General features: G+C 73.1%; 49 protein-coding genes and 7 tRNA genes (2 of these 56 running past the window's edge). 17 read left to right on the top strand and 39 right to left on the bottom strand.

The window, feature by feature from the left end:
* On the bottom strand, positions 1–445 hold the 5' portion of the coding sequence (locus ACF089_RS03790) for a DUF948 domain-containing protein (RefSeq protein ID WP_392021281.1). 5 nt of this gene lie to the left of the window's left edge; 445 of the gene's 450 nt are visible here — the first part of the coding sequence; its start codon is at positions 443–445; the stop codon falls past the left edge of the window.
* Between the two features lie 201 nt (positions 446–646).
* The gene (rpsD, locus tag ACF089_RS03785) at positions 647–1,261 is read right to left on the bottom strand and encodes a 30S ribosomal protein S4 (RefSeq protein WP_392021278.1); all 615 of its coding nucleotides are present in this window, start codon (positions 1,259–1,261) and stop codon (positions 647–649) included.
* Between the two features lie 191 nt (positions 1,262–1,452).
* On the opposite strand from rpsD, the gene ACF089_RS03780 reads away from it, so the two are divergent.
* Positions 1,453–2,154 carry a DUF2470 domain-containing protein gene (locus ACF089_RS03780; protein WP_392021275.1) on the top strand — a complete coding sequence of 234 codons (702 nt, stop codon included), beginning with the start codon at positions 1,453–1,455 and terminating at the stop codon, positions 2,152–2,154.
* Positions 2,155–2,242: 88 nt separating this feature from the next.
* Here the strand turns inward: ACF089_RS03780 and ACF089_RS03775 are convergent, their stop codons facing one another.
* The 4 genes from ACF089_RS03775 to ACF089_RS03760 form a co-directional block, all read right to left on the bottom strand.
* Positions 2,243–3,622 carry a replication-associated recombination protein A gene (locus ACF089_RS03775; RefSeq protein WP_392021272.1) on the bottom strand — a complete coding sequence of 460 codons (1,380 nt, stop codon included), beginning with the start codon at positions 3,620–3,622 and terminating at the stop codon, positions 2,243–2,245.
* Positions 3,623–3,706: 84 nt separating this feature from the next.
* Positions 3,707–4,348, bottom strand: coding sequence for a vitamin K epoxide reductase family protein (locus ACF089_RS03770; protein WP_392021269.1), 642 nt, complete (start codon positions 4,346–4,348; stop codon positions 3,707–3,709).
* Between the two features lie 226 nt (positions 4,349–4,574).
* Complete coding sequence (hisS, locus tag ACF089_RS03765; RefSeq protein WP_392021268.1) at positions 4,575–5,876, bottom strand: histidine--tRNA ligase; 1,302 nt, start codon at positions 5,874–5,876, stop codon at positions 4,575–4,577.
* Positions 5,877–5,889: 13 nt separating this feature from the next.
* A complete protein-coding gene (locus tag ACF089_RS03760) occupies positions 5,890–6,597 on the bottom strand; it encodes an MBL fold metallo-hydrolase (protein WP_392021265.1) in 708 nt (235 codons plus the stop codon).
* Positions 6,598–6,777: 180 nt separating this feature from the next.
* Here ACF089_RS03760 and ACF089_RS03755 point away from each other — a divergent pair, with 180 nt between their 5' ends.
* Entirely contained in the window at positions 6,778–7,575 is a 798-nt protein-coding gene (locus ACF089_RS03755; RefSeq protein WP_392021263.1) for a peptidylprolyl isomerase, read from the top strand.
* A 174-nt stretch (positions 7,576–7,749) separates the two neighbouring features.
* Positions 7,750–8,979, top strand: a complete 1,230-nt coding sequence (locus tag ACF089_RS03750; protein ID WP_392021260.1) for a DUF349 domain-containing protein — start codon at positions 7,750–7,752, stop codon at positions 8,977–8,979.
* 656 nt (positions 8,980–9,635) lie between these two features.
* Here ACF089_RS03750 and ACF089_RS03745 read toward each other — a convergent pair.
* The 15 genes from ACF089_RS03745 to pgsA all read right to left on the bottom strand — a co-directional run bounded on the left by ACF089_RS03745 (position 9,636) and on the right by pgsA (position 25,949).
* Entirely contained in the window at positions 9,636–12,179 is a 2,544-nt protein-coding gene (locus tag ACF089_RS03745; RefSeq protein ID WP_392021257.1) for a RelA/SpoT family protein, read from the bottom strand.
* 181 nt (positions 12,180–12,360) lie between these two features.
* Positions 12,361–12,906 carry an adenine phosphoribosyltransferase gene (locus ACF089_RS03740; RefSeq protein WP_392021255.1) on the bottom strand — a complete coding sequence of 182 codons (546 nt, stop codon included), beginning with the start codon at positions 12,904–12,906 and terminating at the stop codon, positions 12,361–12,363.
* On the bottom strand, positions 12,903–14,024 hold the full coding sequence (gene secF / locus ACF089_RS03735) for a protein translocase subunit SecF (RefSeq protein ID WP_392021251.1): 1,122 nt from the start codon (positions 14,022–14,024) through the stop codon (positions 12,903–12,905). Before secF ends, ACF089_RS03740 begins: the two co-directional genes overlap by 4 nt.
* A gap of 1 nt (position 14,025) precedes the next feature.
* Positions 14,026–15,804 carry a protein translocase subunit SecD gene (gene secD / locus ACF089_RS03730; RefSeq protein ID WP_392021248.1) on the bottom strand — a complete coding sequence of 593 codons (1,779 nt, stop codon included), beginning with the start codon at positions 15,802–15,804 and terminating at the stop codon, positions 14,026–14,028.
* Positions 15,805–15,950: 146 nt separating this feature from the next.
* Positions 15,951–16,406, bottom strand: coding sequence for a preprotein translocase subunit YajC (gene yajC, locus ACF089_RS03725; protein ID WP_392021246.1), 456 nt, complete (start codon positions 16,404–16,406; stop codon positions 15,951–15,953).
* Positions 16,407–16,569: 163 nt separating this feature from the next.
* Positions 16,570–17,661, bottom strand: coding sequence for a Holliday junction branch migration DNA helicase RuvB (gene ruvB / locus ACF089_RS03720; protein WP_392021243.1), 1,092 nt, complete (start codon positions 17,659–17,661; stop codon positions 16,570–16,572).
* 119 nt (positions 17,662–17,780) lie between these two features.
* On the bottom strand, positions 17,781–18,395 hold the full coding sequence (gene ruvA, locus ACF089_RS03715) for a Holliday junction branch migration protein RuvA (RefSeq protein WP_392021241.1): 615 nt from the start codon (positions 18,393–18,395) through the stop codon (positions 17,781–17,783).
* The gene (gene ruvC / locus ACF089_RS03710) at positions 18,392–18,970 is read right to left on the bottom strand and encodes a crossover junction endodeoxyribonuclease RuvC (RefSeq protein ID WP_392021238.1); all 579 of its coding nucleotides are present in this window, start codon (positions 18,968–18,970) and stop codon (positions 18,392–18,394) included. The genes ruvA and ruvC overlap by 4 nt, the downstream gene beginning before the upstream one ends.
* Before the next feature lie 134 nt (positions 18,971–19,104).
* The gene (locus tag ACF089_RS03705; RefSeq protein WP_392021236.1) at positions 19,105–19,857 is read right to left on the bottom strand and encodes a YebC/PmpR family DNA-binding transcriptional regulator; all 753 of its coding nucleotides are present in this window, start codon (positions 19,855–19,857) and stop codon (positions 19,105–19,107) included.
* A 66-nt stretch (positions 19,858–19,923) separates the two neighbouring features.
* Positions 19,924–20,520 (bottom strand): pyridoxal 5'-phosphate synthase glutaminase subunit PdxT, encoded by a 597-nt coding sequence (gene pdxT, locus ACF089_RS03700; RefSeq protein WP_392021233.1) that lies wholly within the window; start codon positions 20,518–20,520, stop codon positions 19,924–19,926.
* Positions 20,520–21,443, bottom strand: coding sequence for a pyridoxal 5'-phosphate synthase lyase subunit PdxS (pdxS, locus tag ACF089_RS03695; protein ID WP_392021230.1), 924 nt, complete (start codon positions 21,441–21,443; stop codon positions 20,520–20,522). The genes pdxT and pdxS overlap by 1 nt, the downstream gene beginning before the upstream one ends.
* A 168-nt stretch (positions 21,444–21,611) precedes the next feature.
* Positions 21,612–22,157: a hypothetical protein gene (locus tag ACF089_RS03690; protein WP_392021229.1), complete on the bottom strand. Its 546-nt coding sequence runs from the start codon at positions 22,155–22,157 to the stop codon at positions 21,612–21,614.
* Between the two features lie 1,064 nt (positions 22,158–23,221).
* On the bottom strand, positions 23,222–24,382 hold the full coding sequence (locus tag ACF089_RS03685; protein WP_392021226.1) for a glycosyltransferase family 4 protein: 1,161 nt from the start codon (positions 24,380–24,382) through the stop codon (positions 23,222–23,224).
* Complete coding sequence (locus ACF089_RS03680; protein WP_392021223.1) at positions 24,379–25,296, bottom strand: phosphatidylinositol mannoside acyltransferase; 918 nt, start codon at positions 25,294–25,296, stop codon at positions 24,379–24,381. The genes ACF089_RS03685 and ACF089_RS03680 overlap by 4 nt, the downstream gene beginning before the upstream one ends.
* On the bottom strand, positions 25,293–25,949 hold the full coding sequence (gene pgsA / locus ACF089_RS03675) for a phosphatidylinositol phosphate synthase (protein WP_392021220.1): 657 nt from the start codon (positions 25,947–25,949) through the stop codon (positions 25,293–25,295). The genes ACF089_RS03680 and pgsA overlap by 4 nt, the downstream gene beginning before the upstream one ends.
* Before the next feature lie 437 nt (positions 25,950–26,386).
* On the opposite strand from pgsA, the gene ACF089_RS03670 reads away from it, so the two are divergent.
* Both ACF089_RS03670 and ACF089_RS03665 read left to right on the top strand, forming a co-directional pair.
* A complete protein-coding gene (locus tag ACF089_RS03670; RefSeq protein WP_392021218.1) occupies positions 26,387–28,594 on the top strand; it encodes an elongation factor G-like protein EF-G2 in 2,208 nt (735 codons plus the stop codon).
* Between the two features lie 197 nt (positions 28,595–28,791).
* Positions 28,792–30,447 (top strand): hypothetical protein, encoded by a 1,656-nt coding sequence (locus tag ACF089_RS03665; protein ID WP_392021216.1) that lies wholly within the window; start codon positions 28,792–28,794, stop codon positions 30,445–30,447.
* 108 nt (positions 30,448–30,555) lie between these two features.
* On the opposite strand, the gene ACF089_RS03660 is transcribed toward ACF089_RS03665, so the two are convergent.
* Complete coding sequence (locus tag ACF089_RS03660; protein ID WP_392021213.1) at positions 30,556–31,116, bottom strand: HIT family protein; 561 nt, start codon at positions 31,114–31,116, stop codon at positions 30,556–30,558.
* 66 nt (positions 31,117–31,182) lie between these two features.
* On the opposite strand from ACF089_RS03660, the gene ACF089_RS03655 reads away from it, so the two are divergent.
* Positions 31,183–31,854, top strand: a complete 672-nt coding sequence (locus tag ACF089_RS03655; protein WP_392021211.1) for a potassium channel family protein — start codon at positions 31,183–31,185, stop codon at positions 31,852–31,854.
* A gap of 13 nt (positions 31,855–31,867) precedes the next feature.
* Here ACF089_RS03655 and thrS read toward each other — a convergent pair whose 3' ends face one another.
* Positions 31,868–33,847, bottom strand: coding sequence for a threonine--tRNA ligase (gene thrS, locus ACF089_RS03650; protein WP_392021209.1), 1,980 nt, complete (start codon positions 33,845–33,847; stop codon positions 31,868–31,870).
* 244 nt (positions 33,848–34,091) lie between these two features.
* Positions 34,092–35,276, bottom strand: coding sequence for a hypothetical protein (locus ACF089_RS03645; RefSeq protein WP_392021206.1), 1,185 nt, complete (start codon positions 35,274–35,276; stop codon positions 34,092–34,094).
* A 376-nt stretch (positions 35,277–35,652) separates the two neighbouring features.
* Here ACF089_RS03645 and ACF089_RS03640 point away from each other — a divergent pair, with 376 nt between their 5' ends.
* Positions 35,653–36,378: a 3'-5' exonuclease gene (locus ACF089_RS03640; protein ID WP_392021204.1), complete on the top strand. Its 726-nt coding sequence runs from the start codon at positions 35,653–35,655 to the stop codon at positions 36,376–36,378.
* Positions 36,379–36,451: 73 nt separating this feature from the next.
* Here ACF089_RS03640 and ACF089_RS03635 read toward each other — a convergent pair.
* Positions 36,452–36,523: transfer RNA gene (locus ACF089_RS03635), tRNA-Val, on the bottom strand.
* 61 nt (positions 36,524–36,584) lie between these two features.
* A complete protein-coding gene (locus tag ACF089_RS03630; protein ID WP_392021201.1) occupies positions 36,585–37,031 on the bottom strand; it encodes an SRPBCC family protein in 447 nt (148 codons plus the stop codon).
* A gap of 99 nt (positions 37,032–37,130) precedes the next feature.
* On the opposite strand from ACF089_RS03630, the gene ACF089_RS03625 reads away from it, so the two are divergent.
* Positions 37,131–39,797 carry an SCO7613 C-terminal domain-containing membrane protein gene (locus ACF089_RS03625; protein ID WP_392021199.1) on the top strand — a complete coding sequence of 889 codons (2,667 nt, stop codon included), beginning with the start codon at positions 37,131–37,133 and terminating at the stop codon, positions 39,795–39,797.
* 155 nt (positions 39,798–39,952) lie between these two features.
* Here the strand turns inward: ACF089_RS03625 and ACF089_RS03620 are convergent.
* Positions 39,953–40,024: transfer RNA gene (locus tag ACF089_RS03620), tRNA-Val, on the bottom strand.
* 55 nt (positions 40,025–40,079) lie between these two features.
* Positions 40,080–40,556 carry a TIGR02611 family protein gene (locus ACF089_RS03615; protein ID WP_392021197.1) on the bottom strand — a complete coding sequence of 159 codons (477 nt, stop codon included), beginning with the start codon at positions 40,554–40,556 and terminating at the stop codon, positions 40,080–40,082.
* A gap of 190 nt (positions 40,557–40,746) precedes the next feature.
* Here ACF089_RS03615 and ACF089_RS03610 point away from each other — a divergent pair, with 190 nt between their 5' ends.
* Positions 40,747–41,160, top strand: coding sequence for an SsgA family sporulation/cell division regulator (locus ACF089_RS03610; RefSeq protein WP_003959770.1), 414 nt, complete (start codon positions 40,747–40,749; stop codon positions 41,158–41,160).
* A gap of 226 nt (positions 41,161–41,386) precedes the next feature.
* Positions 41,387–41,944 carry a CGNR zinc finger domain-containing protein gene (locus ACF089_RS03605; RefSeq protein WP_392021195.1) on the top strand — a complete coding sequence of 186 codons (558 nt, stop codon included), beginning with the start codon at positions 41,387–41,389 and terminating at the stop codon, positions 41,942–41,944.
* A gap of 32 nt (positions 41,945–41,976) precedes the next feature.
* Here ACF089_RS03605 and ACF089_RS03600 read toward each other — a convergent pair whose 3' ends face one another.
* Both ACF089_RS03600 and ACF089_RS03595 read right to left on the bottom strand, forming a co-directional pair.
* Entirely contained in the window at positions 41,977–42,129 is a 153-nt protein-coding gene (locus tag ACF089_RS03600; protein ID WP_392021192.1) for a hypothetical protein, read from the bottom strand.
* 373 nt (positions 42,130–42,502) lie between these two features.
* Complete coding sequence (locus tag ACF089_RS03595) at positions 42,503–42,949, bottom strand: hypothetical protein (protein WP_392021190.1); 447 nt, start codon at positions 42,947–42,949, stop codon at positions 42,503–42,505.
* Positions 42,950–43,141: 192 nt separating this feature from the next.
* Here ACF089_RS03595 and ACF089_RS03590 point away from each other — a divergent pair, with 192 nt between their 5' ends.
* Positions 43,142–43,651, top strand: a complete 510-nt coding sequence (locus ACF089_RS03590) for a DsbA family protein (RefSeq protein ID WP_392021188.1) — start codon at positions 43,142–43,144, stop codon at positions 43,649–43,651.
* Positions 43,652–43,697: 46 nt separating this feature from the next.
* Here ACF089_RS03590 and ACF089_RS03585 read toward each other — a convergent pair whose 3' ends face one another.
* The 3 genes from ACF089_RS03585 to ACF089_RS03575 form a co-directional block, all read right to left on the bottom strand.
* On the bottom strand, positions 43,698–44,534 hold the full coding sequence (locus tag ACF089_RS03585) for a GNAT family N-acetyltransferase (RefSeq protein ID WP_392021186.1): 837 nt from the start codon (positions 44,532–44,534) through the stop codon (positions 43,698–43,700).
* 117 nt (positions 44,535–44,651) lie between these two features.
* A complete protein-coding gene (locus ACF089_RS03580) occupies positions 44,652–45,485 on the bottom strand; it encodes an aminotransferase class IV (protein WP_392021183.1) in 834 nt (277 codons plus the stop codon).
* Between the two features lie 22 nt (positions 45,486–45,507).
* A complete protein-coding gene (locus tag ACF089_RS03575) occupies positions 45,508–46,566 on the bottom strand; it encodes a chorismate-binding protein (protein ID WP_392021180.1) in 1,059 nt (352 codons plus the stop codon).
* A 168-nt stretch (positions 46,567–46,734) separates the two neighbouring features.
* Here ACF089_RS03575 and ACF089_RS03570 point away from each other — a divergent pair.
* From ACF089_RS03570 to ACF089_RS03550, 5 genes are all read left to right on the top strand, one after another.
* Positions 46,735–46,807, top strand: a tRNA-Gly gene (locus ACF089_RS03570).
* Positions 46,808–46,843: 36 nt separating this feature from the next.
* A tRNA-Cys gene (locus ACF089_RS03565) sits at positions 46,844–46,917 on the top strand.
* Position 46,918: 1 nt separating this feature from the next.
* Positions 46,919–46,990: transfer RNA gene (locus ACF089_RS03560), tRNA-Val, on the top strand.
* A 46-nt stretch (positions 46,991–47,036) separates the two neighbouring features.
* Positions 47,037–47,108: transfer RNA gene (locus ACF089_RS03555), tRNA-Val, on the top strand.
* Positions 47,109–47,176: 68 nt separating this feature from the next.
* Positions 47,177–47,248, top strand: a tRNA-Val gene (locus ACF089_RS03550).
* 78 nt (positions 47,249–47,326) lie between these two features.
* On the opposite strand, the gene ACF089_RS03545 is transcribed toward ACF089_RS03550, so the two are convergent.
* The 3 genes from ACF089_RS03545 to ACF089_RS03535 all read right to left on the bottom strand — a co-directional run bounded on the left by ACF089_RS03545 (position 47,327) and on the right by ACF089_RS03535 (position 49,572).
* Complete coding sequence (locus ACF089_RS03545) at positions 47,327–47,659, bottom strand: zf-TFIIB domain-containing protein (protein WP_392021178.1); 333 nt, start codon at positions 47,657–47,659, stop codon at positions 47,327–47,329.
* A 66-nt stretch (positions 47,660–47,725) separates the two neighbouring features.
* Positions 47,726–48,688 (bottom strand): phosphotransferase family protein, encoded by a 963-nt coding sequence (locus ACF089_RS03540; RefSeq protein ID WP_392021175.1) that lies wholly within the window; start codon positions 48,686–48,688, stop codon positions 47,726–47,728.
* 677 nt (positions 48,689–49,365) lie between these two features.
* On the bottom strand, positions 49,366–49,572 hold the full coding sequence (locus tag ACF089_RS03535; protein WP_392021172.1) for a hypothetical protein: 207 nt from the start codon (positions 49,570–49,572) through the stop codon (positions 49,366–49,368).
* A gap of 751 nt (positions 49,573–50,323) precedes the next feature.
* Between ACF089_RS03535 and ACF089_RS03530 the strand changes: the two genes are divergently transcribed.
* Positions 50,324–51,535, top strand: coding sequence for a serine/threonine-protein kinase (locus ACF089_RS03530; RefSeq protein WP_392021171.1), 1,212 nt, complete (start codon positions 50,324–50,326; stop codon positions 51,533–51,535).
* A 61-nt stretch (positions 51,536–51,596) separates the two neighbouring features.
* Here ACF089_RS03530 and ACF089_RS03525 read toward each other — a convergent pair whose 3' ends face one another.
* From ACF089_RS03525 to cobT, 3 genes are all read right to left on the bottom strand, one after another.
* On the bottom strand, positions 51,597–52,415 hold the full coding sequence (locus ACF089_RS03525) for a TrmH family RNA methyltransferase (protein ID WP_392021169.1): 819 nt from the start codon (positions 52,413–52,415) through the stop codon (positions 51,597–51,599).
* A gap of 53 nt (positions 52,416–52,468) precedes the next feature.
* A complete protein-coding gene (cobA, locus tag ACF089_RS03520) occupies positions 52,469–53,701 on the bottom strand; it encodes a uroporphyrinogen-III C-methyltransferase (RefSeq protein WP_392021167.1) in 1,233 nt (410 codons plus the stop codon).
* Between the two features lie 532 nt (positions 53,702–54,233).
* Positions 54,234–56,217: the 3' portion of a nicotinate-nucleotide--dimethylbenzimidazole phosphoribosyltransferase gene (cobT, locus tag ACF089_RS03515; RefSeq protein ID WP_392021166.1), read on the bottom strand. 1,940 nt of this gene lie beyond the right edge of the window; only the last 1,984 of its 3,924 coding nucleotides appear in the window; the start codon falls outside the window, past its right edge; its stop codon occupies positions 54,234–54,236.

Here is a 56,217-nt window from a genome sequence, read left to right as displayed (position 1 = left end):
CCTTCCTGCCCCAACGGCCGCGTTCGCCCCGGGGGCGTGGCGCGGCACGGCCGACGACCACCGTGCGGCGGGACGGCTCCCGCTCGCGGGGGGTGTCGTCACCCGTGCGGCCCATCGCCCGGCGTACGCCGTAGCCGAAGGCGGCGACCTTGACCAGCGGGCCTCCGAAGGTGGAGGCGACGGTCGTGGAGAGCGCGGAGGCGTTGGAGGTGACCTCCTGGACGTCTGTCGCGATCGCGTCGACCTTTTCGAGCTGGGTCTGCGCGGAGCGGACCGTCGCGGACGCGTCCGAGAGCAGCGGGACGGCCTGTTCGGTCACCTCGGCCACGAGCCGGGTGGTCGCCCTGAGCGTCTGCGCCAGCCTCACCAGCACCACGGCCAGGAACGAGACCAGGATCGCCCAGAAGACGGCCACCAGGATCCCGGCAACCTCTCCACCGGTCACACCGCACCGCTCTCTGCTTGTCGCTGGATATCCGAGAAATCGTCTTCCGAGCCTATCGCGCCCGGGGTCGCGTCCCGAACCCGATTACGCCCCTTCCGGGCCGGGCCGGATCCGGGTCAGCAGACGCGAGAGCCCGCCGGCTCCGCCGCCACGGGGGCGGGGATACGGCGGGCTGAAGCGCGATGTCGTACCGCGCCCGGATCAGCGGGCGTAGTACTCGACGACGAGCTGCTCGTCGCAGATCACGGGGACTTCCTTGCGGTTCGGGTCGCGGTCCAGGCGGAAGGCCAGGGCCTTCAGGTTCACCTGGAGGTAGCGCGGGGTCTCACCGTCGGCGGCGAAGCCACCCTCGCGGGCCACCTGGAACAGGGGCTTCTCGCGGGAGCGCTCGCGGACCATCACGACGTCGTCGGGACGGACGCGGAAGGACGGCTTGTCGACCTTGCCGCCGTTGACCTCGATGTGGCCGTGGACGACCATCTGGCGGGCCTGGTAGATGGTGCGGGCGATGCCCGAACGCAGGACCAGGGCGTCGAGACGGCGCTCCAGCTCGATGACCAGCGCCTCGCCGGTCTTGCCCTCGGCCTTGCGGGCGCGGTCGTAGGCACGGACCATCTGGCGCTCGCTGATGTCGTACTGGGCGCGCAGACGCTGCTTCTCCAGCAGACGGACCTTGTAGTCCGAGTTCTGCTTGCGGCCACGGCCGTGCTCGCCCGGCGGGTAGGGGCGGGCCTCGAAGTACTTGACCGCCTTCGGCGTCAGCGCGATGCCGAGCGCACGAGACTTCTTGACCTTGGGACGCGACTGGTTAGGCACGTTCTCCAGACCTCCGTTGTAGGTTAGGTTAGGCTCACCTTACTCAAGGAGATCGCATGTCTCGCCCGGGGAACACCAAACGCATCACGGACAGCGCAAAAGAAGCCGACGTTGCTCAGCAGAGCGTCGAGGCGACGGAGGTCCGATCAGCTCATGGTCAGCCGCGTCCCAGCGGACTTGAAATCGATCGGATGCCGTCAGCAGCCGAACGCACACGAACTCTCGTACAGAGTACATGCTCCGCGGTACTGCTCATTCCCGGCGTGGAGGCCGCCCGCCCGGAGCAGCTGACTCCGCAGGCCCGCGTGGTGAGCCCGGACGGAGAGGTCTTCCTGCTCTTCCCCGCGGACTCGCCGGCCGTCCGGGCCGCCACCCACGCCCAGGACGACGAGCTGGCCGCCGTGCTGGAGGTCACCGATGTGGCGCCGGTCTCGGTGCCCCACCGGATCCGTGGCCGGGCCTGGGTCTCCGGCTGGCTGACCTGCGTCCCGGGCCTCGCCGAGCCGGGCGGGATGATGATCCGGCTGGAAGTGGGCGAGATCCATGTGGACGATCTGTGGGGCGCGACCGCCGTCGAGCCCGAGGACTTCGCGCGGGCCTCGGTGGATCCGCTCGTCGCCCACGAGACGGAGCTGCTCCAGCATCTGCACTCGGCCCACGGCGACCAGCTCCAGGAGCTGTGCGCCCTGCTCGGGGAGCGCGCCGACGCCGCGCTCGCCGAGGGCCGGACCCGGCCGAGGGCGGTGCCGCTGGCGCTGGACCGGTTCGGGCTGCGGGTGCGGTTCGTCGGGGAGCGGTGCTTCGACGCGCGCTTCGACTTCCCCGAGCCGGTGCGGGACGTCACCGAGCTGCGGCAGGCGATGCACACCCTCTTCGAGGCGGCCGCCCACTGAGGCCGCCCGCGTCATCGGACCGCCCGCGGCGGCACCGGGCCCGTCGCGGCGCCGACCATCGCGGCGCCGGGCCCGCCGCCGGCCGGTCTCAGCCCGCCGGATCGCCGGCCGGTCCGGATCTGCCGAGCCGCTCCCTGACCTTCTCCACCACATCCGCGTACCGCGCCTCGGCGCCGTAGCGCGTCGGCTCGTAGTACCGCTTGCCGTGGATCGCGTCCGGCGCGTACTGCTGGGCGGCGATCGCGCCCGGCACGTCGTGCGGATAGACATAGCCCTGGGCGTGTCCGAGCTTGGCCGCGCCCTTGTAGTGCCCGTCCCGCAGATGGGCCGGGACCGGGCCCGCGAGCCCCGCGCGCACATCGGCGAGCGCCGCGCCTATCGCCGTGGTCGCCGTGTTCGACTTGGGGGCGAGCGCCAGCGCGATGGTGGCGTGGCTGAGGGTGAGCGCGGCCTCCGGGAAGCCGATCATGGCCACGGCCTGGGCCGCCGCCACCGCGGTGGGCAGCGCGGCGGGGTCGGCGAGACCGATGTCCTCGCTCGCCGAGATCATCAGCCGGCGGGCGATGAAGCGCGGGTCCTCCCCCGCGTCGATCATGCGGGCCAGATAGTGCAGCGCGGCGTCGACGTCGGAGCCCCGGATGGACTTGATCAGGGCGCTGGCCACGTCGTAGTGCTGGTCGCCGTCCCGGTCGTAGGTCACGGCCGCGCGGTCGACCGTCTCCTCCACCGTCTCCAGGGAGATCTCCGTCTCGCCCTTGTCGAGGGCCGCGCCCGCGGCGGCCTCCAGGGCGGTCAGGGCCCGCCGGGCGTCGCCGCCCGCGATCCGCAGCAGATGCGCCTCCGCGTCCTCGGCCAGGCCGACGGCCGAGCGGAGGCCCCGGTCCCCGGTGAGCGCCCGGCGGAGCAGGTCCCTGAGGTCGTCGTCGGTCAGCGACTCCAGCGTGAGCAGCAGCGAGCGGGAGAGCAGCGGGGAGATCACCGAGAAGTAGGGATTCTCGGTGGTGGCGGCGATCAGCGTCACCCAGCGGTTCTCCACGGCGGGGAGCAGGGAGTCCTGCTGGGCCTTGGAGAAGCGGTGGATCTCGTCGAGGAAGAGGAGGGTCTCCTTGCCGTACCCGCCGGAGGCCCGGCGGGCGCCGTCGATGACCGTCCGCACCTCCTTGACGCCGGAGGTGATGGCGGACAGCTCGACGAAGCGCTTGTCGGTCGCCTGGGAGACCACATACGCCAGGGTCGTCTTGCCGATCCCGGGCGGGCCCCAGAGGATCACCGAGGAGGCTCCGGCCGGGCCGCCCCCGCCGCCGCTCTCGCCGACGAGCCGGCGCAGCGGCGATCCGGGCTTGAGCAGATGGCGCTGGCCGACGACCTCGTCCAGGGTGCGCGGGCGCATCCGGACGGCCAGGGGGCTGCTGGACGGGTCCTTCTCCTGGCGCTCTTCGGCGGCGGCGGTGAAAAGATCGGGCTCCACGCTCTGAAGCCTAAGGCAGCCCACTGACAGTGCCCCCGGAGCGGGGCTCCGGGGGCACTGCCGAGGGCTTGCGGGCGGCGGGTCTCAGCCGGTCCAGAAGTCCCACCAGCGGGTCAGGACGAGCATCCCGATGATGCCGATCCACAGCACCGGCGGCATCCAGTGGAACTCCAGGAGCACTCCGCGCAGCCCCTCGGGGACCTTGATGATCCGGTGCCGGACGTTGTGGACCGTGACGTAGCAGAACATCACGATCGTGGCGACCCAGGCCAGCGAGCACCAGAGACAGAGCGCGTTGATGTTGTACAGCGACTGGTACATCAGCCACATGCAGAATCCGGCGCCGAACGCGGTGCCCGCGTTCAGCCCCAGCCAGTACCAGCGCTTGAAGCGGGCGCCCGCGAGCAGGGCGACCCCGATGGCGATCACCATGGAGTAGGTGATCAGGCCCAGCATCGGGTTGGGGAACCCGAAGACGGCCGCCTGGTCGCTCTTCATGATGTTGCCGCAGGAGACCACCGGGTTGAGGCTGCACCCCGGGGTGAAGTTCGGGTCCTCCAGCAGTTTGAACTTGTCCAGGGTGATGACCCACGCGGCCAGCAGTCCGGCGGCGCCCGTGATCATCAACAGCCAGGCCAGGGGGCGGCTGCCGCCGACCGTGCCCCGGTCGCCGTCCGCGCCCACCCGGTCGCCGGATTTCACGTCGTCTGCCGCTGCTGTCGTCATATCGCCGTTTCCATTGCTCAGTGGCCTGCACGGGAAGGGGCCATTCTGCCGCACCCGTCTGTGCGTCCTCGGTCGCCGAGTCCAGGATGCCCGTGCTCCCGCCGCCGGGAAAAGGGCCGGTCGGCGGTCCGAAAGGCCCCTCGCGGGCGGAGGGGCCCCGGTCGGCGGGGCGCGGGGGCGGCGCGGCCGCCGACCGGAAACCGTCCGCGGCCGTCCTGAAACAACGTCACACGGCAGCGTGACCGGACGGGCCGCCGGTTGACCCGCCGCCCAGCCGGGCGGTCAGCTCGGCGACGACGTCCGACACCAAAATCGCGTTCTGCTCGCCCGTCTCCATGTCCTTGAGCTGCACGACGCCCTCGGCCAGATCGCGCTCGCCGGCCACGAGGGTGTACCGGGCGCCGCTGCGGTTCGCGACCTTCATCGCGCCCTTGAGCCCCCGGCCGCCGTAGGCGAAGTCGGTGGCGACGCCCTCCTTGCGCAGCCGGGTGACGATCCCGAACAGCACCCGGCGGGCCTCGTCGCCCAGCGGGACCGCGAAGACGCTGGTCGCCGCCGGGATGTCCAGCTCGACGCCCTCGGCACGCAGCGCCAGCACCGTACGGTCCACCCCGAGGGCCCAGCCGACCGAGGGCAGCGCGGGGCCGCCCAGCATCTCGGACAGTCCGTCGTAGCGGCCGCCGCCGCCCACCGCGGACTGCGAGCCCAGACCGTCGTGGACGAATTCGAAGGTCGTCCGCGTGTAGTAGTCGAGGCCGCGCACCAGCTTCTCGTCGTCCTCGAAGAGGACGCCCTCGGCGGTCAGCAGCTCCCGTACCCGCGCGTGGTACTCGCGGCAGGCGTCGCAGAGATAGTCGCGCAGCGACGGCGCGCCCACGAGCTGCTTCCGCACCTCGGGCCGCTTGTCGTCCAGGACCCGCAGCGGATTGATCTCGATCCGGCGGCGGGTCTCCTCGTCCAGGTCGAGACCGCGCAGAAAGCCCTGGAGCGCCTCGCGGTAGACGGGACGGCACTCCTGGTCGCCCAGCGAGTTCAGCAGGATGCGGAACTCGCGCAGCCCCAGCGAGCGGTACGCCTGGTCGGCCAGGATGATCAGCTCGGCGTCGAGCGCCGGGTCCTCGGCGCCGATCGCCTCCGCGCCCACCTGCGAGAAGTGGCGGTAGCGGCCCTTCTGCGGCTTCTCGTAGCGGTAGTACGAACCCGAGTACCAGAGCTTGACGGGCAGCACGCCCTGCTTGTGGAGATTGGCCTCCAGGGCGGCGCGCAGGACGGAGGCGGTGCCCTCGGGGCGCAGGGCGAGCCGGCTGCCGCCCTTGGTCTCGAAGGCGTACATCTCCTTGCTCACGATGTCGGTGGACTCGCCGACGCCTCGGGCGAAGAGTTCGACGCTCTCGAATCCGGGCGTCTCGACATAGCCGTACCCGGAGTTCCGCAGCGGTGCGGCGATCGCCTCGCGGACGGCCAGATAGGTGGCCGAGTCGGGGGGCAGCAGGTCATAGGTGCCCCGGGGGGCCTGAAAGGTGCTCACAGCGTTTCTCTCGTCACATTCCTCGTCGGGGGGCGCGGGGGCTCCCGAGGCCGGCGGCGACGTCCCTGAGGTGGGGATTGGTCGTGCGCTCGCGGCCGATGGTCGTCTGGGGACCGTGTCCCGACAGCACCACGGTGGAGTCGTCCAGCGGCAGGCACACACGTGCCAGCGACCGGAGCATCTCGGCGTGGTCGCCGCCGGGCAGGTCGGTGCGTCCGATGGAGCCGGCGAACAGCAGATCGCCCGAGAAGAAGACCGGCGGAACGTCCGCGGCCTCGGGCATGCCGAAGGTCACCGACCCCTTGGTATGGCCGGGCGCGTGCGACACGGTCAGCTGCAGACCGGCCAGATCCAGCCGGGCGCCGTCGGTCAGCTCATGCACGTCGGACGGCTCCCCCACGGTCAGCTCGCCCATGAGCCGGGCGCCGAGGGAGCGCCCCAGCGCCTTCTCGGGGTCGCTCATCATGTAGCGGTCGGCGGGGTGGATCCACGCGGGTACGTCATGGGCGCCGCAGACGGGCACCACCGAGGCGACATGATCGATGTGGCCGTGGGTCAGCACCACGGCGACGGGCTTGAGCCGGTGCTTGCGCACCGTCTCGGCGACGCCCTCGGCGGCCTGGTGGCCCGGGTCGATGATCACGCACTCCTCGCCGGCGGCGGGGGCGACCAGATAACAATTGGTCCCCCAGGCCCCGGCGGGGAACCCGGCAATAAGCACGATCGTCCTCGGATGTGGTCGCGGAGAGTGGCGGAGCAGGAGTCGGCTCTGTCCGGGATTGCGGCAGAGTCCTGAATTGCAGCAGATCAGAGCCTACCGGCGCTGCTCCGTCCACAGCCAACCCGTATACGGTACGGGCACACGCCACGCAGGACACAGAGGAACGAGGGAGACGACCCGGTGGTCACCAGCGATCAGCGGCGGCGGCAGCTCGCCAGGGAGAAGTTCGAGCGCCAGCAGCAGCGTCGGGCACAGTCCCGCAAGAGGAAGCAGCGGAACACGGTGATCGCCGCGGCGGTCGCCGTGGTGCTGGCAGCCGGAGCGACGGCCTTCGCGACGGGCGCGCTGTCGGGCGACGACGGAGGCGGGAAGAAGAAGGACGATCCGGCCGCGAAGGCGAGCGAGTCCGCGGCCCCGACCCCCTCGGAGGCGAAGAGCCCCGAGCCCAAGATGGCGATCGACGAGAAGTCGCCGTACGCCATGACGCTCACCACCAACCGGGGCCCGGTGAAGATCGCGATGGAGGCGTCCAAGACGCCTCGCACCGTGAACTCCTTCAAGTCGCTCGCGGGCAAGGGCTACTTCGACGGCACCAAGTGTCACCGGCTGACCACGGAGGGCATCTTCGTGCTCCAGTGCGGGGACCCCAAGGGCGACGGATCCGGCGGGCCCGGCTACAACGTCCCGGACGAGAATCTGACCGGGCTGGGCAAGGCCGGCGGGGACGGGACGGTGACGTATCCCGCGGGGACGGTGGCGATGGCCAACACCAACCAGCCCAACACCGGCGGCAGCCAGTTCTTCCTCGTCTACAAGGACACCAAACTGCCGCCCAGCTACACGCCGTTCGGCACGATGGACGCCGCCTCGCTGAAGACGGTGAAGAAGATCGCCGAGGCCGGGGTCACCGGCGGCGCGGCCGACGGACCTCCGAAGTCCGCGGTCACGGTCGAGAAGGCGGCCGTCGCCAAGGGGTGACCGGATGAGGCGGCCGGCCGACGGGCCGGGGAATTTTCGGCCGCGCTGAGTGCGGACAGGCGGGCGACCGGTCGCCTAGATTGGCGTTGTGCAGGGCGGGCGCTGCCCGCCCCCAGGAACTGTGGACGATGCCCGAGGGCCAACCCCTCGCGGGCATCAGGTGGAGGAGGCGCTGTGAGCAGCGACCCGTGGGGCCGTGTCGACGAGACGGGCACCGTGTACGTGCGTACAGCCGATGGCGAGAAGGTCGTCGGATCGTGGCAGGCCGGTACTCCCGAGGAGGCTCTGGCCTATTTCGAGCGCAAGTACGAGGGCTTGGTGGTCGAGATCGGCCTCCTCGAACGGCGGGTGAAGACCACCGACCTGTCGGCGAAGGACGCCCAGGCCGCCATCGACCATCTGCGTCAGCAGGTGGACGAGCATCACGCGGTGGGCGATCTCGAAGCTCTGGCCAAGCGGCTGAACACGCTGGTCGAGACGGTCGACAAGCGTCGCGAGGAGCGCAAGGTCCAGCGGGCCAAGCAGCACGACGAGGCGCGCCAGGCCAAGGAGACGCTGGTCGCCGAGGCGGAGGAGCTGGCGCAGAGCGAGCAGTGGCGGTCGGCGGGCGAGCGGCTCCGGGCGCTGGTCGACACCTGGAAGGGGCTGCCTCGGCTGGACCGGAAGTCGGACGACGAGCTGTGGCACCGGTTCTCGCACGCGCGCTCGGCGTTCTCCAAGCGCCGCAAGGCCCACTTCGCCTCGCTGGACGCCCAGCGCGAGGACGCCCGCAAGGTCAAGGAGCGGCTGGTCGCCGAGGCCGAGTCGCTCTCCGGGTCCACGGACTGGGGTGTCACGGCCGCCCGGTACCGCGAGCTGATGGCGGAGTGGAAGGCGGCGGGCCGGGCGCAGCGCGACGCCGAGGATGATCTGTGGAACCGTTTCCGCGGTGCGCAGGACGTCTTCTTCGCCGCCCGCAGCGGGGTCTTCGCCGAGCGGGACGCCGAGCAGGCGGAGAACCTTCAGCTGAAGGAAGAGCTGGCCGCCGAGGCGGAGAAGCTGGTCCCGGTGACGGATCTGAAGGCCGCCCGGGCCGCCTTCCGCTCGCTCAACGAGCGCTGGGAGGCCGTCGGGCATGTGCCGAGGGACGCGCGTCCCAAGGTCGAGGGCCGGATGCACGCCGTGGAGCGCGCCATTCAGGAGTCCGAGGAGAACGAGTGGCGCCGGACGAACCCTGAGGCGCGGGCGCGTGCCGCGGGGCTCACCGGGCAGCTCCAGGCGGCCGTGGACAAGCTGCGCGGGCAGGTGGACGCCGCGCGGGCCGCGGGGAACAACGCCAAGGCGGACAAGCTGGCGAAGGAGCTGGACGGGCGGCAGGCGCTGCTGGACCAGGCCCTGAAGGGGCTGGAGGAGTTCGGCGGGTAGCGCGGCTCGCGCCGCGGAGGACCCATGAGGGGCCTCGTACCTCCGGGTACGGGGCCCCTCACCGCACCCCGCTCCCGGCCGCGGTTCGGTTCGGCCACCCCACCCCCGGGTCCGTCCTCAATCGCCGGACGGGCTGAATCCGCGCCGCCCCTCGCCCTCGGGTCCGTCCTCAAACGCCGGACAGGCTGAATCCGCGCCGCCCCTCGCCCTCGGGTCCGTCCTCAAACGCCGGACAGGCTGAATCCGCGCCGCCCTCCACCTCCAGGTCCGTCCTCAAACGCCGGACGGGCTGGGATTCCCTGACGGTGCTGTGCTGACTTCAGCCCGGTCCAGCGATCGACCCACTCGGCACGCCGGGGCACCCCTGGGAACAGCCCGCCCAACGGCTCAAACCCAACCAGCCGGACCACCTCTAGCCCGTCCGGCGCTTGAGGACGAACCCGAGGCACGGGGACCCGCCACCGAACACAACCCAGCCCGTCCGACGCTTGAGGACAAACCCCAGACACGGGAGCCCGCCACCGAACACAACCCAGCCCGTCCGACGCTTGAGGACAAACCCCAGACACGGGAACCCGCCACCGAACACAACCCAGCCCGTCCGGCGATTGAGGACGGACCCGAGGCGCGGGGGCCGGTGCCGGGCGTGGGGTGGGTCAGGGGCGGCGGGCGGAGGTGACGCGGTAGACGTCGTAGACGCCTTCGACGCCGCGGACGGCCTTCAGCACATGGCCGAGATGCTTGGGATCCCCCATCTCGAACGTGAACCGGGACGTCGCCACCCGGTCCCTCGACGTCTGCACCGCCGCCGACAGAATGTTCACATGCTGATCCGACAGCACCCGCGTCACATCCGACAGCAGCCGCGACCGGTCCAGCGCCTCGACCTGTATCGCGACGAGGAAGACCGACGACTGCGTCGGCGCCCACTCCACATCGAGGATCCGCTCGGGCTGCTGGGAGAGCGAGTCCACGTTGACGCAGTCCGCGCGGTGCACCGACACCCCGCTGCCCCGGGTGACGAAGCCGATGATCGGGTCGCCGGGCACGGGCGTACAGCAGCGGGCGAGCTTGACCCACACATCGTCGACGCCCTTGACGACCACCCCGGGGTCGGCGTTGGAGCGGCGCTTCTTCCCGCGCCCGCTGGACGGCGGAGCGGACTCCGCGATGTCCTCGTTCGCGGCCTCCTCCCCGCCGAGCGCCTGCACCAGCTTCTGGACGACGCCCTGCGCCGCCACATGCCCCTCGCCGATCGCCGCGTACAGCGAGGAGATGTCGGGGTAGCGCATCTCATGGGCGAGGGTGACCAGGGAGTCCCCGGTCAGGATCCGCTGGATGGGCAGGTTCTGCTTGCGCATCGCGCGCGCGATGGAGTCCTTGCCCTGTTCGATCGCCTCGTCGCGGCGCTCCTTGGAGAACCAGGCGCGGATCTTGTTCCGGGCGCGGGGGGACTTGACGAAGCCGAGCCAGTCGCGGGACGGGCCCGCGCCCTCGGCCTTGGAGGTGAAGACCTCCACCAGATCGCCGTTGTCCAGCGTCGATTCGAGCGGGACGAGCCGCCCGTTGACCCGGGCTCCTATCGTCCGGTGCCCGACCTCGGTGTGGACGGCGTAGGCGAAGTCGACCGGGGTCGCGCCCGCCGGGAGCGCTATGACGTCGCCCTTCGGCGTGAAGACGAAGACCTCGTTGCGCGAGAGGTCGAAGCGGAGGGACTCCAGGAACTCCGAGGGGTCCTCGGTCTCCTTCTGCCAGTCCAGCAGCTGGCGCAGCCACGCCATGTCGTTGATGTGGTCGTCCTTGCCGGCCTTCTTGGGCACGTCGGTGCGCACCTTGGAGGCCCCGGCGGACGGTTCCTGCTTGTACTTCCAGTGCGCGGCGATGCCGTACTCGGCGCGGCGGTGCATGTCGAAGGTGCGGATCTGGAGTTCGACCGGCTTGCCGTTGGGGCCGATGACCGTCGTGTGCAGCGACTGGTACATGTTGAACTTCGGCATGGCGATGTAGTCCTTGAACCGGCCGGGGACCGGATTCCATCGCGCGTGCACGGTGCCGAGCGCCGCGTAACAGTCGCGGACGGTGTCCACGAGGACACGGATGCCGACCAGGTCGTAGATCTCCGCGAAGTCCCGGCCGCGGACGATCATCTTCTGGTAGACGCTGTAGTAGTGCTTGGGCCGGCCGGTGACGGTGGCCTTGATCCGGGCGGACCGCAGATCGGACTGGACCTCGTCGGTCACTATGGCGAGGTATTCGTCGCGCTTGGGGGCGCGCTCGGCGACCAGCCGGACGATCTCGTCGTACATCTTGGGGTAGAGGATCGCGAAGGCGAGGTCCTCCAGCTCCCATTTGATGGTGTTCATGCCCAGCCGGTGGGCGAGCGGGGCGTAGATCTCCAGCGTCTCGCGGGCCTTCTTCTCCTGCTTCTCCCGCTTGAGGTAGCGCATGGTGCGCATGTTGTGCAGGCGGTCGGCGAGCTTGATGACCAGGACCCTGGGGTCCTTGGCCATGGCGACGACCATCTTGCGCACGGTCTCGGCCTGGGCGGCCTCGCCGAACTTGACCTTGTCCAGCTTGGTGACGCCGTCGACCAGCAGGGCGACCTGGTCGCCGAAGTCGCGGCGGAGGGTGTCCAGGCCGTACTCGGTGTCCTCGACGGTGTCGTGCAGCAGCCCCGCCATCAGCGTCGCCGGGTCCATGCCCAGCTCGGCGAGGATGGTGGTGACGGCGAGCGGATGGGTGATGTAAGGGTCGCCGCTCTTGCGCTTCTGGCCCCGGTGCCACCGCTCGGCGACCTGGTACGAGCGCTCGATCTGGCGGAGGGTGGAGGTCTCGATCTTGGGATCGTTGTCGCGCACGATCCGCAGCAGCGGCTCCAGCACGGGGTTGTACGGGGACGAGCGCTGCACGCCGAGGCGGGCGAGGCGGGCGCGGACCCGGTTGGAGGAGCCCGCTCCGCGCGGCACGGACGCCGGCGCGGGCCGGGGCCCGGAGGCGGCGGGCGGCTTGGAGGCGGAGGCCCCGGACGGCTTCCCCGAGGGCTTGCCGGCCGATACGGGGGTCGCGCCGTGCGCCCGCTCGGGCGTGGCCGGCGCGGATGCGCCGGAGGGCTTCTTCGCGGGCGCGGCAGGGGCTGCCGCGGCCTGATCGGCCTTCCGGTCGGGCTGCGCGGCGGTGGCGGGACGGGCCTCGTCTGGCAAGAGCGCTCCTCGTGCGGTTCCGGTCCCCCGGTTCAGGTCCGGAGAGGCCATGGTATCGACCTCGGTGTTCTGGTGCCCCAGGGGATGAAACAGACCTCTGGGGTCCCGGGATTCCCGGGACCCCAGAGGTCCGTGTGGTTCTGCCGTGTCCCCGGGCGGCCCGGGGGCCGTCCGGGGGCGCTCAGAGGGCGAGCAGGGCCTCCAGAGGGGCCCCGCGCAGCGCGGGCTCCAGACGGGCGCGGCCGCCGAGGAAGCGCAGCTCCATCAGGACCGCGACGCCCGCGATCTCGGCGCCGCCCCTGCGGATCAGCTCTATCGCGGCGCCGGCGGTGCCGCCGGTGGCCAGGACGTCGTCGACGACCATGACGCGGTCGTCCGCGCCGAGGTCCTCGGCGTGGATCTCGATCTCGGCGGTGCCGTACTCGAGGTCGTACGTCTGGGAGAGCGTCGCTCCGGGGAGCTTGCCCGCCTTGCGTACGGGGATGAAGCCGAGGCCCGCGCGGACCGCGACCGGCGCGCCGAGGATGAATCCGCGGGCCTCCAGGCCGACGATCTTCGTCGCGCCGTGCCGGACGCACACCTCGGCCAGGGCGTCGGTGAGGGCCGTGAAGGCCGCCGGGTCCGCGAGGAGGGGGGTGATGTCCTTGAACATCACGCCCGCCTGCGGATAGTCGGGGACGTCGCGGATCCGGCTGAGCAGCAGCTCCTGACGGGCGGCGGTGGTCATCGGCGCCTGCCGGAGGAGCGGCCCCGGCCGCGGTCGCCGCGGGGTGCGACCACGCCGCCCGCGGTCGCCGCCGCGGCGTCGTCGGGGAGGTCGTCCTCGTACGGGCCGGTGTCCTCGGAGTCGTCCGCGTCCGGGGACTCGCCCTTGGCGGCGGCCGAGGCGCGCTTGGCGAGGACCCGCTTCTTCAGCGCCTTCATCTGCGGGTCGCGTTCCTTGAGGTCGGCGACGAGCGGGGTGGCGATGAAGATCGAGGAGTACGCGCCCGCCGCGAGGCCGACGAACAGCGACAGCGAGATGTCGTTCAGCATGCCGGCCCCGAGGAAGCCGCCGCCGATGAAGAGCAGGCCGGCGACGGGGAGCAGGGCGACCACGGTGGTGTTGATGGAGCGGACCAGGGTGGCGTTGAGGCTGCGGTTGGCGACCTCGCTGTAGGTGTACCTGGTCTGCTTGGTGATCCCGACCGCGCCCTCCTTGAGACCGTCGAAGACGACGACGGTGTCGTAGAGGGAGTAGCCGAGGATCGTGAGCAGACCGATCACCGTGCCCGGGGTGACCTCGAAGCCCACCAGCGCGTACACGCCGACGGTGATGGTGAGGTCGTGGATGAGGGCGATCAGGGCCGCGACGGCCATGCGCCACTCGAAGGCGATGGCCAGATAGATCACCACCAGGATCATGAACACGGCGAGGCCGGTCCAGGCCTTGTTGGCGATCTGTTCGCCCCAGCTGGGTCCCACCAGCTCGGCGTTGATCTTCTCGGGGTCCATCTTCATGTCTTGGGCCAGCTGGATCTTGGCCTTGCCGGCGGTGGTCGTGTCCAGATCGCTGACCTGGATACGCAGGGTGCCGTTGCCGAGCTTCTGGACGATGGCGATGTGCCCCGACGCCTCTTCCGCGTACTCCGTGGCCTCTGCGACGCTGACGCTGGTCTTCGGGGTGGTGAAGACCGCGCCGCCCTTGAACTCGATGCCCATGTTGAGGCCGCGGACCGCCAGGCCGACGATCGCCGTGATGGTGATCAGGATGGAGACGGCGTACCAGAACTTGCGCTTGGCGACGAAGTCGTAGCCGATCTCGCCGCGGTAGAGCCGGGCGCCAATGGTGCCGAGACGTGACATCTCACGCCTCCTTCGGGTCGGTGGGGACGACGGTGGTGCGGCGCGAGCGGCGCAGCGGAGGCTTGGCTCCGAGGCGCTTGGGGTCGAGTCCGGACCAGGGCCGACCGCTGGAGAAGAACTTCGTGCGGGCGGCGAGCGTCATCAGCGGCTTGGTGAAGAAGAACACCACGACCACGTCGAGCAGGGTGGTCAGACCGAGGGTGAACGCGAAGCCCTGGACCTTGCCGACGGTGACGACGAAGAGCACCGCGGCGGCGAGGAACGAGACGAAGTCGGAGACCAGGATGGTGCGCCGGGCGCGGGGCCAGGCCCGCTCGACGGCCGGACGCAGGGTGCGGCCCTCGCGGATCTCGTCCCGTACCCGTTCGAAGTAGACGATGAACGAGTCCGCTGTGATGCCGATCGCGACGATCGCTCCACAGACGGCGGGCAGGTTCAGCGCGAAGCCGATGGCGGGGCCGAGCAGCGCCATCAGGCTGTAGGTGAGGGCGGCGGAGACCAGGAGGCTCAGGATCGCGATCATGGCGAGACCGCGGTAGTAGACCACCAGGTAGATCACGACCAGCACGAGGCCGATGGCGCCCGCGATCAGACCGGCGAGCAGCTGCTCGCCGCCGAGGGCGGCGCTGACGGTGGTGACGCTCTCCTCGGAGAAGGTCAGCGGCAGGGCGCCGTAGGAGAGCATGTTGCCCAGGTTCTGCGCGGAGTCCTGGTTGAAGTCTCCGGAGATCTCGGCGTTGGCGCTCAGCGTCTGGTTGACCTGCGGGGCCGACATGACCTCGCCGTCGAGGACGATGGCGAACTGGTTCTGCGGGGACTGCTGCTGCGAGAGCTTGCTGGTGATCTTCTGGAACTTCTTCGCACCGGAGCTGGTGAAGTCCATGGTGACGATCCACATGCCGCGCTGCTGGTCCAGCTGGCCCTTGGCGTCGTCGACGTCCTTGCCGTCCACCTCGGCGGGGCCGAGGATGTACTTCTCCCACTGGCCGGCGCTGTTCTTGCCGCAGGCGATCGCGGTCTTCTCGGGACGGGTGCTGTCGCCGAGGGCGGCGCGGGCCTTCTCGTCCTGGCAGTTCAGAGCGGTGAACTGCTTCTCCAGGGCGCTCATCTCGGCGTCGCCGGAGGCGTTGGGCGCCGGGGAGCCCTCGGCCTTGGGGGACTCGGAGGACTTCGGGGAGCCGGAGGCCGAGGCGGTCGGGTCGGCCGCGGGGGCCTTCAGGGCGTCGGTGACGGCACGGCCCTGAGCGGTGGGCGAGGCGGAGGCGGAGGCGGACTCCTCGGACTTCGCGTCCTTGTCGGCCTTGTCGTCCTTCTTGCCGTCCGTGGCCGATTCCTTGGAGGCGCTCGGGGCGGGCTCCGGGCTCGTCCCCCCGGCGGCGACGGTCAGAACGGGCCGGAAGAAGAGCTGGGCGGTGGTGCCGACCTGCTCACGGGCCTGCTCGGAGTCCGTCCCCTTGGGGATGTTGACGATGATGTGCTCGCGGCCCTGGGTCTGGACCTCTGCCTCGGAGACGCCGAGACCATTGACACGGCGCTCGATGATGCCGACCGCCGTGTTCATGTTGGTCTCATTGACCGCGCTCTCCTTGCCGGGCTCAGCCTTGGCCTTGAGCGTGATCGTGGTACCGCCCGCGAGGTCGATGCCCAGGCGCGGCGTGGTGTCCCCGGTCGCGAACATCCCGCCGGTCAGCGCGACCATGGCGATCAGGATCAGAACCAGGGTGCGACCTGGCTTCCCCTGAGCCCCCGCGGGCCTTCGGCCCCTGTTCGGTGCTGCCACCTTTTCGTTTCTCCCTGTCCAACCGCCCCACGCCGGGTGTGCGCCGGGGCGGCCACGAAGTGTTGTGGGGACCTGCCCCCGCAGAAGTCAACACGACCGGGGGACCGCCCGGCACCGGTGGGTGCCGCCGCGGTCCCCGGAACTGGCTACTTGTCGCCGTCCGGCTTGCCGTCCTTGGTCTCGGCGCCGTCGTCGTTCTTCGCCTGGTCCGCCTCGGGCTTCTTGCCGAGGTCGATCTTGGGCGCGTCGGAGCCTTCGGCGTCGGTGGTGTCGGTCAGCGACGAGGCGTCGTCGGGCACGACCGGGGTCGTGTCGGCGGTGTCGCCGTGCACGATGCGGTTGTACTCGTCGTCGTCGAGGACCGCGCCGATGGCGTTCTTCGCGTAGACGGCGTGGACGCCGGGGGCGACCTCAAGGAGCACGGTGTCGTCGTGAAGCTCCTTGACGGTGGCGTACATGCCCCCGATCGTCCGCACTCCGGTGCCGGGCTGCATCGAGTCGCGCATCGCTGCGGCCTGCTGCTGCTTCTTCTTGGCGGACCGGGTCATCAGGAACATGGCCCCGATGAGCACGATGAAGGGGAGGAGGGTCACGAGACTCACGGGAAGAAACTTCCTTCACACGACCGCGTCGGAGAGGCGGCCTATCTACGGGGGTGGGCAGCCGACCCGGAAGGTCGGCATCGGCGGAGTCTAAGCGAGTCCGCATCGATGGAACAACGCCCAGCATCCCACTGTGGTTCCCCCCGCGGGAGTCTCCGCGCCGTCACACCCCGAACAAGCCGGGCCGTCCGCCCGCGCCGGGGGCCTGCTGCGGCGGTGTGAGCCCGAGGTGGGCCCAGGCGGCCGGGGTGGCGACCCGGCCGCGCGGGGTCCTGGCCAGCAGGCCCTCCCGGACGAGGAAGGGCTCGGCGACCTCCTCGACCGTCTCGCGCTCCTCCCCCACCGCCACGGCGAGGGTGGAGAGCCCCACGGGGCCGCCGCCGAACAGCTTGAGCAGGGCCTGGAGCACCGCGCGGTCCAGCCGGTCGAGGCCCCGGCTGTCGACCTCGTACACCTTCAGGGCGGCGGCCGCGACCTCGCGGGTGATCACTCCGTCCGCCTTGACCTGGGCATAGTCCCGGACGCGGCGCAGCAGCCGGTTGGCGATCCGGGGGGTGCCGCGGGAGCGGCCGGCGATCTCGGCGGCGCCGGCGGGCTCGATCTCCAGGTCGAGCAGCTGGGCGGAGCGGTGGATCACCCGCTCCAGCTCGGCGGGGTCGTAGAACTCCATGTGCGCGGTGAAACCGAAGCGGTCCCGGAGCGGGGGCGGCAGCAGTCCGGCCCGGGTGGTGGCCCCGACCAGGGTGAAGGGGGGCAGCTCCAGGGGGATGGCGGTGGCGCCGGGGCCCTTGCCGACGATCACGTCGACGCGGAAGTCCTCCATCGCCATGTAGAGCATTTCCTCGGCGGGCCGGGACATCCGGTGGATCTCGTCGAGGAAGAGGACTTCACCCTCATGGAGGGAGGAGAGAATCGCGGCGAGATCACCCGCGTGCTGGATGGCGGGGCCCGAGGTGATCCGGATCGGGGCCTGCATCTCGGCGGCGATGATCATCGAAAGGGTGGTCTTGCCGAGCCCGGGAGCGCCGGAGAGCAGTACGTGATCGGCGGTCGCGCCGCGTGCCAGGGCGGCCGTGAGCACGAGGTCGAGCTGCTCGCGGACGCGCTCCTGGCCGACGAACTCGCCCAGCGACTTCGGCCGCAGCGCCGCCTCGACGGCCTGGTCCTCCCCGTCGGCGGACGCCCCGACGATCCGCCCGTCGGCGGTGGGGGGCTCGTCGGCGAGAGCGGAGGTGGTGTCGTCGTCCCAGTTCACTGCGTGTGTGCCTCGTGTGGTGGGGGCGGCGGGGCCGCGGGGGCGGGCGGGGGGAGACGGTCTCGCGGGGCGGCGTCAGGGGCCGCCGGCGCCCGGGTGCGGCCGCCCGGCGGGCAGGGTCATCGGGTGCGGTTGAGGGTCTGGAGGGCGGCCTTGAGGAGGTGGCCGACCTGGGGGGCGCCGCCGGGGGCCGCCTCGGCCTGGGGGGTGACGGCGGTCACCGCCTCGTCCGCCTCGCGGGCGGCGTAGCCGAGGCCGATCAGGGCGGCGTGCAGCTGGTCGCGCCAGGAGGGCGCGGCGGCGGGGCCCTGCTGCGCGATATGCGCGCCGAGGGGCTCGCCGAGGCGGTCCTTGAGCTCCAGCAGAAGCTTCTGCGCGCCCCTCTTGCCGATGCCGGGAACGGCGGTGAGCGCCTTCTCGTCGCCGGTGGCGACGGCGATCCGCAGCGCGTCGGGGGCGTGCACGGAGAGCATGGCCTGGGCCAGTCTCGGGCCGACCCCGCTGGCGGTCTGGAGCAGCTCGAAGGTCTGGCGCTCGTCGTCGTCGGTGAAGCCGTAGAGGGTGAGCGAGTCCTCGCGGACCACCAGGGAGGTGGCGAGCCTGGCCTCCTGGCCGATCCGGAGGCCGGCGAGGGTGGCCGGGGTGCACTGGACGGCCGTGCCGAAGCCGCCGACCTCGATGACCGCGGTGGTGGGGGCGAGGGCGGCGACGACGCCGCTCACGGAGGCGATCATGCGGTACGGCCTTTCGGTGCGGGGCGGACCGGCGCGGGGGGTGAGGTGCGCGCGGGCCGGGGTGCGGTGTGCAGGGCGACGGCGCGCTGGAGCCGGTTCTGCGCGGGGGCGCGCCAGATGTGGCAGATGGCGAGGGCGAGGGCGTCGGCCGCGTCGGCGGGCCTGGGCGGGCCGTCCAGCCGCAGCAGCCGGGTCACCATCGCGCCGATCTGCGCCTTGTCGGCGCGGCCGCTGCCGGTGACGGCGGCCTTGACCTCGCTGGGGGTGTGCAGGGCGACGGGGATGCCCCGGCGGGAGGCGCAGAGCATGGCGACGGCGCTGGCCTGGGCGGTGCCCATGACCGTACGGACGTTGTGCTGGCTGAAGACCCGCTCGACGGCCACGTACTCGGGGCGGTGGTCGTCGAGCCACTGCTCGATGCCCCGCTCGATGGCGACGAGCCGGCTGCCCAGCTCGGCGTCGGCGGGGGTGCGCACGACCCCGACGCCGATCATGGTGAGCGGGCGGCCGGCGACGCCTTCGACCACGCCCACCCCGCACCGGGTCAGCCCTGGGTCCACCCCGAGCACGCGCACGCCGGCCCCTCCTTCGGTCGTCTGTCGGTGCAGGCTATCCGGCGGCACTGACAACGGAGACGGAAGAGGGCGGTCCGGCGGGTGATTCCCCCGCCGGGCCGCCCTGGACCGCGTGCGCGCCGGGCCCGGCCCGGTCAGACGTCGACCTTCTCCATGACCTCGTCGGAGACGTCGAAGTTGGCGAAGACGTTCTGGACGTCGTCGCTGTCCTCCAGCGCGTCGATCAGCTTGAAGATCTTGCGCGCGCCCTCCTCGTCCAGCTCGACCTGCATGGTCGGGACGAAGTTCGCCTCGGCCGAGTCGTAGTCGATGCCCGCGGCCTGGAGGGCGGTGCGGACCGCGACCAGGTCGGTGGCCTCGCTGAGCACCTCGAAGGACTCGCCGAGGTCGTTGACCTCCTCCGCGCCCGCGTCCAGGACCGCGCCGAGGACGTCGTCCTCGCTCAGCTCGCCCTTGGGGACGATCACGACGCCCTTGCGGTTGAAGAGGTAGGAGACCGAGCCGGGGTCGGCCATCGAGCCGCCGTTGCGGGTCATGGCGACCCGTACGTCGGAGGCGGCGCGGTTCCGGTTGTCGGTGAGGCACTCGATGAGGACCGCGACGCCGTTCGGTCCGTAACCCTCGTACATGATCGTCTCGTAGTCGGCGCCGCCGGCCTCCAGGCCCGCGCCGCGCTTGAGGGCGGAGTCGATGTTCTTGTTGGGAACCGACTGCTTCTTCGCCTTCTGGATGGCGTCGAAGAGGGTCGGGTTGCCATCGACGTCGGCCCCGCCGGTGCGGGCCGCGACCTCGATGTTCTTGATCAGCTTCGCGAAGAGCTTGCCGCGCTTGGCGTCGATCACGGCCTTCTTGTGCTTCGTCGTAGCCCATTTAGAGTGGCCGGACATCTGCCTGTCTCCTTCGCGTTACCCATTGCTGCTGCGTTCGGCAGAGATCCTACCGGGAGCGGGTCGTCACACGGCGCGCACCATCTCGGCGAAGAGGCCGTGCACACGGTGGTCTCCGGTGAGTTCCGGGTGGAAGGAGGTCGCCAGCGCGTTGCCCTGCCGTACGGCGACGATGTGGCCGTCGTGCTCGGCGAGGACCTCGGCCCGCGCGCCCACCGACTCCACCCAGGGGGCGCGGATGAAGACGCCCTCGACGGGGCCGCCCGGCACGCCCGCCATCTCGACGGCGGCCTCGAAGGACTCGTTCTGGCGGCCGAAGGCGTTACGGCGGACGATCATGTCGATGCCGCCGAAGGTCTCCTGTCCTGAGCGCGGGTCGAGGATCTTCTCGGCGAGCATGATCAGACCGGCGCAGCTGCCGTAGACGGGCATGCCCGAGCGGATCCGCTCGCGCAGCGGCTCGGCCATCCCGAAGAGGGCGGCCAGTTTGGAGATGGTGGTGGACTCGCCGCCGGGGATCACCAGGCCGTCGACCTCGGCCAGTTCGGCCGGGCGTCTGACCTGCCCCGCCTCGGCGCCCGCCGAGGCCAGGGCGGCCAGGTGCTCCCGTACATCGCCCTGCAGGGCCAGAACCCCGATACGGGGGCTCCCGGGAGCGGTCATCACCAGCCCCGGTTGGCGTAGCGCTCGGACTCGGGCAGGGTGTCGCAGTTGATGCCGACCATGGCCTCGCCCAGGTTGCGGGAGGCATCCGCGATGATCTTGGGGTCGTCGTAGAAGGTGGTGGCCTTCACGATGGCGGCGGCGCGCTTGGCCGGGTCGCCGGACTTGAAGATGCCGGAGCCGACGAAGACTCCCTCGGCGCCGAGCTGGCGCATCAGCGCGGCGTCGGCGGGGGTGGCGACACCGCCGGCCGAGAAGAGGACCACCGGCAGCTTGCCCAGCTCGGCGACCTCCTTGACCAGCTCGTAGGGGGCGCGCAGCTCCTTGGCGGCGGCGTACAGCTCGTTGTTGTCGTAGCCGCGGAGCCTGGCGATCTCGTTCTTGATCTGGCGCAGGTGGCGGACGGCCTCGACAACGTTGCCGGTGCCGGCCTCGCCCTTGGAGCGGATCATGGCCGCGCCCTCGGCGATCCGGCGCAGGGCCTCGCCGAGGTTGGTCGCGCCGCAGACGAAGGGGGTGGTGAAGGCGAACTTGTCGGAGTGGTTGACCTCGTCGGCCGGGGTCAGCACCTCGGACTCGTCGATGTAGTCGACGCCCAGCGACTGGAGGACCTGGGCCTCCACGAAGTGGCCGATACGGGACTTGGCCATGACCGGGATGGAGACCGCCTCGATGATCTCCTCGATCATGTTCGGGTCCGACATCCGGGCCACTCCGCCGTCCTTGCGGATGTCGGCGGGGACCCGCTCCAGGGCCATGACGGCCACGGCGCCCGCGTCCTCGGCGATCTTCGCCTGCTCGGCGTCGACCACGTCCATGATGACGCCGCCCTTGAGCTGCTCGGCCATGCCGCGCTTGACGCGGGCGGTGCCGGTCGCCGGGCCGTGGGCGGGCTGCGGGGTGGTGGAGAGCGTGCTGGACACGGGTACCTCACTCGGAATGACGGGGATGGGGGCGCGACCGGAGGTGCGCTGCGTCATCGATGGAACATCCGTGGACCAGTCCACTGCAAGGGCCAATGAAAAGGCGGTGGATCGTTTCTGACCGTTGTTCGAAAGGCCGGCCGGGCGTGGCCCGGCGCCGGTCGCGGCTCAGCTGACCGGGCGGTCCGCCAGGGCGGTCGGGGGCTCGTCGTCCATCTCGAACGCCAGCGGGAAGGGGGCGTGGCCCGCGAGCCGGAACCAGCGCACCTTGCGGTGGCGGCGGAGGGCGCGGGCGGCGCGGACGGCGTCGTTGTGGAAACGCCGGGCCATGGGGACCCGGCGGACGGCCTGGGCCAGCTCCAGGGTGGCGTCCTCGCCGCCGGGGACCTGGCGGACGGCCTCGACCTGCGCGGTCTCCTCGAAGACCGCGCGCAGGGCGGCGCTCAGTTCGCTCTCGGCGACCTCGCGCTGCTCCTCCTCGGCCTGCCGGGCGGCGTGCGCGGCCTCGTACAGCACGATCGAGGCGGCGGGGTCGAGCACCCCGGCGGTGGCGAGTTCCTGGGTGACCGAGGCGCGGCGCAGCAGCTGGGCGTCGAGGGCGGCGCGGGCGGCGTCGATGCGGGTGTGGAGGCGGTCGAGGCGGCCGGCGGTCCAGCTGAGGTAGAGGCCGGTGGCGAGGAGGGCGACAAGGATCCAAATGAGCGTTGCGGTCACGGCGGGCAAGGTTACCGGGCGGGTGCGCCGGGGGGCTTGGTGCGGGCCGTGGCGGTGCCCGGCGGTCCGCTCGGTGCGGTACGTCGGGGTGCCGGTCGCGGGGCGGCCCCGGCGGGGGCGCTCGCGGAGGGCCCGGGGTCGCCGGGGGTACGGGGGGCCTCCGCCGGGACGGGAGGCGCGGGCCCTGTGCGCCGAGGGCTCGGCGAGGGTGCGCCTCGCGGGCCCAGGCGCGCCCCGGCTCCCTTTTCGACCGGCCCCGGTCGGGGGCCGGCCCCCGAACCCCCGCTCCTCAATCGCCGGAGGGGCTGAATTCTCGGCCGGTCGCGTCTCAGCCGTCGGACGGTTGGGGGCGGGCGCGCGCTCCCGTCGCGTCTCGACCCGCCCGGCGTTGAGGGCCCCGCCCGGACCTTGAGCACATTCGAGCCCGTCTGCCGTTCGTGGATCCGACCAAACCCTGGGCACATGCGCGGATCCACTCGGACCCAGGGCACACGCCAGGCCGTCTGCCGTGCGCGGATCCACTCGGACCCCGGGCACATTCCCGCCCGTCCGACGTTCGCGGATCCGTCCGAACCCCAGGCATTTCAGCCCGTCCGGCGATTGAGGACGGACCTCAGTCACAGGAACCCGCGCCGGACCAAGCGCGTCACCACTCAGCCCGTCCGGCGATTGAGGACAAGCCCGCACCACAGGACCCCGCACCCGACAAAGCGCAGCACCACCCAGCCCGTCCGGCGATTGAGGACAAGCCCGCACCACAGGACCCCGCACCCGACAAAGCGCAGCACCACCCAGCCCGTCCGGCGATTGAGGACGGCCCCGGGCGCGGGGCGCGGCACCCTCGCGGGCGCCTGGCTGTCCCGGGGCCCGCCCCGCCCCCCGCTCCTCAAACGCCGGAGGGGCTGGATATGCCCTGCCTGGCGCTCACCCCCGCCGGGGGCTGGGTATGCCCTGCCCCTCCGGCGGCTCACCCCCGCCGGAGGCGGCGATATGCCCTGCCCGGCACCAACGCACCCCACACCGGGCACGGGTAGACCCCGGCCCCCGCGAGCCCCCGCAAGGGCTCAGCTGCGAGTGAGGCCGAAGCGGGGGCGGCGGGTGGGGCGGTCGTCGGCGGCGACGGAGGTGGTGCCGTCGGTGACGGTCTCGTAGACGGAGAGGATGTCCGCGCCGACGGTGGACCAGTCGAAGCGGCGGACGTGCGCGCTGCCGCGCGCGCGGAGTTCGGCGCGGCGCCCGGGATCGCCCAGGAGACGGATCGCCGCGGCGGCGAGCGCGTCGGCGTCCTCGTTGGCGAACAGCTCCCCCGCCGCGCCCTGGTCGAGGACCTGCGCGAAGGCGTCGAGGTCGCTGGCGAGCACGGGCGCGCCCGCGGACATCGCCTCGACCAGGATGATCCCGAAGCTCTCCCCGCCGGTGTTGGGCGCGACGTACACGTCGACGCTGCGCAGCAGCCGTGCCTTGTCCTCGTCGCTGACCATGCCGAGGAACTCCACGCGGGAGCGCATCTCCTTCGGCAGGGCGGCGACCGCCTCCTCCTCGTCGCCTCGGCCCGCGACCAGCAGCCGGGTCGCGGGGCGCTCGGCGAGGATCGCGGGGAGCGCCCGCATCAGCACCGGCAGGCCCTTGCGGGGCTCGTCGATGCGGCCGATGAAGCCGATCGTGTCCCCCTGCCACTCGGGCTTGGGCTCGGCCCGGTCGAAGAAGCCGACGTCGACGCCGTTGGGGATGACCACCGCGTCGCCGCCGAGGTGCTCGACGAGGGTGCGCCGCGCGTACTCGCTGACCGCGATCCGCGCGCTGATCTTCTCCAGCGCGGGCTGGAGGATCGGATACGCGGCGATCATGGCGCGGGAGCGCGGGTTGGAGGTGTGGAAGGTCGCCACGATCGGCCCCTGCGCGGCCCAGCAGGCCAGCAGGCCGAGCGAGGGCGAGGTCGGCTCGTGGATGTGGATGACGTCGAAGGTGCCGTCGTGCAGCCAGCGCCGGACCCGGGCCGCGGAGAGGAAGCCGAAGTTCAGCCGGGCGACCGAGCCGTTGTACGGGACGGGCACGGCCCGGCCCGCCGAGACCACGAAGGGCGGCAGCGGGGTGTCGTCGTCGGCGGGGGCCAGTACGGAGACCTCGTGGCCGAGCCGGATCAGATGGTCCGCCAGGTCCCTGATGTGGAACTGGACGCCGCCGGGCACGTCCCAGGAGTAGGGGCAGACGATGCCGATCCTCATGGCCGTCCCTTTCCGGACCCGGTTTCCAGGTCGGCGAGCCAGAGCCGCTGGAGCATGTGCCAGTCCTCGGGGTGTTCGGCGATGCCCTCGGCGAAGACGTCGGCGAGGGCCTGGGTCATGGCGGCGGTCCGCTCCGCCCTGGAGCCCTCGGCGGGCGGGTCCACGGGCGGGTGGATGGTCCCGTGCATCACGGGCTCGTCGCCGTACCAGAGGGTGACGGGCAGCAGCAGCGCGCCGGTCTGCCGGGCGAGCAGGGCGGGTCCGGCGGGCATCCGGGCCGTCGCGCCGAAGTAGTCCACCTCGACGCCGGACGAGGACAGGTCGCGGTCGGCGACGAGACAGACCAGCCCGCCCGCGCGCAGCCGCCGCGCCAGGGTCCCGAAGGCGGAGCCGCCGGCGTGCGGCAGCACCTCCATGCCGAGGCTCTCGCGGTAGGCCACGAACCGGTCGTACAGCGACTCCGGCTTCAGCCGCTCGGCGACCGTGGTGAAGGGGATGCCGAGGGTCCGGGTGACCCAGACCCCGGCGAGGTCCCAGTTGGCGAGGTGCGGCAGGGCGACGATCACGCCGCGGCCGGCGGCCAGGCCGTCCGTCAGATGGTGGACGCCCTTGATGTCGACGTTGTCGCGGACCCGGTCGGCGCTCCACGCGGGCAGCCGGAAGGACTCCATCCAGTACCGCATGTACGAGCGCATCCCGGCCCGGGACAGCTCGGCGAGGCGTTCGGGGCCGGCGTCCGGCACGACGCGGGCGAGATTGGACTCCAGCCGGAGCACGCCCTTGCCCCGCCGTTTCCAGGCGGTGTCGGCGATGGTGCGGCCGAGCGCCGAGGCGGCGGGCTCGGGCAGCTTCTTGACCGCGCTCCAGCCCGCTCCGTACAGCCCGTCGGCGAGACGGTCCCGCGCGGTGCTCACGTCGCCTCGGCCTCGCTCTGGGCGGCGTCGGCCTCGGCGGACTCCCGGCGCACGGTCACGACCCGCTGGCCCAGCGTCACCGCGCTGCCGATCGCGACGATCCACAGGGCGATCGGGAGCAGGACGTCCACTCCGGGCACCCCGAAGGCGTGCAGACCGGCGAGACCGGCGGCGACCAGCGAGATCACCAGTCGCTCGGCGCGCTCGATCAGCCCGTTGACGGCGACCGGGAGACCGATCGCCTCGCCCCGGGCCTTGGTGTATGAGACGACCTGGCCGCTCGCGAGGCAGAAGATCGACACCGCGCAGAGCACATTGTCGTCGCCGGCGCCCGCGTACCAGAGCGCGAAGCCGCCGAAGATCGCGCCGTCGGCGACCCGGTCGAGGGTGGAGTCGAGGAACGCGCCCCAGCGGCTGGAGATGCCCGCCTGGCGCGCCATGTTGCCGTCGATCAGGTCCGAGAACACGAACAGGGTGATGACGATCGTGCCCCAGAAGAACTCTCCCCGGGGGAAGAAGACCAAAGCACCCGCCATCACTCCGGCCGTTCCGATGAGGGTGACCGCGTCGGGGCTCACTCCACGGCGGAGCAGAAATGCGGCGAACGGTGTGAGGACACGCGTGAAGAATGCACGCGCGTACTTGTTCAGCATGGCCTTCCCGAGGTTCGGTGGGCCGTGTGGCCCCATCGGCCACCGGCTGGCCCATCGTAGCCAGGACCGGCGCGCTCCACCGCCGGGACCCGGCGCGGATCCCGTCCCCGGGCCCGGCGCGGAAGCCGTCCCGGGGGCCGGGGGCGCGGCCGGGGAGCGGGCTCGCGGGCCGTCCGTGCCCCCGCGCGGTGCGGTACGACGTATGGACGCGCTCCGGGCGGAGTGGAAAGCTCGAAGGACGACCGGAAGCTGGAAGCTCGGACACACGACGACCACGGGCAGCGGCGGGACCGCCCCGGGACATCTGTCCGGAGACCGCGTCCACGGCTCCGCGGCTTTGTCCCCCGGACCGTCCGCCGAGGTTCACGCGCCCGCGGCCCGCATCTCCTCACCGTGCACTGGGTGCAATCGACCGGATCGATCGGGAGGCATGAACCATGGGCGACAAGGCGCACGCACACCCCGGGGCCGCCGGCAGGGCGACAGCGGCCGACCAGCCCTCATCCGTACGGAATGTGGTGCTGGTCGGCCACAGCGGCTCCGGCAAGACCACCCTGATCGAGGCCCTCGCGCTCACCGCCGGCGCGGTGAACCGGGCCGGCCGGGTCGAGGACGGTGCGACGGTCTCCGACTACGACGAGATCGAGCACCGGCAGCAGCGTTCCGTACAGCTTTCCCTCGTTCCCGTCGGCTGGGAGGGATTCAAGATCAATCTGTTGGACACTCCCGGGTACGCCGATTTCGTCGGCGAGCTGAGGGCCGGTCTGCGCGCGGCGGACGCGGCCCTCTTCGTGGTGTCGGCGGCCCAGGAGGCCGACGCGATCGCGAGCACGACCCGGGCCGTGTGGGAGGAGTGCGCGGCCGTCGGCATGCCGCGCGCGATCGTCGTGACCCATCTGGAGACCGCCCGGACCGGGTACGAGGAGCTGACCGCCGTCTGCGCGGAGCTGTTCGGGCGGGACGACCCCGACGCGGTGCTGCCGCTGTACCTGCCGCGCTACGGCACCCCCGGCCCCGACGGGCACGCGCCGGTCACCGGGCTGGCCGGGCTGCTCTCCCGGAAGGTCTTCGACTACTCCTCCGGCGAGCGGAAGGAGATCCCGCCCGACCCGGAGGAGGCTCCGTCGATCGAGGAGGCCCGCAACCGGCTGATCGAGGGAATCATCGCGGAGAGCGAGGACGAGACGCTCATGGAGCGCTATCTCGCCGGTGAGGAGATCGACCCGGGCACCCTGATCGACGATCTGGAGAAGGCCGTGGCGCGCGGTGTCTTCCACCCCGTCCTCGCGGCCGCCCCCGCGGGCGACGGCGCGCGCCAGGGCCTGGGCACCGTCGAGCTGCTGGAGCTGATCACCGGCGGCTTCCCCACCCCGCTGGAGCCGCGGTGCCCGCCCGTCACGACTCCCGAGGGCGTGCCGCGCCCGCCGGTGCGGTGCGACCCGGACGGGCCGCTGGTGGCCGAGGTGGTCAAGACCGCCTCCGATCCCTATGTGGGCCGGATCTCCCTCGTCCGGGTCTTCTCCGGCACCCTGCGCCCGGACGAGACGGTGCATGTCTCGGGGCACGGTCTCGCCGACCGGGGGCACGAGGACCACGATGTGGACGAGCGGGTGGGCGCGCTGTCGGCGCCCTTCGGCAAGCATCAGCGCCCGCTGAACCGGGCGATCGCCGGGGATCTCGCCTGTGTCGCCAAGCTCTCCCGGGCGGAGACCGGCGACACCCTCTCCGCCAAGGACGATCCGCTGCTGATGGCGGCCTGGACGATGCCCGACCCGCTGCTGCCGCTGGCGGTCCGGGCGCACAGCAAGGCGGACGAGGACAAGCTCTCGCAGGGGCTGGCCCGGCTGGTCGCCGAGGATCCGACGATGCGGCTGGAGCAGAACCGGGCGACGCGCCAGGTGGTGCTCTGGTGTCTGGGCGAGGCCCACGCCGATGTCGCGCTGGAGCGGCTGCGCGGCCGCTACGGCGTCCAGGTCGACATCGTCCCGCACCGGGTGTCGCTGCGGGAGACCTTCGGGGAGCGGGCCGGCGGGCGCGGCCGGCATGTGAAGCAGTCGGGCGGGCACGGCCAGTACGCCGTCTGCGAGATCGAGGTGGAGCCGCTGCCCCCGGGGTCCGGGGTGGAGTTCGTGGACGAGGTGGTGGGCGGTTCGGTGCCCCGGCAGTTCATCCCGTCCGTGGAGAAGGGGGTGCGCGCCCAGGCGGCGCGCGGGGTCGTGGCCGGCTATCCGCTGGTCGATGTGCGGATCACGCTGCGCGACGGCAAGGCGCACTCGGTGGACTCCTCGGACGCGGCCTTCCAGACGGCGGGCGCGCTGGCGCTGCGCGAGGCGGCGGCCCAGTGCCCGATCCATCTGCTGGAGCCGGTCGCCGAGGTCCGGGTGCTGGTCCCGGACGCCTATGTCGGGCAGGTGATGAGCGATCTGTCGGGACGGCGCGGGCGGGTGGTCGGCACCGAGCAGTCCGCCGGGTCGCGGACCGTCGTACGGGCCGAGGTCCCCGAGATCGAGATCGGCCGGTACGCGGTCGATCTGCGCTCCCTCTCGCACGGGACGGGCCGCTTCAGCCGCGCGTACGCCCGTCATGAGCCGATGCCGCCGCAGGTCGCCGAGCGGGTGCGGGAGCAGACCGCGAACGCCCCGTAGCCCCGGCGGGGCCGCGGACCGCCGCCCGCCCCTCCCCCGTGGGGGCGGGCGGCAATTCCCGTCACGTGCCCAACTCCCGTGACGCAGACGACACCACCCCGATACGCTGAGGTGCCCCAGCTCAGCAGGTGTGCGGGGCACGGTAGTCGGGAACAGGCCGCAAGAGCGGACGGCAGCGGCGATGTTGGGGGCGGTAAGTGGCGAGCGACGGTTTCGATTTCAGTCCCGGAGCACAGGTCCCGCTCATGGGCTCGGCGGGGCAGACCGCGGCGACGAATGCGCTGGCCTCGGCCGCGTACCGCGACAGCCCGGCCGAGGAGATCCTCAAGGCCAACAGCGAGTGGCACAAGTCCGAGGTGAAGAAGGGGAAGTTCTCCCTCTTCGAGCCCAACCTCGGGGAGGCGTTCTCCAACGCCGTGCGGGCGCGGATGCTCGGCGGCGGGCGCGGGGCGCTGATCCAGTCCTTCGGGACGGAGCCGCAGACCGTGGTGGAGCACTGCCTGGCGGCCATCCACATACGCAAGGAGCGCGACACCAAGCTCAGTGTGATCATGGCGGTCTTCGGGCTGCTGTTCCTGCCCGGCATGCTGCTGTGGATGGGCGTCTTCCAGCTCCGCCGCACCATCGCGGGGTCCGCGAACAAGCGGGCGGGGACGCTCGGCACCCTGCTGCTGATCGCGATCGGCGGGCTCGCCCTGATCCTGATCCTCCGGCTGCCCTTCACCGGCTTCTGGGGGTACTACCTGCGCGGCATGATCATCGCCCCGGTCGTCGGCTGGCTGCTGGCCAAGCGGATCTGCGAGGCCACGGCGAAGGATCTCCGGGAGCGCTGGGACGGACTGCTCTCCGGCGGCGGCATCGGGGCCAAGGTCCCCGAGACGGTGCCCGGCGGACCGCAGGACTCGGCGCGCGAGCAGCTGCGCCAGGGGCTGGAGAAGCTCACCGCCGAACAGCACGCCAACTCGGTCTTCTACGCCGGCCCCAAGGGGATACTCGGCATGGGCACCCGGTGGGGCAGCTGGCAGATGGCCGAGGAGCTGGTCTCCAAGGAGCCGGGCAAGGAGATCAATCAGTTCCGCAGCTGGGACGTGATACGGGCGATCCACGACAAGCTGAAGCTGCTGGAGCGCGGCCCGCTGAACTCCGGAGGCTTCCCCACCCCCGCGGTCAAGCACTGGATCGTCTCGCCCGTCGGCGAGAACGCCGGATCGGTGTCCCGGCCGGACGGCCAGGACGTGGAGTCCTTCCAGGTCAAGGGCCACGAGATACAGCGCATCTGCAATCACCAGCAGTTCGGCAGCGGTGACCGGCACTATCTGGGCGTGCAGTTCGTCCTCTGGGACGGACAGCTGGTGATCACCATGATGATCACGGTGACCGTGCTCCACGAGACGCTGCGCGTCGAGGTCACCGGGCACGCGCTCGGCCCGGTGCACGGCTTCTTCACCACCAAGTCCTCGCCGAAGACCGTCACGGTGAGCAAGGCCATCCGCTTCTGGGAGACCCGGACCAGGACCCTGCCGCTGGTGGAGACCCGTGAGGTGGTGCGGCTGATGGTCCGGGCCCCCTTCACCTGGTATCCGCCGCTGCTGGAGTTCCTCGGCGGCAAGCTGGTGCTGCCCGAGCCGTTCGGGCTGCGGCACGCCTGGGCCGAGAAGCCCTGGCGGCACCGGTTCATGGCGGACGACGCGATGCGCGCTGCCACCCCCGTACTGCGGGTGGCGCACGCCGCGGCGCTCCGGGTGCTCGCCGAGAACGGCGTCGACACCGATCGCTTCGCCGGCCGGTCGATGGCCGTGAGCGGCGGGGTGCAGGACGCGGCCCCGAAGAAGGCGGATCTGTACGACGCGTAGTCGCGCCGGGAACGCCGATACGCCCCGGGCGGGGTCTCCCGCCCGGGGCGTACGCGTCGGTGGATCCGGGTGTCCCCGGGGCCCGTGGGCCCGGGCCACCGAGGGCGGTCAGTCCGTGGGCCAGGCGCGGGCGAGCATCGCCCGGGTGTCCGCGAGCAGCTGCGGCAGCACCTTGGTGTGCCCGACGACCGGCATGAAGTTGGTGTCCCCGCCCCAGCGCGGCACGACGTGCTGATGGAGATGGGCGGCGATCCCGGCGCCCGCGGAGACGCCCTGGTTCATCCCGATGTTGAACCCGTGCGCACCGGAGGCGGCCCGCAGCGCGGTCATCGCCCGCTTGGTGAAGAGCGCCAGCTCGGCGGTCTCCGCCGGGTCCAGCTCGGTGTAGTCGGCGACGTGCCGGAAGGGCACCACCATCAGATGCCCGCCGTTGTACGGGTAGAGGTTGAGCACCGCGTAGACGGACGAGCCGCGCGCGATCACCAGCCCGTCCTCGTCGGACTTGGCGGGGATGGAGCAGAAGGGGCAGCCGTCACCGGCCTCGGGCCCGCTCGGCTTGTTCTCCCCCTGGATGTACGCCATCCGGTGGGGCGTCCACAGGCGCTGGAACGCGTCGGGCGTTCCCACTCCGATCTGCTGCTCCGGCTCACTCGTCATGCTGTGCAGCATATGGCTTCGCCCCCGCCGAGCGTGTCGCCGGGGGCTCGCTCCCCGGGCCGCCGCGATGCTGGACCGATGGACGATGAGAGCAGGCTGTGGCAGTGGCGCAGGCGTATGGAAGTCCCGCTGTTCGCGGCGTCGGTGGTCTTTCTCGCCTGTTACGCGGTCCGGGTGCTGGCCGAGGACCTGCCCCCGGACGGCCAGGACGCGCTGCTGACGGTGACCTACGCGATGTGGGCGCTGTTCCTGGTGGACTATCTGGTGCGCTGGCGGCTCAGCGGCCAGGGCAGGGCCTACCCCCGTCACCATGTGATGGACGCGATCGTGGTGCTGCTGCCGCTGCTGCGCCCGCTGCGGATCGTCCAGATCTGGGAGTCGGTCCGGCACCGGCGGGCCCATGCCCGGCTGTCGCTGTACGCGCGGGTGATCGCCTACGCGGGGATGTCGGCGCTGCTGCTGGGCTTCGCGGGCGCGCTCACGGTCTACGCGGAGGAGCGCGGGGCGCCGGGGGCGACGATCCTGACGTTCGGGGACTCGGTGTGGTGGGCCTGCTCGACGCTGACGACGGTCGGTTACGGCGATGTCGCGCCGGTGACCCCGAAGGGCCGGGTGGTGGCGACGATGATGATGGCCGGGGGGCTGGCCCTGCTGGGCGCGGTGACCGGCTCGTTCTCGTCCTGGCTGATCCAGACCTTCACGCTGGACGAGGACAGCGGGCCCCCGGGGAGTCCCCCGGGGGCCCGCTGAGCGGCCTCGTGGATCAGACCTGGACGCGGTCCGCGACGACCTGCTCCAGCTTGGCGAGGGCCTGGTCGCGGGGGATGCCGTTCTCCTGCGAGCCGTCGCGGTAGCGGAAGGACACCGTGCCCGCGTTCATGTCCTCGTCACCGACGATGATCATGAAGGGGACCTTCATCTTCTGGTGGTTGCGGATCTTCTTCTGCATCCGGTCGGAGGAGGCGTCGACCTCGACCCGCAGCCGCTTCTTCTTCGCCTCGGCGGCGAACTCCTGCAGATACTCGACATGCGCGTCGCCGATCGGGATGCCGACCGCCTGCACCGGGGCCAGCCAGGGCGGCATCGCGCCCGCGTAGTGCTCCAGGAGCACGGCGAAGAACCGCTCGATCGAGCCGAAGAGCGCGCGGTGGATCATCACGGGCTGCTGACGCGAGCCGTCGGGCGCGGTGTACTCCAGGTTGAACAGCTCGGGCAGGTTGAAGTCGAGCTGCACGGTCGACATCTGCCAGGTCCGGCCGATCGCGTCCCGCGCCTGCACCGAGATCTTCGGGCCGTAGAAGGCCGCGCCGCCCGGGTCGGGGGTGAGCGGCAGGCCCTGCTTCTCGGCCACCTGGCGCAGCACCTCGGTGGCCTCCTCCCACACCTCGTCCGAGCCGACGTACTTCTCCGGGTCCTTGGTGGACAGCTCCAGATAGAAGTCGGTCAGACCGTAGTCGCGCAGCAGATTGAGGACGAAGGTGAGGGTGCGGTCCAGCTCGTCCGCCATCTGCTCACGGGTGCAGTAGATGTGCGCGTCGTCCTGGGTGAAGCCCCGGGCGCGGGTCAGACCGTGGACGACGCCCGACTTCTCGTGCCGGTACACCGTGCCGAACTCGAACAGGCGCAGCGGCAGCTCGCGGTAGGAGCGCCCCCGGGCGTCGAAGATCAGATTGTGCATCGGGCAGTTCATCGGCTTGAGGTAGTAGTCCGTGCCGCCGTCGAGCTGCATGGGGGGGTACATCCCCTCCGCGTACCAGTCCAGGTGGCCGCTCTTCTCGAAGAGCGCGCCCTTGGTGGCGTGCGGGGTGTAGACGAACTCGTACCCCTCCTCCTCGTGCCGCCGGCGGGAGTAGTCCTCCATGACCCGGCGCACGATGCCGCCGCGGGGGTGGAAGACCGCGAGGCCGGAGCCGATCTCGTCGGGGACGGAGAAGAGGTCCAGCTCGGTGCCGAGGCGGCGGTGGTCGCGCTTCTCGGCCTCGGCGAGGAAGTCGAGGTGCGCCTTCAGCTCGTCCTTGGACGGCCAGGCGGTCCCGTAGATCCGCTGGAGCATCGGGTTCTTCTCGCTGCCGCGCCAGTACGCGGCGGCGTTGCGCATGAGCTTGAACGCGGGGATGTTGCGGGTGGTCGGCAGGTGCGGGCCCCGGCAGAGGTCCTTCCAGCACAGGTCGCCGGTCTTGGCGTCCAGGTTGTCGTAGATGGTCAGCTCGCCGGCGCCCACCTCGACGTCCGCGCCGTCGTCGCTGGAGGCGGAGCCCTTGAGCCCGATCAGCTCCAGCTTGTACGGCTCGTCCGCCAGCTCCTCGCGGGCGGCCTCGTCGCTCACCACACGGCGGGAGAACCTCTGGCCCCGCTTCTGGATCTCCTGCATCTTCTTCTCGACGGCCTTGAGGTCCTCCGGCGTGAAGGGCTTCTCGACGTCGAAGTCGTAGTAGAAGCCGTCCTTGACCGGCGGGCCGATGCCGAGCTTGGCCTCGGGGAACAGCTCCTGCACGGCCTGCGCCATGACGTGCGCGGTGGAGTGGCGCAGGATGTCGAGGCCGTCCGGGGAGGAGATCTCGACCGGCTCGATCTCGTCGCCGTCCCGGACCTCGTGGCTGAGGTCCTTCAGCTCGCCCGCGATGCGGGCGGCGACGACGGTGCGCTCGCCGGGGAAGAGTTCGGCCGCCGTCGTGCCCGTGGTCACCACGCGCTCTTCCCGCTGCTCGGAATCGCGTTGGATGATCACACGGACGTCTGACACCGGTCTCTCCTGACTGATGGGGTGCGCCAGCGGTCACTGCGCGCGTCTGAATCGTACCGAGCCGAGGGGGCCGCCCGCGAAACGGTTGTGCGGGCAGGGGTCCGCGGCTCGCGCCCGCACCGCCCTCGGTGCTCGGTGCTCGGTGCTCGGTCCACGGCTGATGGGCGCCGGAGCCTCAGCCGCCGGGCCGCGGCCCTCAGCTCCTCCCAGCCCTCAGCTCCTCCCAGCCCCCAGCTCTCTGCTCTCAGCCCTCAGCCCCGGCCGGATCCCGCGCCGGGGGCTCCGTGCCCGCCGGGGCCGAGGGGAACGGCTCCACACCGCAGGCGTCGGTGAGCCGGCGGAATCCGCCCCGGCTCTCCAGCCGCCCCGCCAGCCGGACCGGCTGCCCGGCCAGATGGGCGCGGCCGGCCGTGCCGTACGCCTCCTCCTCCAGGGCGACCCGGACGTACGGGACCTCGGCCCCCGCCAGGACCCGCAGCCGTACCGCTCCCGGCCCCTCCGCCCCCGAGCGGTGCAGCCGGACCACCTCTCCCGTGATCCGCACCGCCACCGAGGGCTCCTGCCGCAGATAGCGCGCGCCCGCAGCCCGCAGCGCGGGCAGGTCGCCGGGGAGGAACTCCACCGGCTCGCTCCCCGGCCCGCAGCCCTCGGGCGGCGGGGCCGAGGGCGACCAGGCCAGGGCGATCCGGGCGCCCCGGGAGCCCCGCAGCAGCGCGATCACCGCCTCCGTCAGCTCCCGGCTCACCCCGCGCGCCACGGCCGCGTCGAAGGCGTCCGTACCGCCGGTCGCCCGCTGGCGGTCCAGGGCCTCCCGGGTCGCGCGCAGCGCGTGGTGGAGCCGGACGGCGACGGTGCGCCCGGCCTCGACCGGCAGGAACGCGGTGAGGGCGCCTCCGCCCCGGACCGGGGAGAGCAGCACGCCGCCGAGGGACTCCCGGGCCCCTCGGCGGTGCCGGGCGCCGTGGTATCCGGCCGGGCCGCGGGTCGCGAGCGCGCCCGCCATCAGCGTCTGCCGCACGGCCGAGCGCAGCTGCTCCTGTCCCGCGCGGGGCACGGCGTCGGGTGCGTCCGGGACGCCGGGAGCGTCCGGGGCGTCCGGGCTCTCCCGGAGCGGGTCGCGGTGCCAGCGGATCTCGTCGCTGGGCACGGTGAGGCCGAGGAGGACCTCGCGGGCGGAGGGCGAGGCGCTGCGGGCCAGCGCCGCGAGGGCCGCGCCGAGCAGATCGTCGGAGCCGGGGACGGAGCGGCTCTCCGGGACGAGCAGCCCGCTCCCGCCGGTGGTCCGGCCGGGCGGGACCCAGCGGGCGTGCCGTCCGGGCGCGCCGTCGCGCCGTCGCCAGCCGTGCCGGTCCAGCAGCGCGCCGAGGGCGGCGGGATCGACCCGGGCGGGGTCCGGCCGCCGGGCCGGGTCGTCGTGGGGCGGGCGCATCAGGGTCTCCCTCCCGCCCCGGCCCGTGTGGTGGCCGGTCGGGGCACGGCCCGGCGGCCGGTCGGGGCGGCTCCGGGCTGGCGGCGACCGCCGGCGCGCGCCCCGGCGGGCCGGTCGGGCGGCTCCCCGGGGCTCGGGTCCGGGAGGCTCCTCGGGCGCGACGGCCGGGCCCGGATCAGCGACCCGGGGGCCTGGCGGGCCTCGGGGGGCTTGAGGGGCCTGGGGGAATCGCCGCTGCCGGCTCGGGGACGGGGCGTCGGACCGACGGTCCGTCATCTGTGTTGTCACCGCCCGGCGTACGCGGCAAACAGCGCGGGTATCACCGATTCGGCGGGGGCTGCCGCCCACCGCCCGGCCGGCGCGAGGGGGTTCGGGGATGACGCTCTGGTACGAGGGTCCCATGGCCGCGTTCCACACCGGGACGACGGGGATCGACGTCGAGGAGGACCGGATCGTGGCCGCCTCGGTCGTGGTGCAGGACAGCGCGGGCGGTCATCCGCGCGTCACGCGCTGGCTGGTCAGTCCGGGCGTTCCGGTGCCGCCGGGGGCGACCGGGACCCACGGTCCGACCGAGGAGCGGCTGCGGCTGCACGGGCGCTGGCCCGCGCCGGTGATGGAGGAGATCGGCAGGTCGCTGGCCGAGCAGTGCGCCGCCGCCCGTCCGCTGGTGGTGATGAACGCGCCGTTCGATCTGACCGTCCTCGACCGTGAGCTGCGCCGGCACCGCGCCGCCTCGCTCGCCCGCTATCTGGAGAACGTCTCGCTGTGCGTGGTGGATCCCTGGGTCCTGGACCGGCATCTCGACCGGTATCGCAAGTGCGGCCGGACGCTGGCCGATCTCTGCGAGCAGTACGGGGTGCCGCTGGGCGAGCGGCGGGACACGACGTCCGACGCGCTGGCGTCGCTGGAGGTCGCGCGGGCGGTGGGCCGCCGGTTCGCGGCGCGGATGGAGCGGTTGTCGGCGGCGGAGCTGCACACGCTCCAGGCGGTGTGGCACGCGGCGCAGGCGCGCGGGCTCCAGACCTGGTTCGCCCGCGGCGGCACACCCGAGCCGGTGCACCCGGCGTGGCCGCTCCGCCCCGAACTGCGCACCGCGGCCTGAGATCCGGCGGCGGCGGGAGCCGCCCGGGGAAACGCGAAGGCCGGTCCGTCGACGACGGACCGGCCTTCCCCGGTGGGCGATACTGGGTTCGAACCAGTGACCTCTTCGGTGTGAACGAAGCGCTCTCCCACTGAGCTAATCGCCCGGGAACGGACTGAACCATACAGGGCCCGGCGGCCCGGCTTCAAATCAGCCGGGCGCGGCCTTCAGCCGCCGCGCAGCCGGGCGTCGAGCCCCCGCCGTCCGGAGCGCATCATGACCGCGTGATTGGCGCGGAACGCCGGCCGGCACGGCACGGCGAGCCGTCTCATGAGGGGTTTGCGGACCTCCACCTCCTGGTCGTACACGGCGCGGGTGCCGGCCCCGCGCGGCGCGAGCGCCCAGCGGGCCCAGCCCTCCAGATCGCCCTCCAGGCCGACTTCGAGCACCCGGGCCGCCGGGTCGCGCCGTACCGCGCTCGCGGTGACGCGCAGTTCGTACGGCAGGAAGGAGCGGATGCGCGCGGTCCCCCGGTCCGGGGAGAGCGGGACCACCTCGCGGAACTGGGGCCACCACAGGGGGTAGTCCTCGGCCCGTTCGAGTGCGGTGAAGACGGCGCCGGGCCCGGCGCTCAGGTCCCAGACGGCGCGGAAGCGGTAGTGACACCAGTTCATGGACCGAGTCTCCTCCCGCGCGGCGCGGAGGGATGTACTCAGCGGCGTCTGAGTATCCGCGCCGATGCGTTCGGGCGGGGCGGCGGCCACACTCCGGGAATGACGAACGCCGCGCCCTTTCCGCCTCCCGCCGAGGAACTTGTGCTCCTCGACCGGGAGCTGACCCGGCTGGACGCCCGCCGCGGCCAGTTGCTGGCCCGCCGGGCCTGGCTGCTCGCGGTGCTCCAGCCGCCCGCCGCCCGGCCGCCGAGGGCCTGGGCCGGCTCCGGGCAGGTCCGCCCCGCCGAGTGGCCCCCGCGAGCGGGCGCCGGGCCCGTCCGCGCCGCCGAGACCTCCGCGCCGAGCGCCCAGAATGTGCTGCTCGCCCTGGGCGGACTGCTGCTGACGGTCGCCGCCGTCGCGTTCACCCTGGTCGGCTGGGGGCACATGGGGATCGGCGGACGGTCCGCCGTACTGGCCGCCGTGACGGCCGCCGCGCTCGCCGTGCCGCTCGCGCTGCTGCGGCGCGGGCTCGTCGCCACCGCGGAGTCGGTGGCCGCGCTCGGTCTGGCGCTGCTGATGCTGGACGCCTTCGCGCTGCACCGGGTGGCGCTGCCGGACACGGACGCGGTGGCGTACACGGCGGGAGCGGCGGCGGTGCTGGCCGCGCTCTGGGCGGTCTACGGACGGCTGGCGCGCACGCTGCGGTCCCCGCTTCCGGCGGCCGTCGTCATCGCGCAGCTTCCGCTGCTCCTGTGGTCGCTGACGCCCGGCAGCGCGCTCACCCCGGCGTGGGCGCTGCTGGGGACGGCCGTCCTCGACGCGGCGGTCGCGGTACGGGCGAGGGGCGCGGGCGTCCGGGTGACCGCCGCGGCCCTGGCCTCGGTGACGGGCGGTGCGGCGCTGCTGCTCGGGGGCGTCCGGTCGCTGGCGGCCGACTCCCCGGCAGGGTCGGCCGGGCCCGCCGCGCTGCTGACGGCCGCGGCGGCCGCCGCCCTGCTCACCGCCCTGTCCACCGCCCGGCGCTCGTCCGCGGTCGCGGCGGCCCTGTCGGCGGTGGGCGGTCTGGCGCTGCTGGCGGGCGCCGGCGGCACGGTCCGGACGGCGCTCCCGGACGACTGGGCCGCGCCGGGGTATCTGCTGTGCGCGACGGCGCTGCTCGGCGCGGTCGCGCTGTCGGGGATACGCGGCCGGGTGCCGCGCGCGCTGTCGGGTGGTCTGGCGGCGGCGTCGGCGGCGGTCCACGCGCTGGCGCTGGTCTCGGCCCTGCCCCTGCTCACGCTCGCGCTGACCGGCCCGGAGCTTCTGCTGCCGGACGCCTGGTCCGGGGCCTCCCCCGACGCCCGCGACGTTCTGGAGGGCGCCCGGGCGGCCACCGTGTGGTCGACGGCGGTCGTACTGGCCCTGCTGACCGCGGTGGCCGCCGCGGCCTCCCGCCCCCGCCCCGCCGCGCTCCTGCACGGCTGGACGACGGGCGGCTCCCCCCGTGCCCCTCACGGCCCTCACGGCGGCGGTACGGGGAGCACGGCGCGGGACGACGCCCCTCGTACGGCGGGCGGGTCCGGCGTTCCGGACGGCGTGCGGCAGCGGCCGGACGCGGCGGCGAGCACCTCGCACAGCCCGGACGCCCCGGACGCGGCGGACGCGGCGGGTGTGCGCCGGTGGCGGCACGGCGCGGCCTCGGCGGCGGGCGCGCTCGGGTGGGCGGCGCTCTTCCTCGCGCCGGCCGCCGTCGGCGCGGGCTTCGCGGCCGCCGTGGCGTTCCAGACGCTGCTGACGGCCGCCGCGCTCGCGATCGCCGTGCGGACCACCGTCATCCCGGCGGCCGTCACGGCGCTGAGCTGCGGGCTCGCGGGCGGGGCGAGCGTGGCGGCGTTCTCGCTCGCCGCCCGCCCGGCCACCTTCGCCGTGCTGGGCGCGCTGCTCGCCCTCGCGGCGGCGGCCTCGGCCGTCTCCCGCGCCCCCGGGGCGCTCCGCGCGGTGCTCGGCTGCACGGCGGCCGTCCTCGCGTCGGCGCTGCTCCTCGCCGTCGGCGCGGCGGCCGACCTGACTCCCGGTGCGACGGCGCTGCTGCTGCTCGCCGTGCCGGCGGGCACGGCGCTGCTCTCCGCCCGGCTGGGCGGCGGGCATCCCGTGGGGACGCCCGTGGAATGCGCGGGGGCCGCCGCGGGGGCTGCGGCGGTGCTGCTCGCCCTGGGCAGCGCGCCCATGCTCGCCCTGGTGCTCGGGCTGGGCGGAGTGATCGCGGCCGGGACCGCCCTGCGGGCCGACCGTCGGCGGGCGGCCGCCCCGGTCGCGGCGGTGCTGTGGGTGCTGGCCGCCTGGGCGCGGCTGTACGCCTGGGAGGTGACCGCCCCGGAGGCGTACACCCTGCCGGTGTCGATTCCGGCGCTGGCCGTGGGGCTGCTGCGCCGCCGCCGGGACCCGTCGGCCTCGTCGTGGACGGCGTACGGCCCCGGGCTGGCCGTGACCCTGGTCCCGAGCCTGGCGGTCTCCTGGGGCGACGCGCACTGGGCGCGCCCGCTGCTGCTGGGGCTGGCCGCGCTGGCCGTCACGCTCGCCGGGGCACGGCTGCGGCTGCGGGCCCCGCTGCTGATCGGCGGTGCGGTGCTGGCGCTGGTCGCGCTGCACGAGCTGGCCCCGTATGTGGTCCAGGTCGTCGACGCGCTCCCCCGCTGGCTGCCGCCCGCGCTCGCCGGACTGCTGCTGCTGGCGGTCGGCGCGACCTATGAGCAGCGGCTGCGGGAAGCGCGCCGGGTACGGGAGAGCCTGGGCCGGATGCGCTGACGGGGGCGGACGCGCGAAGGGCCCCGGAGACGCTCGGTCTCCGGGGCCCTTCGGCACGGACGGACGGCTGCCGCCGGACGGGCGCCGGGCAGACGTCCTGACAGACGACGAGGGCCGAGCGGTCGCTTTCGCGAACTGCTCGGCCCTCGAACATGTGGGCGATACTGGGATCGAACCAGTGACCTCTTCGGTGTGAACGAAGCGCTCTCCCGCTGAGCTAATCGCCCGGGCGCAGCGCCAACATTACCCCATGTCAGCGGGTGCCCCGGACCCGTTTTCGGATCAGGATTCGATCTTCCACGGCAGGGTGATGCCGAACTTCCAGAGATAGATCCCGGCCAGCACCGCGCAGATCACCACGCCGACCGAGGTGAGGATGAGATTCCGCCGCCGGACCCTGGGGTCGAGCGCCCGCTGGGCGGCTTCGCTGACTTTGCGCTTGGTCCAGCGCAGCACCAGCTGGGCCCAGACGAACTCGGTCGCCCAGATCGCCATGCCGCCGAAGATGACCACCCAGCCGGGGCCGGGCAGCACCAGCATGGCGACGCCGGCGGAGACCACCGCGAGCCCGACCACGAAAACGCCGACCTGCCAGCTCAGGTGCAGGGTCTTGCGGGCCTTGATGAAGGCCGGCGCACGCGAGCCGAGCGGCCGCTCGGTCTCCTGCTCGCTCTCGTCCACCGTCACCCGCTCGCCCTCGGCCGGCCTCGCGTCGTCAGTCACCACCGCGACCTCCGTGCCGTTACTCCCCGTGTTCATGCTGGCAAATCTACCTGACGGAGCGCAGTCACCGGAATGGTCCCAGGGAACGAACAATCACTCCGCCGTTAGGGGTACCTAAAGACACCCAAAACCCTCAGAGGGGTTTACAACGGCACCGTAGGTGGCATGTCGATTTCGCCGACGTGCGAATCCCCGAGCGCACACTGAGCGAAAGGCCCTGGCGCTTATGAACACCACGGTCAGCTGCGAGCTGCACCTGCGCCTCGTTGTATCGAGCGAGTCTTCACTGCCTGTACCCGCGGGCCTGCGGTATGACACGGCCGATCCCTATGCCGTGCACGCCACCTTCCACACCGGAGCCGAGGAGACGGTCGAATGGGTCTTCGCCCGCGACCTTCTCGCGGAGGGCCTGCACCGGCCCACCGGCACGGGCGACGTCCGTGTCTGGCCATCGCGCAGCCATGGCCAGGGCGTCGTCTGCATCGCGCTGAGCTCCCCGGAGGGCGAAGCCCTGCTCGAGGCCCCGGCGCGGGCCCTGGAGTCGTTCCTGAAGCGGACCGACGCCGCGGTGCCACCGGGCACCGAGCACCGTCACTTCGATCTCGACACGGAGCTCTCGCACATCCTGGCCGAGAGCTGAGCCAGGCCGAGAGCCGCACGGCGCCGTCCTACTCGGGGAGACGGCGCCGCGCGCACAGCCGGATACGGCGAACTGCCGGGCCCGGCGGACAACCTCATAGGGCGGACGTATCGGCGTCGTCACCGCGCATTCCAGCGCGGTGACGACGCCGATACGCATTGGCGCGAGCCGCTAGAGTCAGCGCAATTCGGCGGGCACCGGCCCGCAGCAGGCCAGGGAGCGAATCGTGCTGATCCCCCACGACACCAGATATGCCCTCGACGCGGTCATCGATCTGGTGAACACCGCACCGGACCGAGATCAGGCGGACGGACTGGAAGGCGTCACCGCCCTGGCCGAATTCGTACACCGGCACAACTTCAGCGATGTGGGCGAGTTGAGTCCCCGCGATCTCGCCGCGGTACGCGATGTGCGCACCCGGTTCGCGGAGGTCTTCGCGGCCCCGGACAGCACGGCCGCCGCCGAGCTGCTCAATGAACTGGTGGCGGCCGCCGGGACGACTCCGCAGCTCACCGACCACGACGGCTACGACTGGCATGTGCACTACTTCGCGCCGGGGGCATCGGTCGCCGACCATGTCGCGGCCGACGGCGGCATGGCGCTGGCGTTCATCATCGTCGCGGGCGAGCAGGAGCGGCTGCGGCGGTGCGAGGCCCCGGACTGCGGGCGCGCGTTCGTGGATCTCTCGCGCAATCGCTCCCGCCGCTACTGCGACAGCCGCACCTGCGGGAACCGGCTGCATGTGGCCGCCTACCGGGCGCGCCGCCGGGAGGCGGCCGGCTGAGCCCCGGCGGCCGGGGACGGCCTCGGGCCTCCTCACAGCGGGAACAGATCGTGGACGGCGGCCATGAGCAGCAGCACTCCGATCACCGCCAGAAAGATCATCAGGGGTGGCTGGGAGAGCGCGAAGAGACAGCCTCGCGGCTCATTCGTGGGTGCGGGGGCGTCGGCCCCGGAGGTATCGAGCATCTCGGGGCGATGATGACGCAGCGCCCGCCGCCGTGATCAATCAACACACCCCGTGACACGGGGAGTTCATCACACTCCGGCCCTCCCCCGGACCCCGGGTCCGCTTCCCGGACCGAACGGGGCGGGAGCGGACGGGACCGGACGCCACCCGGTCGGAACCGGACCGATCCGGACGGTGAGCGGGGTACGGCGTCCCACGCGCCGCCGCGCGAACGACCGCGCCCCCGCGACCGGGGCGGCCGGCGCGTCCGCCGCCGGGGGACCCTTCGCGTACGGCCGGCGCACGGCGTGGGAGCGCTCCGGGGCCGGGGCGCGGAGAAGACGGGGCGCGGAGAGGACGGGCGCGAGCCCGGCAGGATCCGAGAGAGAGGCCCTAGATGCCGTGCTTCTTGAGGATCGCCTCGATGTCGCTGAAGTCCTCACCGGATCCCGAGGTCTTGGGGGGCGACGCGGGCGCGGCGGACGGGCGGGCGGACCGGCCGAGGGAGGGGGCGGAGGCGGCGGGGGCCACGGCGTCCTTCCGGGCGGCCCGCTCGGCGGCCCGGCGCTCCTTGCGGGTGCCTCCCGAGCGCCGCTCCACCGCGCGGGTGGTCATGAAGAGCGCCCACGCGCCGCCGAGGAGTCCGAAGCCGATCCACGCGGTGGGGCTGAAGGCCGTGGACACGGCCCAGTCGACCGCGCCGGTCAGCACCAGTCCGAGCGGGACCAGGGCGTAGGCGGCGATCCGGGCGGCGGCGAGATAGCGCTTGCGGTACCCCGTGATCGCGGCGATGCCCAAACCGGCCGCCGACACCGCGGAGCATATGGTCTCGGCAATCATCCGGTCCTCCTGGCTGTGGCGGGCGAGCGGTTCTCGTCCCCTCCATCCTGCACCGGAAGGCGGCGCGGGGGCCACGCCCCGATGCCACCTCAGGGATTTCTCGGGGGCGGGATCATCCCCAGGTGCCGTTCCGCGGACGAGTCCGCGCAGGTCGGATTGGGTCCGCCGGGCCCCGGCTGGGAGACTTGGGCCATGAGCGACTCCCCCACCGGCCGCACCGTCGTCCTCGACGTCTGGTGCGACCTCTCCTGCCCCGACTGCCGCACCTCCCTCGACGACGTCCGCGCCCTGCGCGAGCGCTACGGCGACCGGCTGGACGTACGGCTGCGGCACTTCCCGCTGGAGAAGAACAAGCACTCCTTCGCCGCCGCCCAGGCCGCGGAGGAGGCGGCCGACCAGGGCAGCGGCGAGGAGTTCACGGAGCGGCTGCTCGACCGGGTGGAGGAGCTGCGGGAGCGCGGCGAGCCGGTGCTGCTGGCGACCGCGCGCGAACTGGGCCTGGACGCCGAGGAGTTCGACACCGCCCTGATCGACGGGCGGCACATCCTGATGGTCGACGCCGACCAGGCCGAGGGCAAGGCGATCGGGGTGACCGGCACCCCGACCTATGTGATCGGCGGGGAGCGCCTGGACGGCGGTGTGAGCCAGGAGGGTCTGCGGGCCCGGATCGAGGAGATCGCGGACCGGCTCCTGGCGGGCTGAACCGCCGTCCCGCGCGGGGCCGGGACCTCGGAGGGCCGAGCGCCCGCTACAGCAGCTGCTTGGCGGCGTTCACCGAGGTGGTGCGGTAGCCGAGGGAGTCGTAGAGGCCGCGCGCCCGGGTGTTGCCGGCCAGCACGTGCAGCCCGAGCAGCCGGACGCCGGACTCCAGGGCGTACCGCTCGGCGAGCAGCATCAGCGAGCGGCCGTGGCCCCGGCCCCGGTGCTCCTCGGCGACCTCGACGTCGTAGACATAGGCCCCCTGCTCGCCGGGGAGGACCTCGCGCCGGCCGAGGTAGAGATGGCCGACGGGCTCCCCCTCGTGCTCCAGGACCTCCAGCCGGACGCCGACCGTGGCGCGGCCGTCGGGCAGCGCGGCGGCGCGGTCGGCCTCGGCCCTGGCGAGCGCCTCGGCGGGGGCGAGCCCCCGGTCGGTCCAGCTCCCCAGGTAGAAGTCCAGATCGGTCTCCCACCAGAGCGCGAACTCGGCGTCGTCCATCGGCCGGGCGGCCGTCCCCGGGGGCAGGGCGGGCGGCCGGTCCGGGAGGATCTTGGCCATGTACCGGCCCAGCTCGGCGTATCCGAGCACGGCGGCGAAACGGCTCGCCGCCTCGGTCTCCGGCACGGAGACCCGGACCCGGGTGCAGCCCCAGCCGCGCAGCACCTCCTCGGCGGCGAGCGCCGCGACGGTGCCCCGTCCCCGCCGGCGGTCGGCCTCGTCGATGCGCAGGGAGCGGAGGGCGCCCGTCCGTGCGCCGGGCCAGGGGAGTGTGGCGATCTCGATCGTGCCGACGGGGCGGCTGTTGTCGCGGACCTCGTAGCCGCGGGACCGCGCGCCGGTCGCCTCCTGCTGAAGCGGCCCGGTCGGCCGCAGGGTGGTGGTCATCTGGGGTGTTCTACCGGTCCCGGGGCCGCCCGTCACGCGGTTTGACCGGAGCGGTGGTCCCCGCCCCGGGTCCGGCCCGGCCCGGCGGCGTTCTCCGGGCGGGTCCGGAGAGGCCCGTCACGGCGTGAGGACCGGGTCCCAGTCGGCGGCGGCCCGCTCCTCGAAGATCCGCAGGGCCTTGGCGGTCACCGGTCCCGGCGCGTCCGCGAGCGGCCGGCCGTCGACCCGGTTCACCGCCTGGACGTCGCGCAGGCTGGAGGTGAGGAAGACCTCGTCGGCCCGTTCCAGGACGTCGAGAGGCAGATCGGTCTCGCGGGCCCCCGTCCAGCGCACGGTCAGGGCGCGGGTGATGCCCGCGAGGCAGCCGGAGGAGAGCGGAGGGGTGTGCAGTTCGCCGTCGAGGACGACGAAGACATTGGAGCCGGTGCCCTCGCAGAGCCGCCCGGCGGTGTTGGCGAGCAGCGCCTCGGACGCGCCCTGTCCGGCGGCCCTGGCGAGGGCGACCACGTTCTCCGCGTACGACGTCGTCTTCAGCCCGGCGACCGCGGAGTGCTCGTTGCGGGTCCAGGGGACGGTGATCACGGCCGTGGTCTCGGGGCGGAGCGAGGTCTCGCCGAGGGCGACGATCAGGGTGGGGGCCTCGGTGCCGCGTTCGGAGCCGAGCGGGGAGAGACCGCCGGTGTAGGTGATCCGGAGCCGGCCGCGGGCCGTCGGATTGGCCTCGATCACGGCGGCGCAGGCGCGGCGCGCCTCGTCGTGGTCGGGCTCGGGCAGTCCGAGGCCCAGCGCCGAGCGGGTCAGCCGTTCCAGATGGAGGGTGAGCGCGAAGGAGCGGCCGCCGACGGTCTTGACGGTCTCGAAGACGCCGTCGCCGACGGTGAGGCCGTGGTCGAGCACCGACACCCGGGCGTCGTCCGCCTCCCGGAGCCCGCCGTTGACCCAAAGCTTCATCTGGCTGTTCCTTCCCGATGCCTCATACGTCCGCGTTGTCCGCCGCTGACGCTATCGCGAGCAGTCTGGCCGCCTTCAGCTCGGTCTCCTCCCACTCCCGCCCGGGGTCGGAGCCCCAGGTGATCCCGGCCCCGGTGCCGAAGCGCAGCACCGCGCCCGCGCCCGGGACCCGGTCGATCCAGAAGGTGCGGATGCCGACGGCCAGCTCGGCGGTGCGGCGGTCGGCGTCGACCCAGCCGACGCCGCCGCAGTACGGCCCGCGCGGCGCGGTCTCCAGCGCCTCGATGATCGTCAGCGCGGCGGACTTGGGCGCTCCGGTGACCGAGCCGGGCGGGAAGGTCGCGTCGAGCAGCTGCGGCCAGCCCTCCTTGGGCCCCAGCTCGCCCCGTACGGTCGAGACCAGGTGGACCAGCCCCGGATGGGGCTCGACGGCGCAGAGGGCCGGGACGGTGACGCTGCCGGCGGCGCAGACCCGGCCCAGGTCGTTGCGGACCAGGTCCACGATCATGACGTTCTCGGCGTGGTCCTTGGCCAGCAGGTCGTCGGCGGTCCGGCCGGTGCCCTTGATCGGCCCGGACTCGACGGCGTCGCCCTCGCGGCGCAGATACAGCTCGGGCGAGGCGGTCGCGATCTCCACGCCGTGGGACGGCAGGCGAATCGTTCCGGCATAGGGGGCGGGATTGCCGCGCGCCAGCAGCGCGGTCAGCTCGTCCACATCGTGGGCGGCCGGGCCGTCCGCGCCTTCGGGCAGCGGGGCGGAGAGCACCCGGCAGAGGTTCGCCTGGTAGACCTCGCCCGCCGCGATGTGCTCACGGATACGCCGTACGCCCGCCGTGTACGCGGCGCGGTCCAGCGATGACGTCCAGTCGCCCCTGGCGGGTCCGCGCCACCGCCCGGGGACCGGCGCGGGCACCGGCCCGGTGCGGACATCGGCGAAGCGGGCGCAGGTCAAGCCCCCCTCGAAGTCGGCGGCGACGGCCCAGAAGCCGGCCGAGTCGAGGGCCGCGGGGTCGCTGGTGACATCCCGGAGTCCGGTGGCGACAAGACGCCCGAAGCGGGCGAGAGGTACGAGGTCGTGCACGCCGTCGAGTCTATGACCGGCGCTGATGGGCGATCCGCGGCCCGCCGCCGATCCGCTCCGGGGCGAGCACACGTCAGCACGCTGCGGAAACGTGTTTTTGTGCTGGCTCAGGAATCCGCTAGAGTTCAACACGTCGCCGGGACGCGCAAGCGGAACGGAAAATGACAAGCGGACGTGGCTCAGTTGGTAGAGCATCACCTTGCCAAGGTGAGGGTCGCGAGTTCGAATCTCGTCGTCCGCTCGAAGTGGGGGATCCTTCCCGAACCCCCGCACTCCGGGTGGAGTGGCCGAGAGGCGAGGCAACGGCCTGCAAAGCCGTCTACACGGGTTCAAATCCCGTCTCCACCTCCAAGGACGATTAGCTCAGCGGGAGAGCGCTTCCCTGACACGGAAGAGGTCACTGGTTCAATCCCAGTATCGTCCACTGAATCCTCGCGGATTCGCCTCCGGCCCCCGGGCCAGGAGATCCCGCGCGATTAGCTCAGCGGGAGAGCGCTTCCCTGACACGGAAGAGGTCACTGGTTCAATCCCAGTATCGCGCACGCAAGTGCAGTGCACAGGCAGTAAGATCCTCGCAGTTCCACCCCAGGCTCCGGCCCGGGAAACCCCCGCGCGATTAGCTCAGCGGGAGAGCGCTTCCCTGACACGGAAGAGGTCACTGGTTCAATCCCAGTATCGCGCACCGCCCCGAAGCCCCCGGCCCTCTTGACGGCCGGGGGCTTCGTCGTGCACCGACAGCCCCGTGCACCGGGCGCCCGGTTCAGGAGGAGAAGAGCATCCGGCCGAAGCCCCGGTCGTGACGGCCGCCGTGACCGTGCCCGTGGCCGCCGTGCCCGTGACCGCCGTGGTGTCCCCCGTGCTGGGGAGCGCCCCACGCCGGGGCCGGGGCCGCCGGGTACGCCTGCGGCGGAGCGTGCGGGGCGGGCGGCGCGGCCGGCGGCGGAGCCTGCTGGTTCCACTGCGACTCCAGACGGGTCAGGGACTCCAGCTCGCCGTAGTCGAGGAATATCCCCCGGCAGCCGCTGCACTGCTCGATCTGCACGCCGTTGCGGTTGTAGGTGTGCATCGGCGCATGGCACTTGGGACACTGCATGGTCGTGGCTCAGCTCCTCGCTGGTCGGTACGCCGCGCCCCGATGATCAGGGCGCACGACAGCACCCTACGACGGATCCGGGCCCGCCAACTCGGGCGGGAGGCAGGCGATTCGGGCGCAGGCGTCCAGCATCGCCGTCTCGGTCTCGTCCGGTTCGCGCCGCTCGGCCGCCGCCCTGGCCAGGGCGAGCGCGGCGGTCTGGACGGTCAGCGCACGGGCCGGGACGTCGAGCCGGACCCAGGGATCGCCGGATCCGGCCGCCGGTCCCCGGGCGGCCGTGTACGCCCCGAGGAAGCGCTGCCACACCTCGGGGGCCAGCAGACCCGCCGCGTACCAGGCGGCGGGCCGGGCGAGGTCCCAGGCGGGGTCGCCGAGGCCCAGATCGTCGACGTCGATCAGCAGCCAGGGCCCGGCGGGCGCGGGATGCCGCACCAGCTGCCCCAGATGGAGATCGCCGTGGCACAGGAACCCGCCCCGGGGCGCGGCCTCCTCGCCCCTGGCCCAGGCGGGCAGCCCGGCCCAGGCGCGCTCCACGGACGCGGCCGCCGGATGCCCGCCCGCCGCCGCCCTCATCCGGCCGAGCGCGGCGGCCGCCTTCACGGGACCGCGCATGAGCGGCAGCGGGCCCGGCAGCTCGGCGGGCCGGACCGTGTGCAGCCGGGCGAGCAGCGCCGCGACCTCCTCCCAGGGAGCCGCGTCGGGGTCCTCCGGATCGACGGGCAGACCGTAGGGCCAGGCCGTGACGGGTCTGCCGTGCGCCTCCGGCGCGGTCAGCGGCAGCGGCGGCAGCAGCACCCCGGCGAGCAGGGGGTGCGCGGCGACGGCCAGCCGGGCCCGGTGGCCCCCGGCGTCCGTGCCCGGGGCGTGGGCCTTGGCGACGGCGCGGCCGTGCCGCACGACCACCCCGTCGGCCCGGTCCGCGAGCACCTCCTCGCCCTGCCCGCAGGCCCGGCAGGAGCGCCCGGCCCCACCGGCGTGGGCCGCCTCCCGGGCGGCCCCGGCGAGCACCCCGACGACTGATCCGCTCACGCTCTCCCCCGCCTCCGCGAAATCCCCCGGCCCGCCCGGCTTCCCCCGGCTCCCTGGGCCCGCCCGACCGTCTGCGGCCCGTCCCGACAAGGTTCCGCCGACTCCCCGGCCCGTCCGAGCACCCCGGCCCATCCCGACCCATCCCGGCCCGCCCGAGCACCCCGACCCCGGCCCGTCCCGACAAGGCTCCGCCGACTCCCCGGCCCGTCCGAGCACCCCGGCCCCGGCCCATCCCGACCCATCCCGGCCCGCCCGAGCACCCCGACCCCGGCCCGTCCCGACAAGGCTCCGCCGACTCCCCGGCCCGTCCCGGCAAGGCTCCGTCCACCCCCCGGCCCGCCCGAGCACCCCGACCCCGGCCCGTCCCGACAAGGCTCCGCCGGATCTCCCGGTGTCACCGACCGCCCCGGCTCCCCCGGGCGGCCCGGGGCGGGGCGCTCGCCCGAGTCCCGGCCTCCCGGATCCTCCGGCGGACGTACGGAACCGCTCCCGCCGGAGCCTACGCGCCCGCGGCCGGGCGGCCGAGGCCCCGCGGCCCGGCCGGGCCCGGACAGCGCTATGGCCGGTCAGCTCCCCAGCTGACCGGCCATCGCTGCCGTCCGCCGCACCCCCGTCCCCACGGGGTTGTTGGCCGGATGTCCCCGACCCGGACCGCTCTTCCGGGTCCGGGGCGCCGCTCAGCGCCCCAGCATCACGCCCACGGACGACGCTTGTGTGACCACTGCTTCCCAGCCGCCGAAGACGACGACCAGCAGGGCCGCGAGAGGGAGGACCATGGCCGTCGCCACCAGGGGGTGGCGCTGACCGGAACGGCGGCCTCTGAACGCGGCCGACGCCCTGCGTCCCCGCGTACGGACGAATGTCCGCGATGCCGTGTCGGCCATGGTTCCTCTCCTGTCGAATGAGAACAGCGGCGGGTGTCTGACCTCGGGGGACGAGTGCTGCACCCGCCGCTTGACCTCAAGACTAGGGATTGGCCGGGGCCCGGACGTCATGCCCGCGTACCGATTGCCGGGCCTCCCGGAGGATGAGCCGACCCCCTCCCGTCTACTCCCCTGGGTGGAGAAGCGGCTCATCGACTTGGGGTCTTCCCCGAGGGGAGGCCCCGGGGGACCGTGCGCCCCGGGGCCTCGCCTGCGGCGGCCGGAAACAGCGGGCGGCGCGGACGGGCCGCCCCGGGTGACTTCCCTCACTCCGGCCGCCCCCGGGCGCCCCGCCGCCCCTGCCCGGCGCCCCGCCCGGCTTGCCACGACTTCGTCCGTACGCGTGGTCCGCGCCCCCTCGGCCCCCGCACGGGCCCGGCCGCCCGCCGCCGATCAATCCCCCTGCGAAGAGCCCCCGTTGGGGCCGGGCGCGCGCGGCCGGGGCCGGATCCCGTACCCTCCGGCCGTACTTCGGGCCCGGCGGCCCGCGGCGACAATCGATCAGCCCCCGAGGGCGCGGCCTATGAGCGGTCCGGGGCAGGGATACGTAAGCTGAGCCACGGCAAAAACGGACGATCAGGCAGCGGGGTGGGCCTCCCCACCCGTTGGGACAAGGGGTGGGGCTCGCTCCCCACCCGCTCAGCAGGGGCGGGGCCTTCTCCCGCCGCAGGCAGGGGGGTGGGCGCGTCCCACTCCCAGGTAGGGGACGGACATGGCGATGATGCGGCTCCGGCGCGAGGACCCGCGTGTCGTCGGCTCGTTCCGGCTGCACCGGCGGCTCGGCGCCGGCGGGATGGGCGTCGTCTATCTGGGCTCCGACCGGCGCGGCCAGCGGGTCGCGCTGAAGGTGATCCGCCCGGATCTGGCGGAGGACCAGGAGTTCAGATCGCGGTTCGCCCGCGAGGTCTCGGCCGCCCGGCGCATCCGCGGCGGCTGCACGGCCCGGCTGGTCGCGGCCGACCTGGAGGCCGACCGCCCCTGGTTCGCCACCCAGTACGTCCCGGGGCCCTCGCTGCACGACCGGGTCGCCGAGGAGGGGGTGCTGCGGGCCGCCGAGGTCGCCGCCGTCGGCGCCGCGCTCTCCGAGGGCCTGGTCGCGGTGCACGAGGCCGGCGTCGTCCACCGGGACCTCAAGCCGTCGAACATCCTGCTCTCCCCCAAGGGCCCGCGCATCATCGACTTCGGCATCGCCTGGGCGACCGGCGCGAGCACCCTCACCCATGTGGGCACGGCGGTCGGCTCCCCCGGCTTCCTCGCCCCCGAGCAGGTGCGCGGTGTCGCGGTCACCCCGGCCACGGACGTCTTCGCGCTGGGCGCGACCCTCGCCTACGCGGCCACCGCCGACTCCCCCTTCGGACAGGGCGGTTCCGAGGTGATGCTGTACCGGGTGGTGCACGAGGAGCCGCAGCTGCACGGCGTACCGGACGCGCTCGCCCCGCTGCTGCGGGCCTGTCTGGCGAAGGATCCCGAGGAGCGTCCCAGCACCCTCCAGCTCTCCATGCGGCTCAAGGAGATCGCCGCCCGCGAGGCGCAGGGGCTCCCGGACGGCAGACCGCCCGCCCAGCGGGAGCGGATCGACGCCGACCGGCCCACCGCCCGCTATCCCGAGCGGCCGGCCAGGACCGAGCGTCTGGAGCGGGCGGAGCGCCCCGACCGGCGTACGGCGGGGGGCTCGGGACCCCGCTCCCAGCCCTCGCGCGGCAGCGGGCCGCGTACCGGAGGATCGCCTGCCGGCGGGTCACGGCCCCCGCGGCCGCGCAAGTCCGGCCGCGCCACGGGCCGTCAGGGCCCCGGGTCCGGGGTGCGCACCACCTCGACCGGACGCCGTCCGGCCAATCCGCGGCTGCTGCGCCAGCGGATCGTGGTGTTCGTCGTGGTCACGCTGATCGTGGCGCTGGGGATCGCCGCCGCGCAGCAGCTGTAGCGCCCCGCGCCGCCCCCGCGCGGTGGGCGGCGAAGGGCCGGGGGCGCAGGGCCCCCGGGTCTCAGGCCCCGGGGCGGCCGGTGGCCACGGCGTAGAAGGCCACGGCCGCCGCCGCGCCCACATTGAGCGAGTCCACCCCGTGCGCCATGGGGATCCGGACCCATTCGTCCGCCGCCCTCAGCGCCCGGGGCGAGAGACCGTCCCCCTCCGCGCCGAGCATCAGCGCGACCCGGTCCAGCCGGTGCGGCTGGGCGTCGTCGATCACGGTGGCCTTCTCGTGCGGGGTGAGGGCGAGCAGTCTGAAGCCCGCCTCCCGGACCGACTCCAGCCCCTTGGGCCAGCCGTCGAGCCGGGCGTACGGCACGGAGAACACCGCGCCCATCGAGACCTTCACCGACCGGCGGTAGAGCGGATCCGCGCAGTCCGGCGAGAGCAGGACCGCGTCCATGCCGAGAGCGGCGGCGCTGCGGAAGATCGCGCCGATGTTGGTGTGGTCGTTGACGGACTCCATGACGACGACCCGGCGGGCGGAGGCGAGGAGTTCGCCGGCGGCCGGCAGCGGCTTGCGCTGCATGGAGGCGAGCGCGCCCCGGTGCACGTGATAGCCGGTGACGCGCTCGGCCAGCTCCGGGCTGACCGCGTACACGGGCGCCGGAAGCTCGTCGATCACATCCCGCATGACGTCGACCCACTTCGCGGAGAGCAGCATCGAGCGCATGGCGTAGCCCGCCTCCCCGGCCCGTCTGATGACCTTCTCGCCCTCGGCGATGAACAGCCCCTCCGCGGGCTCGCGCCTGCGGCGCAGCTCCACGTCGGTCAGTCCGGTGTAGTCGCTCAGTCGCGGGTCGTCGGGGTCCTCGACGGTGATGAGATCAGCCACAGGGTGATACTGCCTTCTCCTGGGTGCGGTGCCAACGGCTGGGACGCGGTCGGTTACCGGGGGGTACGGGATCCTACGGCGACGACCTCGCCGATGACGATGACGGCCGGGGGACGGACGTCCTCGGCCACGACGGTGTCGGCGACGGTCGCCAGGGTGGCGTCCACCCGGCGCTGGGACGCCGTGGTGCCCTCCTGGACCAGCGCGACCGGGGTGTGCGGGGCGCGGCCGTGCTCCATCAGCGCCCGGGCGATCGCGCCGATCTTGTCGACGCCCATCAGGACCACCAGGGTGCCGCGCAGCCGGGCGAGCGCGGCCCAGTCCACCAGCGAGCGCTCGTCGTCGGGGGCCACATGGCCGCTGACGACGGTGAACTCATGGGCGACGCCCCGGTGGGTGACCGGGATGCCGGCCGCCCCCGGCACGCTGATGGAGCTGGAGATGCCGGGCACGACGGTGCACGGGATCCCCGCCTCCGCGAGGGCCTCCAGCTCCTCCATGCCCCGGCCGAAGACATACGGGTCGCCGCCCTTGAGCCGGACGACCGCCTTGCCCGCCCGCGCGTGCTCGATCAGCGCGGCGTTGATCGCCTCCTGGGCCATGAACCGGCCGTACGGGATCTTCGCGGCGTCGATCACCTCCACGTGCGGGGGCAGTTCCGCGAGCAGGTCGCGGGGGCCGAGCCGGTCGGCGATGACGACGTCCGCCTCGGCGAGCAGCCGCCGGCCCCGGACGGTGATCAGGTCCGGGTCGCCGGGGCCGCCGCCGACGAGGGCGACGCCGGGAGTCCTCGTACGGTGGTGGGGGGCCGCGATGGTCCCGTTGTGCAGCCCCTCCACGATCGCGTCGCGGACGGCGGCGGAGCGGCGCGGGTCGCGGCCGTGCGGACCCGCGGTGAGCACGGCGACGGTGACGCCCTCGGAGCGGCCGGTGGCCGGGGTCCAGGCGGTGGCCGCGTCGGCGTCGTCGGAGCGTACGCACCAGACGCGGACGCGCTCGGCCTCGGCGGAGGCACGGGCGTTGGCCTCGGGGTCGGTGGTGGCGATGAGGACGTACCAGGTGTCGGCGAGGTCGCCCTCGGCGTACCGCCGCCGCTCCCAGCGGATCTCCCCGGCGGTGACCATGGCCTCGACGGAGGCGGTCGCCGACGGCGACACCAGGACGATGTCCGCGCCGGCGGCGATGAGCGCGGGCAGCCGGCGCTGCGCGACCTGTCCTCCGCCGATGACGACGACACGCCGCCCGGAGAGGCGGAGACCGACGGGGTAGGCGGGGTGATCGACCATGACGGGGGGACTCCTCGGGCGGTACGGCGCGCTGCGTGCTGCTTGATGCGAGGCCGCTGCGTCGGCGAAGCGGCTGGTGGGAGCGGGTGGTGCGGGCCCAACTTTACGGTGCGTCCCCGGGGGCCTCCCGGGCTGGGGCCGCGGCGCTCCCCGTCGTCGGCGGGCGGGGCGTTTCCCGGCGGGGGCGGGGGGCTGACCTGGAGCGTATGAGGGAGACGGGCGGGCGCGGTCCCTGACGCGGGCCGGGCGGATCCGGGCTCGTCCTGAACGCCGACCGGACCGGGCTCGCCGTGAACGAGGACCGGACCGGGCTCGCCGTGCGGCGGACCGGGTCGATCCGGGCTCGTCCTGACGCGGGCCCGGCTCGCGCGGGCGCGGGTGCGGTGATCCGGGCGGTCGCGGCGAACGGTCCCTGGCGCGGCGCGGGGGTGGGGGGGGGGGGCCCCCCCCCCCCCCCCCCCCCCCCCCCGCCGGGGGGGGGGGGGGGGGGGGGGGGGGCGCCCCCCCCCCCCCCCGCGCCCGCCGGATACGGCTACTTCTCGGTGACTCCGGCGGAGTCGAAGGTGGCCACCTCGTGCATGGCCCGCGCCGCGCTCTGCACGACCGGCAGCGCCAGCAGCGCCCCCGTGCCCTCGCCCAGCCGCAGATCGAGGTCCATCAGCGGGCGCAGCCCCAGGGTGTTGAGGGCGGCCACGTGGCCGGGTTCGGCGCCCCGGTGCCCCGCGATGCACGCGGCGAGCGACTCGGGCGCGATCGCCCGCGCCACCAGGGCGGCGGCCCCGGCGGAGACTCCGTCCAGGATCACGGGGGTGCGCAGGGAGGCGCCGCCGAGGATCAGTCCGACCAGGGCGGCGTGCTCCAGGCCGCCGACCGCGGCGAGCACGCCGATCGGGTCGGCCGGATCGGGCGCGTGCAGCTCCAGCGCCCGGCGGACGACGTCCACCTTGCGCGCGTGCATCTCGTCGTTGATCCCGGTGCCCCGGCCGGTGATCTCTCCCGGGTCGACCCCGGTGAAGACCGAGATCAGCGCCGCCGACACGGTGGTGTTGGCGATGCCCATCTCGCCGGTGAGCAGGGCCCTGTTCCCGGCGGAGACGAGGTCGCGCGCCGTCTCGATGCCGACCTCGATCGCCTGGAGGACTTCCTCGCGGCTGAGCGCCGGGCCGGTGGTGAAGTCCGCGGTGCCGGGGCGGACCTTGCGCGGCAGCAGACCGGGGCTGGCGGGCAGGTCGACGGCGACGCCGACGTCGATGACGCAGACCTCCGCGCCGACCTGGTTGGCGAAGGCGTTGCAGACGGCTCCCCCGCCGAGGAAGTTGGCGACCATCTGGCCGGTCACCTCCTGGGGCCAGGCGGTGACCCCCTGGGCGTGCACTCCGTGGTCCCCGGCGAAGACGGCGACGGCCGCGGGCTCGGGGATCGGCGGCGGGCACATCCGGGAGAGGCCGCTCAGCTGCGCGGAGATGATCTCCAGCATGCCGAGCGCCCCGGCGGGCTTGGTCATCCGCTTCTGGCGCTCCCAGGCCTCGCCGAGCGCCTTGGCGTCCAGCGGGCGGATGTTGGCGACGGTCTCCTGGAGCAGGTCGTGCGGCTCCTCGCCGGGCAGCGCGCGGCGGCCGTAGGTCTCCTCGTGGACGACCCAGGCCAGCGGGCGGCGCTTGGACCAGCCGGCCTGCATCAGCTCGGGCTCCTCGGGGAACTCGTCGACGTATCCGACGCACAGATACGCGACGATCTCCAGGTGCTCGGGCAGCCCCAGCGCGCGGACCATCTCGCGCTCGTCGAAGAAGCTGACCCAGCCGACGCCGAGGCCCTCCGCGCGGGCGGCGAGCCAGAGGTTCTCGACGGCCAGGGCCGAGGAGTACGGGGCCATCTGCGGCTGGCTGTGGCGGCCCAGGGTGTGGCGGCCGCCGCGCGTCGGGTCGGCGGTGACGACGATGTTGACCGGGGTGTCGAGGATCGCCTCTATCTTCAGTTCCTTGAACTGCTTCGCCCGGCCCTTGGGAAGGGACTTGGCGTACGCGTCGCGCTGGCGCGTCGCCAGCTCGTGCATGGTCCGCCGGGTCTCGGCGGAGCGGATGACGACGAAGTCCCAGGGCTGCGAGTGGCCGACGCTGGGCGCGGTGTGGGCGGCTTCCAGGACCCGCAGCAGCACCTCGTGCGGGATGGGGTCGGCGCGGAATCCGTTGCGGATGTCGCGGCGCTCGCGCATCACCCGGAGGACGGCCTCGCGCTCGGCGTCGTCGTACGCGGGGGCGGGGGCGCTCCGCACGACGGCGGGCGCGGCCTCGGTGGCGGCCTCGGGCTCTGCCTCGGCCTCGGCCTCGGTGGCGGCCTGCGCCTCGGTCGCCGTCTCCGCGTCGGTCTCGGTCGCGGTCTCGGGGGCCGACGCGGTCTCGGTCGCGGGCGCGGTCTGCTCGGGGGCGGGCGGTACGGGCTCCGTCCGCGCCGGCTCCGTCTGTACGGGGGCGGGGTCGGCGGCCACGGCCACGGGCTCCGGCGCGGGGGCCGGTTCG

Origin of the sequence: Streptomyces sp. NPDC014894 (genome assembly GCF_043080985.1) — a bacterium.
Taxonomy (GTDB): Bacteria; Actinomycetota; Actinomycetes; order Streptomycetales; family Streptomycetaceae; genus Streptomyces.
The sequence above is the reverse complement of the archived record's forward strand: the minus strand, read 5'-3'. Positions and strand labels throughout refer to the sequence as shown.

Excerpts from the sequence above, each read along its gene's own strand:
- ACF089_RS03780 (WP_392021275.1), top strand. The coding sequence starts at position 1,453 with ATGCCGTCAGCAGCCGAACGCACACGAACTCTCGTACAGAGTACATGC.
- ACF089_RS03770 (WP_392021269.1), bottom strand. The coding sequence starts at position 4,348 with ATGACGACAGCAGCGGCAGACGACGTGAAATCCGGCGACCGGGTGGGC.
- ACF089_RS03740 (WP_392021255.1), bottom strand. The coding sequence starts at position 12,906 with ATGACCACCGCCGCCCGTCAGGAGCTGCTGCTCAGCCGGATCCGCGAC.
- secF (WP_392021251.1), bottom strand. The coding sequence starts at position 14,024 with ATGTCACGTCTCGGCACCATTGGCGCCCGGCTCTACCGCGGCGAGATC.
- ruvA (WP_392021241.1), bottom strand. The coding sequence starts at position 18,395 with ATGATCGCCTCCGTGAGCGGCGTCGTCGCCGCCCTCGCCCCCACCACC.
- ACF089_RS03705 (WP_392021236.1), bottom strand. The coding sequence starts at position 19,857 with ATGTCCGGCCACTCTAAATGGGCTACGACGAAGCACAAGAAGGCCGTG.
- pdxT (WP_392021233.1), bottom strand. The coding sequence starts at position 20,520 with ATGACCGCTCCCGGGAGCCCCCGTATCGGGGTTCTGGCCCTGCAGGGC.
- ACF089_RS03685 (WP_392021226.1), bottom strand. The coding sequence starts at position 24,382 with ATGAGGATCGGCATCGTCTGCCCCTACTCCTGGGACGTGCCCGGCGGC.
- pgsA (WP_392021220.1), bottom strand. The coding sequence starts at position 25,949 with ATGCTGAACAAGTACGCGCGTGCATTCTTCACGCGTGTCCTCACACCG.
- ACF089_RS03670 (WP_392021218.1), top strand. The coding sequence starts at position 26,387 with ATGGGCGACAAGGCGCACGCACACCCCGGGGCCGCCGGCAGGGCGACA.
- ACF089_RS03660 (WP_392021213.1), bottom strand. The coding sequence starts at position 31,116 with ATGCTGCACAGCATGACGAGTGAGCCGGAGCAGCAGATCGGAGTGGGA.
- ACF089_RS03655 (WP_392021211.1), top strand. The coding sequence starts at position 31,183 with ATGGACGATGAGAGCAGGCTGTGGCAGTGGCGCAGGCGTATGGAAGTC.
- ACF089_RS03645 (WP_392021206.1), bottom strand. The coding sequence starts at position 35,276 with ATGCGCCCGCCCCACGACGACCCGGCCCGGCGGCCGGACCCCGCCCGG.
- ACF089_RS03640 (WP_392021204.1), top strand. The coding sequence starts at position 35,653 with ATGACGCTCTGGTACGAGGGTCCCATGGCCGCGTTCCACACCGGGACG.
- ACF089_RS03630 (WP_392021201.1), bottom strand. The coding sequence starts at position 37,031 with ATGAACTGGTGTCACTACCGCTTCCGCGCCGTCTGGGACCTGAGCGCC.
- ACF089_RS03625 (WP_392021199.1), top strand. The coding sequence starts at position 37,131 with ATGACGAACGCCGCGCCCTTTCCGCCTCCCGCCGAGGAACTTGTGCTC.
- ACF089_RS03615 (WP_392021197.1), bottom strand. The coding sequence starts at position 40,556 with ATGAACACGGGGAGTAACGGCACGGAGGTCGCGGTGGTGACTGACGAC.
- ACF089_RS03610 (WP_003959770.1), top strand. The coding sequence starts at position 40,747 with ATGAACACCACGGTCAGCTGCGAGCTGCACCTGCGCCTCGTTGTATCG.
- ACF089_RS03600 (WP_392021192.1), bottom strand. The coding sequence starts at position 42,129 with ATGCTCGATACCTCCGGGGCCGACGCCCCCGCACCCACGAATGAGCCG.
- ACF089_RS03595 (WP_392021190.1), bottom strand. The coding sequence starts at position 42,949 with ATGATTGCCGAGACCATATGCTCCGCGGTGTCGGCGGCCGGTTTGGGC.
- ACF089_RS03590 (WP_392021188.1), top strand. The coding sequence starts at position 43,142 with ATGAGCGACTCCCCCACCGGCCGCACCGTCGTCCTCGACGTCTGGTGC.
- ACF089_RS03585 (WP_392021186.1), bottom strand. The coding sequence starts at position 44,534 with ATGACCACCACCCTGCGGCCGACCGGGCCGCTTCAGCAGGAGGCGACC.
- ACF089_RS03580 (WP_392021183.1), bottom strand. The coding sequence starts at position 45,485 with ATGAAGCTTTGGGTCAACGGCGGGCTCCGGGAGGCGGACGACGCCCGG.
- ACF089_RS03545 (WP_392021178.1), bottom strand. The coding sequence starts at position 47,659 with ATGCAGTGTCCCAAGTGCCATGCGCCGATGCACACCTACAACCGCAAC.
- ACF089_RS03535 (WP_392021172.1), bottom strand. The coding sequence starts at position 49,572 with ATGGCCGACACGGCATCGCGGACATTCGTCCGTACGCGGGGACGCAGG.
- ACF089_RS03530 (WP_392021171.1), top strand. The coding sequence starts at position 50,324 with ATGGCGATGATGCGGCTCCGGCGCGAGGACCCGCGTGTCGTCGGCTCG.
- cobA (WP_392021167.1), bottom strand. The coding sequence starts at position 53,701 with ATGGTCGATCACCCCGCCTACCCCGTCGGTCTCCGCCTCTCCGGGCGG.